Origin of the sequence: Nonomuraea sp. NPDC049625 (assembly GCF_040675285.1) — a bacterium.
In the GTDB taxonomy this organism is placed as follows: domain Bacteria; phylum Actinomycetota; class Actinomycetes; order Streptosporangiales; family Streptosporangiaceae; genus Nonomuraea; species Nonomuraea angiospora_A.
The window spans coordinates 532213-588519 of record NZ_JBFAOQ010000001.1 but is presented as its reverse complement, the minus strand read 5'-3'; the positions used below and the strand labels follow the sequence as shown (position 1 = coordinate 588519).

53 protein-coding genes (1 of these 53 only partly in view) are annotated in these 56307 nt (G+C 69.9%); 25 read left to right on the top strand and 28 right to left on the bottom strand.

Annotated features, from left to right (window positions below; all coding sequences use genetic code 11):
* Both AB0J87_RS02955 and AB0J87_RS02950 read right to left on the bottom strand, forming a co-directional pair.
* Positions 1-420: the 5' portion of a glycoside hydrolase family 3 C-terminal domain-containing protein gene (locus AB0J87_RS02955; RefSeq protein WP_363962374.1), read on the bottom strand. Its footprint begins 2358 nt before the window's first position; the window shows 420 of its 2778 coding nt (coding positions 1-420); it begins with the start codon at positions 418-420; its stop codon lies beyond the left edge, outside the window.
* Between the two features lie 98 nt (positions 421-518).
* A complete protein-coding gene (locus AB0J87_RS02950; RefSeq protein ID WP_363962373.1) occupies positions 519-1718 on the bottom strand; it encodes an ROK family transcriptional regulator in 1200 nt (399 codons plus the stop codon).
* Between the two features lie 210 nt (positions 1719-1928).
* Here AB0J87_RS02950 and AB0J87_RS02945 point away from each other — a divergent pair, with 210 nt between their 5' ends.
* The 3 genes from AB0J87_RS02945 to AB0J87_RS02935 are packed head-to-tail and all read left to right on the top strand — an operon-like array spanning position 1929 to position 5483.
* Positions 1929-3566: an extracellular solute-binding protein gene (locus AB0J87_RS02945; protein ID WP_363962372.1), complete on the top strand. Its 1638-nt coding sequence runs from the start codon at positions 1929-1931 to the stop codon at positions 3564-3566.
* Between the two features lie 37 nt (positions 3567-3603).
* A complete protein-coding gene (locus tag AB0J87_RS02940) occupies positions 3604-4575 on the top strand; it encodes an ABC transporter permease subunit (protein ID WP_363962371.1) in 972 nt (323 codons plus the stop codon).
* On the top strand, positions 4572-5483 hold the full coding sequence (locus AB0J87_RS02935; protein WP_363962370.1) for a carbohydrate ABC transporter permease: 912 nt from the start codon (positions 4572-4574) through the stop codon (positions 5481-5483). The genes AB0J87_RS02940 and AB0J87_RS02935 overlap by 4 nt, the downstream gene beginning before the upstream one ends.
* 1012 nt (positions 5484-6495) lie before the next feature.
* Here the strand turns inward: AB0J87_RS02935 and AB0J87_RS02930 are convergent.
* Both AB0J87_RS02930 and AB0J87_RS02925 read right to left on the bottom strand, forming a co-directional pair.
* On the bottom strand, positions 6496-7128 hold the full coding sequence (locus AB0J87_RS02930; protein ID WP_363962369.1) for a helix-turn-helix domain-containing protein: 633 nt from the start codon (positions 7126-7128) through the stop codon (positions 6496-6498).
* A gap of 62 nt (positions 7129-7190) precedes the next feature.
* The gene (locus tag AB0J87_RS02925) at positions 7191-7484 is read right to left on the bottom strand and encodes an antibiotic biosynthesis monooxygenase (protein ID WP_363962368.1); all 294 of its coding nucleotides are present in this window, start codon (positions 7482-7484) and stop codon (positions 7191-7193) included.
* 100 nt (positions 7485-7584) lie between these two features.
* On the opposite strand from AB0J87_RS02925, the gene AB0J87_RS02920 reads away from it, so the two are divergent.
* Positions 7585-8196: an NAD(P)H-binding protein gene (locus tag AB0J87_RS02920; protein WP_363962367.1), complete on the top strand. Its 612-nt coding sequence runs from the start codon at positions 7585-7587 to the stop codon at positions 8194-8196.
* A gap of 159 nt (positions 8197-8355) precedes the next feature.
* On the opposite strand, the gene AB0J87_RS02915 is transcribed toward AB0J87_RS02920, so the two are convergent.
* From AB0J87_RS02915 to AB0J87_RS02895, 5 genes are read right to left on the bottom strand one after another with little or no spacing between them, the layout of a single operon-like run.
* The gene (locus tag AB0J87_RS02915; protein ID WP_363962366.1) at positions 8356-9351 is read right to left on the bottom strand and encodes a zinc-binding dehydrogenase; all 996 of its coding nucleotides are present in this window, start codon (positions 9349-9351) and stop codon (positions 8356-8358) included.
* Positions 9352-9395: 44 nt separating this feature from the next.
* Entirely contained in the window at positions 9396-10226 is an 831-nt protein-coding gene (locus tag AB0J87_RS02910) for a helix-turn-helix transcriptional regulator (RefSeq protein WP_355190557.1), read from the bottom strand.
* Positions 10227-10273: 47 nt separating this feature from the next.
* Complete coding sequence (locus tag AB0J87_RS02905) at positions 10274-10606, bottom strand: YciI family protein (protein ID WP_363962365.1); 333 nt, start codon at positions 10604-10606, stop codon at positions 10274-10276.
* Positions 10607-10660: 54 nt separating this feature from the next.
* A complete protein-coding gene (locus AB0J87_RS02900; protein WP_363962364.1) occupies positions 10661-11374 on the bottom strand; it encodes a helix-turn-helix domain-containing protein in 714 nt (237 codons plus the stop codon).
* A gap of 54 nt (positions 11375-11428) precedes the next feature.
* Entirely contained in the window at positions 11429-12577 is a 1149-nt protein-coding gene (locus tag AB0J87_RS02895; RefSeq protein ID WP_363962363.1) for an NAD(P)/FAD-dependent oxidoreductase, read from the bottom strand.
* A gap of 111 nt (positions 12578-12688) precedes the next feature.
* On the opposite strand from AB0J87_RS02895, the gene AB0J87_RS02890 reads away from it, so the two are divergent.
* Together AB0J87_RS02890 and AB0J87_RS02885 are read left to right on the top strand one after the other, a co-directional pair.
* The gene (locus AB0J87_RS02890; protein ID WP_363962362.1) at positions 12689-13372 is read left to right on the top strand and encodes a TetR/AcrR family transcriptional regulator C-terminal domain-containing protein; all 684 of its coding nucleotides are present in this window, start codon (positions 12689-12691) and stop codon (positions 13370-13372) included.
* A 449-nt stretch (positions 13373-13821) separates the two neighbouring features.
* Complete coding sequence (locus AB0J87_RS02885) at positions 13822-16632, top strand: BTAD domain-containing putative transcriptional regulator (RefSeq protein ID WP_363962361.1); 2811 nt, start codon at positions 13822-13824, stop codon at positions 16630-16632.
* Between the two features lie 16 nt (positions 16633-16648).
* Here AB0J87_RS02885 and AB0J87_RS02880 read toward each other — a convergent pair whose 3' ends face one another.
* Together AB0J87_RS02880 and AB0J87_RS02875 are read right to left on the bottom strand one after the other, a co-directional pair.
* Entirely contained in the window at positions 16649-17497 is an 849-nt protein-coding gene (locus AB0J87_RS02880) for an ABC transporter permease (RefSeq protein ID WP_363962360.1), read from the bottom strand.
* Positions 17494-18501 carry an ATP-binding cassette domain-containing protein gene (locus tag AB0J87_RS02875; RefSeq protein WP_363962359.1) on the bottom strand — a complete coding sequence of 336 codons (1008 nt, stop codon included), beginning with the start codon at positions 18499-18501 and terminating at the stop codon, positions 17494-17496. Before AB0J87_RS02875 ends, AB0J87_RS02880 begins: the two co-directional genes overlap by 4 nt.
* A gap of 64 nt (positions 18502-18565) precedes the next feature.
* Here AB0J87_RS02875 and AB0J87_RS02870 point away from each other — a divergent pair, with 64 nt between their 5' ends.
* The 5 genes from AB0J87_RS02870 (at position 18566) to AB0J87_RS02850 (ending at position 22099) form a co-directional block, all read left to right on the top strand.
* Positions 18566-19174, top strand: a complete 609-nt coding sequence (locus AB0J87_RS02870; RefSeq protein WP_363962358.1) for a TetR/AcrR family transcriptional regulator — start codon at positions 18566-18568, stop codon at positions 19172-19174.
* A 133-nt stretch (positions 19175-19307) separates the two neighbouring features.
* Complete coding sequence (locus AB0J87_RS02865) at positions 19308-19763, top strand: RNA polymerase sigma factor (protein ID WP_363963095.1); 456 nt, start codon at positions 19308-19310, stop codon at positions 19761-19763.
* A gap of 11 nt (positions 19764-19774) precedes the next feature.
* Positions 19775-20698 (top strand): hypothetical protein, encoded by a 924-nt coding sequence (locus AB0J87_RS02860; RefSeq protein ID WP_363962357.1) that lies wholly within the window; start codon positions 19775-19777, stop codon positions 20696-20698.
* Positions 20699-21051: 353 nt separating this feature from the next.
* Entirely contained in the window at positions 21052-21525 is a 474-nt protein-coding gene (locus AB0J87_RS02855) for a nuclear transport factor 2 family protein (protein ID WP_363962356.1), read from the top strand.
* 19 nt (positions 21526-21544) lie between these two features.
* Positions 21545-22099 carry a TetR/AcrR family transcriptional regulator gene (locus AB0J87_RS02850; RefSeq protein ID WP_363962355.1) on the top strand — a complete coding sequence of 185 codons (555 nt, stop codon included), beginning with the start codon at positions 21545-21547 and terminating at the stop codon, positions 22097-22099.
* A gap of 297 nt (positions 22100-22396) precedes the next feature.
* Here the strand turns inward: AB0J87_RS02850 and AB0J87_RS02845 are convergent, their stop codons facing one another.
* Entirely contained in the window at positions 22397-25045 is a 2649-nt protein-coding gene (locus AB0J87_RS02845; RefSeq protein ID WP_363962354.1) for a cellulose binding domain-containing protein, read from the bottom strand.
* Between the two features lie 207 nt (positions 25046-25252).
* On the opposite strand from AB0J87_RS02845, the gene AB0J87_RS02840 reads away from it, so the two are divergent.
* Positions 25253-26020 carry a 3-oxoacyl-ACP reductase family protein gene (locus tag AB0J87_RS02840; protein WP_363962353.1) on the top strand — a complete coding sequence of 256 codons (768 nt, stop codon included), beginning with the start codon at positions 25253-25255 and terminating at the stop codon, positions 26018-26020.
* Here AB0J87_RS02840 and AB0J87_RS02835 read toward each other — a convergent pair whose 3' ends face one another.
* The 6 genes from AB0J87_RS02835 to AB0J87_RS02810 all read right to left on the bottom strand — a co-directional run bounded on the left by AB0J87_RS02835 (position 26021) and on the right by AB0J87_RS02810 (position 34787).
* Positions 26021-26485, bottom strand: a complete 465-nt coding sequence (locus AB0J87_RS02835) for a hypothetical protein (RefSeq protein WP_363962352.1) — start codon at positions 26483-26485, stop codon at positions 26021-26023.
* A 113-nt stretch (positions 26486-26598) separates the two neighbouring features.
* The gene (locus tag AB0J87_RS02830) at positions 26599-29478 is read right to left on the bottom strand and encodes a glycoside hydrolase family 3 C-terminal domain-containing protein (protein ID WP_363962351.1); all 2880 of its coding nucleotides are present in this window, start codon (positions 29476-29478) and stop codon (positions 26599-26601) included.
* Between the two features lie 13 nt (positions 29479-29491).
* The gene (locus tag AB0J87_RS02825; RefSeq protein WP_192790081.1) at positions 29492-30313 is read right to left on the bottom strand and encodes a carbohydrate ABC transporter permease; all 822 of its coding nucleotides are present in this window, start codon (positions 30311-30313) and stop codon (positions 29492-29494) included.
* The gene (locus tag AB0J87_RS02820) at positions 30310-31173 is read right to left on the bottom strand and encodes a sugar ABC transporter permease (RefSeq protein WP_363962350.1); all 864 of its coding nucleotides are present in this window, start codon (positions 31171-31173) and stop codon (positions 30310-30312) included. Before AB0J87_RS02820 ends, AB0J87_RS02825 begins: the two co-directional genes overlap by 4 nt.
* Complete coding sequence (locus AB0J87_RS02815; protein WP_363962349.1) at positions 31174-32481, bottom strand: extracellular solute-binding protein; 1308 nt, start codon at positions 32479-32481, stop codon at positions 31174-31176.
* Positions 32482-32498: 17 nt separating this feature from the next.
* Positions 32499-34787 (bottom strand): TIM-barrel domain-containing protein, encoded by a 2289-nt coding sequence (locus AB0J87_RS02810; protein ID WP_363962348.1) that lies wholly within the window; start codon positions 34785-34787, stop codon positions 32499-32501.
* Positions 34788-34982: 195 nt separating this feature from the next.
* Between AB0J87_RS02810 and AB0J87_RS02805 the strand changes: the two genes are divergently transcribed.
* Positions 34983-35849, top strand: coding sequence for an SDR family NAD(P)-dependent oxidoreductase (locus tag AB0J87_RS02805; RefSeq protein ID WP_363962347.1), 867 nt, complete (start codon positions 34983-34985; stop codon positions 35847-35849).
* Entirely contained in the window at positions 35846-36742 is an 897-nt protein-coding gene (locus tag AB0J87_RS02800; protein WP_363962346.1) for an RNA polymerase sigma-70 factor, read from the top strand. Before AB0J87_RS02805 ends, AB0J87_RS02800 begins: the two co-directional genes overlap by 4 nt.
* 48 nt (positions 36743-36790) lie before the next feature.
* On the opposite strand, the gene AB0J87_RS02795 is transcribed toward AB0J87_RS02800, so the two are convergent.
* Positions 36791-37612 (bottom strand): NmrA family NAD(P)-binding protein, encoded by an 822-nt coding sequence (locus tag AB0J87_RS02795; RefSeq protein WP_363962345.1) that lies wholly within the window; start codon positions 37610-37612, stop codon positions 36791-36793.
* 126 nt (positions 37613-37738) lie between these two features.
* Here AB0J87_RS02795 and AB0J87_RS02790 point away from each other — a divergent pair, with 126 nt between their 5' ends.
* Entirely contained in the window at positions 37739-38170 is a 432-nt protein-coding gene (locus AB0J87_RS02790) for a MarR family transcriptional regulator (protein ID WP_355190518.1), read from the top strand.
* Between the two features lie 5 nt (positions 38171-38175).
* On the opposite strand, the gene AB0J87_RS02785 is transcribed toward AB0J87_RS02790, so the two are convergent.
* Entirely contained in the window at positions 38176-39564 is a 1389-nt protein-coding gene (locus AB0J87_RS02785) for an NAD(P)H-quinone dehydrogenase (protein WP_350731339.1), read from the bottom strand.
* Positions 39565-39791: 227 nt separating this feature from the next.
* On the opposite strand from AB0J87_RS02785, the gene AB0J87_RS02780 reads away from it, so the two are divergent.
* Positions 39792-40283, top strand: a complete 492-nt coding sequence (locus AB0J87_RS02780; RefSeq protein WP_313044612.1) for a gamma-glutamylcyclotransferase — start codon at positions 39792-39794, stop codon at positions 40281-40283.
* Here AB0J87_RS02780 and AB0J87_RS02775 read toward each other — a convergent pair.
* Entirely contained in the window at positions 40280-41581 is a 1302-nt protein-coding gene (locus AB0J87_RS02775; protein WP_363962344.1) for an MFS transporter, read from the bottom strand. The two genes, AB0J87_RS02780 and AB0J87_RS02775, sit on opposite strands and share 4 nt — an antisense overlap.
* 111 nt (positions 41582-41692) lie before the next feature.
* Between AB0J87_RS02775 and AB0J87_RS02770 the strand changes: the two genes are divergently transcribed.
* Genes AB0J87_RS02770 through AB0J87_RS02755 form a run of 4 tightly spaced genes read left to right on the top strand, consistent with a single transcriptional unit; the run spans position 41693 to position 46424 of the window.
* Positions 41693-42685 carry an Lrp/AsnC family transcriptional regulator gene (locus AB0J87_RS02770; RefSeq protein WP_363962343.1) on the top strand — a complete coding sequence of 331 codons (993 nt, stop codon included), beginning with the start codon at positions 41693-41695 and terminating at the stop codon, positions 42683-42685.
* A complete protein-coding gene (locus tag AB0J87_RS02765; protein ID WP_350731333.1) occupies positions 42682-43986 on the top strand; it encodes a M20/M25/M40 family metallo-hydrolase in 1305 nt (434 codons plus the stop codon). Before AB0J87_RS02770 ends, AB0J87_RS02765 begins: the two co-directional genes overlap by 4 nt.
* Positions 43987-43989: 3 nt before the next feature.
* Positions 43990-44793, top strand: a complete 804-nt coding sequence (locus AB0J87_RS02760; RefSeq protein WP_363962342.1) for a purine-nucleoside phosphorylase — start codon at positions 43990-43992, stop codon at positions 44791-44793.
* Positions 44790-46424 carry a phospho-sugar mutase gene (locus AB0J87_RS02755; RefSeq protein ID WP_363962341.1) on the top strand — a complete coding sequence of 545 codons (1635 nt, stop codon included), beginning with the start codon at positions 44790-44792 and terminating at the stop codon, positions 46422-46424. Before AB0J87_RS02760 ends, AB0J87_RS02755 begins: the two co-directional genes overlap by 4 nt.
* Positions 46425-46426: 2 nt before the next feature.
* On the opposite strand, the gene AB0J87_RS02750 is transcribed toward AB0J87_RS02755, so the two are convergent.
* Positions 46427-47185: a helix-turn-helix domain-containing protein gene (locus AB0J87_RS02750; protein WP_363962340.1), complete on the bottom strand. Its 759-nt coding sequence runs from the start codon at positions 47183-47185 to the stop codon at positions 46427-46429.
* Between the two features lie 245 nt (positions 47186-47430).
* On the opposite strand from AB0J87_RS02750, the gene AB0J87_RS02745 reads away from it, so the two are divergent.
* Positions 47431-48660: a serine hydrolase domain-containing protein gene (locus AB0J87_RS02745; RefSeq protein ID WP_363963093.1), complete on the top strand. Its 1230-nt coding sequence runs from the start codon at positions 47431-47433 to the stop codon at positions 48658-48660.
* Positions 48661-48702: 42 nt separating this feature from the next.
* Here the strand turns inward: AB0J87_RS02745 and AB0J87_RS02740 are convergent, their stop codons facing one another.
* Both AB0J87_RS02740 and AB0J87_RS02735 read right to left on the bottom strand, forming a co-directional pair.
* Positions 48703-49188, bottom strand: a complete 486-nt coding sequence (locus AB0J87_RS02740; protein WP_363962339.1) for a GyrI-like domain-containing protein — start codon at positions 49186-49188, stop codon at positions 48703-48705.
* A gap of 52 nt (positions 49189-49240) precedes the next feature.
* Positions 49241-50056, bottom strand: a complete 816-nt coding sequence (locus AB0J87_RS02735; RefSeq protein WP_363962338.1) for a MerR family transcriptional regulator — start codon at positions 50054-50056, stop codon at positions 49241-49243.
* 81 nt (positions 50057-50137) lie between these two features.
* Here AB0J87_RS02735 and AB0J87_RS02730 point away from each other — a divergent pair, with 81 nt between their 5' ends.
* From AB0J87_RS02730 to AB0J87_RS02720, 3 genes are read left to right on the top strand one after another with little or no spacing between them, the layout of a single operon-like run.
* Positions 50138-50842, top strand: a complete 705-nt coding sequence (locus AB0J87_RS02730) for a TetR/AcrR family transcriptional regulator (protein ID WP_363962337.1) — start codon at positions 50138-50140, stop codon at positions 50840-50842.
* Entirely contained in the window at positions 50802-52262 is a 1461-nt protein-coding gene (locus AB0J87_RS02725) for an AMP-binding protein (RefSeq protein ID WP_363962336.1), read from the top strand. The genes AB0J87_RS02730 and AB0J87_RS02725 overlap by 41 nt, the downstream gene beginning before the upstream one ends.
* On the top strand, positions 52259-52987 hold the full coding sequence (locus tag AB0J87_RS02720) for an enoyl-CoA hydratase/isomerase family protein (protein ID WP_363962335.1): 729 nt from the start codon (positions 52259-52261) through the stop codon (positions 52985-52987). The genes AB0J87_RS02725 and AB0J87_RS02720 overlap by 4 nt, the downstream gene beginning before the upstream one ends.
* Here the strand turns inward: AB0J87_RS02720 and AB0J87_RS02715 are convergent.
* From AB0J87_RS02715 to AB0J87_RS02700, 4 genes are read right to left on the bottom strand one after another with little or no spacing between them, the layout of a single operon-like run.
* Positions 52977-53588 carry a PH domain-containing protein gene (locus tag AB0J87_RS02715; RefSeq protein WP_363962334.1) on the bottom strand — a complete coding sequence of 204 codons (612 nt, stop codon included), beginning with the start codon at positions 53586-53588 and terminating at the stop codon, positions 52977-52979. The two genes, AB0J87_RS02720 and AB0J87_RS02715, sit on opposite strands and share 11 nt — an antisense overlap.
* Positions 53585-54658: an adenosine deaminase gene (locus tag AB0J87_RS02710; RefSeq protein ID WP_350731313.1), complete on the bottom strand. Its 1074-nt coding sequence runs from the start codon at positions 54656-54658 to the stop codon at positions 53585-53587. The genes AB0J87_RS02715 and AB0J87_RS02710 overlap by 4 nt, the downstream gene beginning before the upstream one ends.
* Before the next feature lie 32 nt (positions 54659-54690).
* Positions 54691-55041: a cupin gene (locus AB0J87_RS02705; RefSeq protein ID WP_350731311.1), complete on the bottom strand. Its 351-nt coding sequence runs from the start codon at positions 55039-55041 to the stop codon at positions 54691-54693.
* Between the two features lie 4 nt (positions 55042-55045).
* A complete protein-coding gene (locus tag AB0J87_RS02700) occupies positions 55046-55621 on the bottom strand; it encodes a hypothetical protein (RefSeq protein WP_363962333.1) in 576 nt (191 codons plus the stop codon).
* Between the two features lie 89 nt (positions 55622-55710).
* Between AB0J87_RS02700 and AB0J87_RS02695 the strand changes: the two genes are divergently transcribed.
* Positions 55711-56307: hypothetical protein (locus tag AB0J87_RS02695; protein ID WP_363962332.1), on the top strand; the 597-nt coding region annotated here is incomplete at its 3' end.

Below are 56307 nucleotides of genomic sequence, written 5' to 3'. Positions count from 1 at the left end.
GGCCATCACGCCGGTCAGCCACGGATCCTCGGAGTAACCCTCCTCGTTGCGCCCCCAGCGGGGGTCGCGCAGCGGGTTCACCACCGGAGCCCACACGTTGCGGCCCGCGCCCGCCGGATCCTTGTGGTGGAAGGCCAGCACCTCGTCGCTGGTGGCCTCGCCCACCCTGCGCACGAGGTCGGGATCCCACGTCGAGGCCAGCCCCACGGCCTGCGGGAACACGGTGGCCGGTCCCAGCCAGGCCAGCCCGTGCAGCGCCTCGGTGCCGGTGCGGAACGCGCCGAGGCCCAGCCGCTCGACCGGCGCCTGGTACTGGTGCAGCAGCCCCACCTTCTCCTCAAGGGTGAGCCGGCGCACCAGGTCGTCGATCCGGTCGGGAATCGGGATCGCTGGGTCGCGGAAGGGTTCTTGCATGGTCATCCCTTTGAAACTGTCGAAGCGCTTCGACGACCGGCCTGGGGAAGTTACACGGACATTTCGGTGGGTTGACTGAAGAGTGCACTCCCCGGTGACCGAGGTCAAGGGACTCGGGGCAATCTCCCCGAATCGATGGAGTCGAGCACCCTCGCGGCACCGCCCAGCGCGGCCGCGTCGTGGCCCAGCGTCGAGGCGACGACCTGGCAGCCGCCGGACCCGGAGGCGATCACGCGGCCGTCCATCTCGTCCTGGACGGCGGGCAGCAGCCACGGCGCCAGCGGGACGTAGTAGCCGCCCAGGATCACCACCTCGGGATTGAGCAGGTTCGCCAGGATCGACACGCCCCTGCCCAGGCTCCGGCCCACCGACTCCAGCGTGGCCAGGGTGGCCGGGTCGCCGGCGCGGGCGAGGCGTACGGACTCCTCGATCTCCACCTGGATCTCGGCGGGAGAGGGGTCCTTGCCCAGCACGGCGCCGATCCCGGCCATGACCTCCAGGCAGCCGTGCCGCCCGCAGTGGCACTCGGGACCGTCGGGATCGAGCTGGACGTGGCCGATCTCGCCGCTGTAGCCGAGGCGGCCGCGGCGCAGCCGCCCGTCGAGGATGATCCCCGCACCGACGCCGATCTCGCCGGTGAGGTAGACGAGGTCGGAGGCCCCCGCGTGCGCGCCGAAGCGCTGCTCGGCCAGGGCGGCGAGGTTGGCGTCGTTGTCGACCTGGATCGGGAAGCCCGGGTCGCGCAGCGCCTTGGTCAGGTCGCCGCCGATGTCGGCGTCGCGCCAGCCGAGGTTGGGTGCGATGCGTACGGTGCCCTGCACGTCGACCAGCCCCGGCACGGCCACGGCCAGGCCCAGGATCTGGCGCTCCTCCTTGGCCATGCGGCTGACCACCCGCCTGATGATCGCGCCGACGCCCGCCACCCCTTGGTTGACGGACTCGCCGCCGCCGAACGAGCGCCGCCACGTCAGCAGCCGCTCCCCCGCCAGGTCGACGGCCACAGCGGACACGTAGTCGACGTTGATCTCGACCCCGATGGCGGCGTACGGCGAGCCGTCCAGCACCAGCATCGTGGCCGGCCGCCCGACCCGGTTCTCCGTCAGCCCCGTCTCACGGACCAGCCGCCGGTCGATGAGGTCCGCGACGAGACTGGAGACCGTCGCCTTGTTGAGCCCGGTGGAGGCCGCGATGTCGGCCCGCGAGCAGGGCGCGTGCTCCCGGACGAACCGGAGCACGACCGCGAGGTTGGTGGCCCGTACGTCGGCGAAGTCGGCCGGCTGAGGGCCGGTCGTAGAAGTGATCAAAATCAGCCCCGTTCCCGCCAAGAGATGACCCCAGCATGCCGCATCCCGGGCTCCCTTCACCAACAGGAGTCGATGCCGCGCAGCTTCTCATCGGCACCAACCTGTGACGTCGCGATCCCTTGTGGCCACGGTCACAGTCTACTAATTTGTTTGGTCGTAATACCAACTAATTTTAACGAGGTCATCCCCACTTGGAGAAGGGAGCGGGCCATGGCAACCAACACGTCCCGCCGCGGATTCCTCGGCCTGGTCGGTGCGAGCGTCCTGGTGGCCGGCTGCGCCGAGAAGAAGCAGCTGTCCAAGGGTACGGCCGTGGCGGCCGACAAGCTCAAGAGCCTGGTGCCCACGCGGGTGCCGTTCGAGATCCCCGGGCTCAAACCGGATCTGCCGGGCAACGAGTTCGTCGCGCCCGGTTTCCTGACCCGCCCGGCCAACATGGTGCAGGCCGTCACCACCAAGCCGCTGACCAGCGGCAAAGAGGTGACCGCGATGACGCCGCTGTGGGGGACCGTGCCGCCCGGGCCGGGCAGCAACTCCTACTACGACTACATGACCGAGCGCCTCGGCGGCGTCGTGCGCTTCAACATCTCGGACGGCAACACGTATGGGCAGAAGCTCAGCACCGTCCTGGCCAGCGGCGACGTGCCCGAGATGGTCTGCGTCCCCCAATGGGAGCTCATCAAGATCGCCCACTTCACCGAGGCGGCCAACAAGCTCTTCGCCGACCTGGGCCCTTACCTGGCCGGCGACAAGGCCAAGGAGTTCCCTCTGCTGGCCAACTACGACACGGCGGCCTGGCAGTACAGCGTCTTCGGCGGCATGCTCCAGGGCATCCCCTGGCAGAACGACCCGTTCCCGCAGGCCACGTTCGTCCGCGGGGACATTCTGAAGGACCTGGGCCTGGAGCATCCCAAGAGCGCCGACGACCTGATGACGCTCGGCAAGGCGATCACGGACCCGAAGAAGAAGCGCTGGGCGTTCGGCGGCATGGACAAGGAGGTCCAGCGCGCCTTCGGCGCTCCGCGCGAGTGGCGGAAGAAGAGCGACGGCACGCTCGAGTACAAGTACGAGACGGCCGAATGGGCCGCGCACGTCGAGTTCATGACGAAGCTCTTCTCGAACGGGTACGTCCACCCGGACGTCGTGGCCAACAAGAACGCCGACAACAAGGCCATCTTCGGCAGCGGCCAGATGATCATCTACTGGGACGGCCTCGGCGCCTGGCACGAGAACCTCGACCGCTTCCTGCCGGACGACCCCAAGTTCAAGATGGAGATCGTCAATCCCTACCCGCAGCACGCGGGCGGCACCCCCATCGTATGGCGCAACGAGCCCGCCAGTATGTTCGCCTTCATCAAGAAGGGCCTCGGGGACGCGCGCACGCGCGAGCTGCTCGCCCTGGCCAACTGGACCTCGGCGCCGTTCGGGACGCAGGAGTACGAACTGGTCTCCAACGGCGTCGAAGGCAAGCACTACACGGTCGAGAACGGCGTCATCAAGACGACGGCGCTCGGGCGCAAGGAGGTCGCGCCCACGTACCTGTTCCTGTCGGGGCGGCCCAACGCCAACGCGACGAGCCAGTACAGGGACCTCGTGCAGTCGCTCTACGACTGGGAGTCGAACGCCGCGAAGCTCCTGTCCAACGACCCGTTCGTGGGTCTCCGGGTGGAGACGCCGTCGAAGATGGCCGGGCTCGTCACGCCCATCGAGGACAAGATGCAGGAGATCTTCCGGGGCAAGCGGCCGGTCTCCGAGTGGCCGAGCGTCGTCAAGGAGTGGCAGGACCAGGGCGGGAACGAGGCCCGGGAGTTCTACATGAAGGTCGCGCGGGAGAACGGCAGGCTGTGAGACCCGTGAGAACCCGCGCAACGGTAAGAGGCTGTTCATGGGTGTGATCACGGCCAGACGGACGGCTCCGCAGCCCAGCAAGGCCGCCCCGCAGGAGATCACCTGGAGGGCCAAGCTCCGCCGGGACTGGCCGCTGCTCGTGATGAACCTGCCGATGCTCCTGCTCGTCGTCGCCTTCTGGTGGATCCCGGCCCTCGGCAACGTCATCGCGTTCCAGGACTACAACCCGTACACCGACGGGATCGCCGGCTCCCCGATCATCGGCTTCACCAACTTCGGGCTGCTCCTCCAGGACCCCCAGTTCCTGCGCGCCATCGCGAACACCCTGTCCATCACGGCCTTCCAGCTCGTCTTCTACTTCCCCGTGCCGATCATGCTGGCGCTGCTGCTCAACAGCATCGTCTCGGCCCGGCTGAGGGCGTTCGTGCAGGGCGTGGTCTACATGCCGTTCTTCTTCTCCTGGGTGCTGGTCATCGCCATCTTCCAGCAGATGTTCGGCGGGGCGGGGCTGCTGGCCCAGATCCTGCGGGAGCGCGGCCACGAGGGCGTCGACTGGATGACGAACTCCGACACGTTCATCCTACTGATCACGTCCCAGACCGTCTGGAAGGACGCCGGCTGGGGGGCGATCATCTTCCTCGCCGCCCTCAGCACCATCGACCCCAACCTGTACGAGGCCGCCGCCGTGGACGGGGCCCGCCGCTGGCGTCGCATGTGGCACATCACGCTGCCCGGGCTGCGTCCGGTGATCGTGCTCCTGCTGATCCTGCGGCTCGGGGACGCGCTGAACGTCGGGTTCGAGCAGTTCATGCTGCAGCGCAGCGCCGTCGGCAGCGCGGCGTCCGAGGTCTTCGACACGTTCGTGTACTGGTCGGGCCTGCGTACCGGGGACCTGGGGTACGGGGCGGCGGCCGGGCTGTTCAAGGGCCTGGTCGGGCTGCTGCTCATCGTGGCGGCCAACCGGGTCGCGCACGCGTTCGGCGAGCGAGGGGTGTATTCGCGATCATGACCGTACTCACCTCCCGTAAGCCCTCCCGGCTCGCGCCGTGGGAGGAACGCCCCTCGCCGTTCGGCCAGTTCGGCAAGGGCTCGCTGATCACCCTGGTCGTCGTGGTGGTGCTCGGCCCTCTGTACACCATCGTCCTGACCAGCCTCAGCTCGGCCGCCACGGTCAACCGGGCGGGCGGGCTGGTGCTGGTGCCGGAAGGGATCACGTTCGAGGCGTACGAGCAGATCTTCTCCGACACGGTCGTCAGCAGGGCCGTCCTGGTCAGCACGGGCGTCACGGTGGTCGGGACGCTCCTCAGCGCCGGCGTGAGCATCCTGGGCGCGTACTCGCTGTCGCGCCCGGGCTCGTTCCTCCACCGCCCGCTGCTGTTCAGCGTGCTGCTGATGTTCGTCTTCTTCCCCGGCATCATCCCGGTCTACCTGATGGTCAGCGGCCTGGGCCTGAAGGACAGCTACTGGTCGCTGATCCTGCCGACGGCCGTCTCGGCGTTCAACGTGGTGGTGCTGCGCTCGTTCTTCATGAGCATCCCGGGAGAGGTCCTGGACAGCGCCCGCATCGACGGGGCGGGCGAGTTCCGCATCCTGTGGCGCATCGTCCTGCCCATGTCGAAGGCGGTCACGGCCGTCGTGGCGATGTTCTACGCGGTCGGCTACTGGAACGCCTGGTTCAACGCGATGCTCTACATCGACGACACCAGGAAGTGGCCGCTGGCGTTGATCCTGCGCCAGTACGTGGTGGACTCCAACCCGTTGCCCAGCGCCACGGCAGGCGTGACCGGCGACGCCCCGCCGACACTCGCCATCAAAATGGCCATCGTGGTCATCGCGGTGATCCCCGCCTTGATCATCTACCCCTTCGTCCAACGCCACTTCACCAAGGGCGTGATCGTGGGCGCCATCAAGGGCTGACAAGCAAGGCCTTCCACGAGGGGGCGCTGCGCGCCTTGGGATTCCAGGCAGAGCCTCCCAAGAGGGCTCCGCCCCCTTTCGATCCCCCAACCCCCGCTCGCTTCGCTCGCCGGCGCCCACCCGTTGCCCGGTTACGGGGTGGGCCTGCTGGAGCCCGCCCCGAGCGGCCCTCGCTAACGCTCGGACGCGTCCATCGGGGTCTCGCGGCTTTCGCCACGAGCCCCCGGGCGAGAGGACTTCCCAGCCCTCTCGCGCTCTCCCGGGCATTGGCCCGCATGAATTGCAGGGCGTTACCGGATGTCCCGGCCCTGGAGTCGTACTGGACCGAGCGGCGTCGCAAGGGACCCCCTCCACCGGTCGACGGCACGGCCGTGCGCCTGCTTCAGACCCAGCACGGTCGCTGTCCGGCCTGTGGAGGACTCCTGCTGCACGCCGACCACCCGCCGAGAAGCCCCCAGGAATGGGAGGCATGGCGGGCCATCATCAGGAAGGCGATCTCCAAGCAGTACGTCGCGTTCCTGGGCGGGAGCACGCCGGGCGATCAACGAATCCGACTTCTCCACACCCATTGTCGACGGCGGACGGGGCCGCCGAGCTGACGCATCTTCTCCGGCCCGCGAGCCCTCGGGGCTTGCTTGAGCCGTGTGCGGTGAACAGCTGCTTGCACGGTTCTGAGGTAGCGGGGACGCAGCGATGCGTCCCCGCTACCCGACTCGAGCGCCACGACCGGATGGCCCGGGTCCGGCAAGCGAGACGGGAAGGTGGACGAGAGGAACCAGCGCTGTCACGCCCCTTAAGTTTCCCGCCGGCTCGAAATCCGGTGGATCTGGGCTGGATCGCGGTGCGCGCCCGTCCCCTCATCACGGGGCGGGGAACTCCTGGGCCGGTATTGAGGTCGCCGGTCGGGAGGCCACGGTGAAGGTCTGCGGCGTAGCCGTGGGGAAACCGCAGGGGTAGAGCTGGCCACCTGTTCCTGGAACCCCTGGTCAAGGCAGCGTTCGTGCTGGTTCCTTTAGGGTCGCGGGTGGGCGCGGAGCCCTTCGCAGATGATCGAAATCATGCGCTGCCGTGCAGTGTCGTCGATGCCGTCGCGTTCACGGGCCAGGCAGCCGACGACCAGCGCCTTGACGTCAGCGGCATCAACGTCCTGGCGTACCGCGCCGGCTTCTTGCGCCCTGGCGAGCAGACCGTCCAGGGCATTCCCGAAGTCCCGGCTCGCGGCCGATGCGGCGGCTTGGATGTCGAAACCTGCGTTGCTGAGCGCGTCGCCGACTGAGTGGTCGGCTGCGCCTTCTTCCACCAGGACCGCGAAGAAGGTGAAGAACGCGGTGGCCGGGTCGTTGTCGGCGGCGAGTTCGTCGGCCCGCTGGACGAGTTGCCCGATGCGGTTGAGTACGACGGCCCTGAACAGCGCGTCTTTGGTCGGGAAGTGCCTGCTGAAGGTGCCGGTGCTAACGCCCGCTCGCCGTGCGATCTCACGCACGGAAACGGAGGCGCCGTGTTCGGCGAAGGCGGCGAAGGCGGCCTCCAGAAGCCGCGCCTGGTTGCGACGACCGTCGGCGCGCTGGCGCCTGACCGGGCTCAACGTGGCCTGCTCATCTGTCGCGCCCGATCCTGGCTCGCCTGAGTATCGTTCCTGTGCCATTGACGCCGATCATAGACACCGCGCTGCCCATCGACGGCGCCCACCGTCGATGGGCAGCCCAGCTATATCTGGACGGGCAAGGAAGCGGCGATCTCGTACTGCGTGATCTCGATGCTGAGTACGGCTGGGGTGGGCTGCGCCGGTCGGGCCATCGCTGCCAGGTGGGCTGAGAGGTGTTCCTTGGACTCCCACCGCTCGTACACGTTGACGCGGCCGGGTTCGACAGGATCGGCGGCTACTACGTAGTCCAGGCATCCCGGTTCAGCTCGCGCCTGTCGCAGAGACGCTTCCAAACCCGCGAGCAACGCTTCGCGGTGCTGCGGCTCGACGTAGCCCTTGCCTGCGACGATCAACATGTTCGACCTCCGTTTTGCGTGGCGTTGCACGGCACGATAACACTTAAGCGGGACAGGCGTCCCGTATAATTGTGGCGTACCACCCCAGAGAGGCGACACCATGCATCTGGCCATCTTCGGCGCAACCGGTCGTACCGGTCGCGTTGTCCTCGATCAGGCTCTGGAACGTGGACATCAGGTAACCGCCCTGAGCAGGAGCCCGGCGACGATCCCGCAGCACGAACGCCTCCGCGTGGTGACCGGTGACGTGCGCGACTTCGCGCCCGTCGCGCAGACCATCGAGGATGCGCACGCCGTTGTCAGCACCCTCGGCAGGCAGCGACGCGGACCAGCGATCTGCACCGAAGGAATCCGCACGATCCTGTCGGCAATCGCCGCCGGCCGACCGCGCCGGCTCCTCATTCTCAGCAACTACGGCGTCGCCGAAAGCCGTCACCGCAGCCTCTACGTCGCCGTCTCCTGGCTCTTGGAACGGTCAGTGCTGCGCGACAAAGAACACATGGAAGCCCTGGTACGACCCAGCGAGACCGAGTGGACCCTGGTCCGGGCGCCGATCCTGACCAGCGGACCGCGGACCGGCCGCTACCGTACCGGTTCGGACCTCCGGCTGACTTTCACCTCCAAGGTGTCCCGCGCGGACATCGCCGAGTTCATGCTGTCCGAACTCGAAGACAACACCTACCTACGCCAAGGCGTCGCCATCACGTCCTGAAACAGACCCCCGGGGGCGCACAAGTGTGCACTCGACGAGCGCGGCGAACGGATCGTGGTGTTCCTTACGGACCTGTCCGATCGTGCGGCCCAGGCGGAGACGTCCAGCGGCAGCCCTCAAAAGGATTCACCCCTCGAATACGCCCAGCTGTCCGAGCGGTCAGGTGACTGCCTCGTCAGCTCCGCTCAACTCCTGGATTCGTTCGACTTCGAGTACGAGCTTGCCGGTGGTCCGGCCGGACTCGATGCGGCGGTGGGCCTGCGCGGCCTGCTCCAGCCGGAGCGACTCGACCTGCACCCGAAGCTCCCCGCCGGCGGCCGCGGCCACAGCCCGACGCAGCGCCCGGCCTGCTTCCGCGGGGAAAGCGGCGGAGAAGGCCGCCAGGTTGAACCCGGACACCGTCTTGTTGGTGAACCACAGTTCGTTGGCCGAGATCCCGACATCTTCGGCGCCGGAGGCGTTGCCCATCACCACCATCCGGCCCATCGGCGCGAGCAGGTCCAGGCTGCCGCGCCGGGCCGGACCGCCGACCATGTCCACCACGACGTCGAACCGACCGGCCTCGGCCACCTGGTCGCGCAGGACGACCTCGTCGTAGCCGAACGCCTTGGCGGTCTCGATCTTGGCGGGGCTGCCCACGGTGCCCACCACGCGGCCCGCGCCCAGCAACCGGGCGGCCTGGCCGAGCTGGCTGCCCACGCCTCCGGCGGCGGCGTGCACGAGCACGCTTTCCCCGGGTTCGATGCGGGCCACCCGGTCGAGCACGAGGAACGCGGTGGTGCTGTTGGAGGGCAGCGCCGCCGCGATGCCCAGCCCCAGGTCGTGGCCGTCCAACGGGGCCACCAGGTCCGCGGAGGTGACCACCGCCTCCGCGTAGCCGCCGCTGTCGACGATCGTCAGGGCGGCGACCGACTGGCCCACGCGCAGGCCCTCGACGCCGGGGCCGAGCGCCCGGATGCGGCCGGACACCTCGATGCCGGGTACGAAGGGCAGCGGTACGTCCACCACGCCCTGCCGGTAGAGGATCTCGGCGAAGTTCGCGCCCGCGTAGGCCACGTCGATGGAGACCTGCCCAGGCCCGGGCTCGGGGAGCTTGACCTCGTCGAGGCGGAGGACGTCCGCGCTGCCGAATTCGGGGATCGTGATTGCCTTCATGCCGTCCATCGTGGTGGGACGGCTTTCGGTAAGGCAGTGTCGGCTCATCCTGGGTGTGCCACCACCAGGCTCTCCACCTTCGCCTTGGTGTCGGTGTCGGGATGCGGCGTGTGCAGCACCACGTTGAGGTCCGTACGATCCGGCAGCCGGAACAGCGAGTACTCGAAGACGAGGTCCCCGGCTTCGGGATGGGTGATCGCCTTGATCCCCTGGGAGCGGGAGCGGACATCCGGCCGGGCCCACAACTCGGCGAACTCCGCACTGGCGCCGCACAGCTCTTCGGCGATCTGCCCGAAGAGCGGATCGTCGTGATAGCGGGCCGCGCTGGCACGGAAGTCGGCCACCATGTCCGGGGCGAACTCGTGCCATGCGGTGAACCTGCCGCGGTAGATCGGATGGGTGAAGAAGGCCACCATGCAGTTGCGGACCTCGCCGTCGAATCCGAACACCCACCTGGCCGCGTCGTTCATCGCCACCAGGTTGTAGTGCCGATCCAGCACGTGCGCCGGGTTGGGCATCCAGGCGTCCAGCACCGCGCGCAGCTGCTCGCTCACCGGCGCGCCCGGCCGGCCCGTGGGGTCCGGCGGGTTCAGCCCGGCGAGCACGTACAGGTGGGCCCGCTCCGCCTCGTCGAGCTGCAGCGCGCGGGCGACCGCGTCCAGCACGGCGTCGGAGACCTTGATGTCGCGTCCCTGCTCCAGCCAGGTGTACCAGGACACTCCCACCCCGGCGAGCACCGCCACCTCTTCCCGGCGCAGTCCCGGAGTGCGGCGGCGCCCTCCGGCGGGCATTCCGGCGTCGGCGGGGGTGAGAGCCTCCCGCTTGCCACGCAGGAACTCTTTGAGCTGGTCACGGCGGCCTTGGCTGGCAGTCACCAACACACCATAGGCGACCATAGACCGCCACCCCTCCTACTCGACTCCTACTCGACGACGGGGCGCACGTCCACGCTGCCGTAGCGGGCGGTGGGAATCTTCTCCGCCCACGAGGTGGCGGCGTTGATGTCCGCGACGTCGACGACGTACAGGCCGGCGACGATGGCCCCGGACGTCGGCGCGACCCCGTCGTCCACGACCGCGGCGCCGTCGCGCACGCTCACCGTCCGGCCGCTGCTGGCCTCGTGGAAGCCGGCCTCGTACGCGAGGACGCCGGCCTCTCGCACCTCCTTGTCATAGGCGAACCAGTCCGGCACCTCTCCCTCGGCCGGGCCCGTCGCGGCGGGGTCGTACTGGTAGATGAGGGCGAACTTGGGCATGGTCCCGCTCCTGTGCCAACTGAGGTGGGTAGGTGGTTGCACGCTATGGGAGATTCACTGCCCGGACTTGTACAGAAGCGACAGGGGCTCGTCCGGGTCCGGATGCTGCAGCTCGGTCGCCGTACGGCCCATGAACCGGGTGAGCGAGCGGGCAAGATGCGGCTGGTCGTAGTAGCCGAGCCGGTGCACCACGTCCAGCGGCGCGACGCCCTCGCCGAGGAGCATGGCCGCCTCCCGGGCGCGCTCGATCTGCCGGATCGCCCCCTGCGTCAGCCCGGTGGCGGCGACCACCCGGCGCTGCACCGAGCGGGCGCTCAGCCGCGGGGCGTCGTCGCCCGCGACGACGTCGGTCACCAGCGGGTCGCGCATCAGGATGCCGGAACGCACGAGCCGGTCCACGAAGACCTCGGCGTTGTCGAAGCCCGGCAGCTCCCACTCCTCCCCCTGCAGCACGAACGTGTCCGAGGTCACGTGCGGGGACAGCACGGCGGAGTCGACCAGGCCCTGGACGGGCAGGTGCGGCATGGCCGCGCCGTGGGCGAAGATGATCCCGAACGCGGACCCATCGGGGCTCATGTCCACCGTGGTCGGCCTGGTCTCCGGCCCGCGGATCGCGACGTGCGCGCGCCCGCAGTGCTCCCAGATCACCAGCTCCCAGTTGGAGTTGGCGACCGAGTGCATCCGCTTGACCGGGGAGACGCCCTTGCTGCGGTAGACCCGCTCGATATAGGGCGAGTCCGACGTCCGGTCCTCGTTCTCCATCACCATCGCGCCTCCCCCCGCCGGTCATCATTCTCGCCAGATCGCCGGAGAACGCGCCACTCAGGCGGGGAGGGGGTCCTGGCCGAGCAGGCGGTGGCCGTTCTCGGCGGAGGCGCGTACGGCGGCGAAGCCGTAGGCGGTCATCGCGGACTCGTACTCGGCCAGCGCCTGGAGGAGCGGCCGGCCCGCGGCGGCCGCGCCGAGGGCGGCGGTGAGCGCGCTCGCGTCGCGCAGGGCGGTGTTCGCGCCGATCCCGCCCGCGGGGCTCATCGCGTGGATGGCGTCCCCGAGCAGCGTGACGTTGGTGGCCGGCCAGGGCTCGATCGGCACGCTGGTACGGAGCACCAGGGCGAAGACCGTGGAGGTGTCCCAGTGGTCGATGATCGCCCGGACCCGGGGGTGCCAGTCCTCGATCGCCCGCAGGGTCAGGGCGCGCAGTTCGGTCCCCGGCATGGCGCGCAGTTCGTCGTCGGGTGGCAGGAGCTCGCGGCGGGCGCCGAAGGAGCAGGTCATGTAGTCCTGGGTGACGCCTAAGCCGGCCGGCACGGGCTCGGGGAACTCCACCGGGGCGACGCCGACGAAGCTGCCGTCCGGGCCGATGATCGGGGTGAACACGGCAAACATGTCGTCCAGGAACAGCTCGCGGGTCCGCGCCGTGAGCGGCACCTTGCCGTACAGCTGCCGCAGGCCCGTGTCCACCACGCGCGCGTGCGGCAGATACTGCCTGCGCACCGGGGAGTTGACGCCGTCCGCCGCCACGAGCACGTCGCCGGTCGCGGTGCTGCCGTCGGCGAAGTACGCGGTGACCCGGCCGTCGGCGCCGGTGCGGTAGTGCGTGAACCGCTTGCCGAACCGGACCGTGTCCGTCAGGCCGGAGAGCAGGATCCGCCGCAGCGTCAGCCGGTCGACCGCCAGGTGCACGCCACCGTCGGACGGCTCCAGGACCGTGAGCCGCTCGAGCCGGTGGTCGAAGACAGGCGTGCTGGTACGCGGCCGTCCGGCCGTGGCGCGGAACAACCGGTGCAGCCGCTCGGGCAGGTTCGCGGCCAGGGCCCCGTCGCCGTGCTCGTCGATGTGGATGCGGTAGCCCTGCTGCCGCGAGGTCAGGGTTTCGTCGCTCTCGTACACGGCGACGCTGATGTTCTTCTGCCGGAGCCCCTGTGCGAGGCACAGCCCGCCCAGCCCCGCACCGATGACGATCACATGCATGTCCCGCAGTCCTCTCGTCGACCCTCCCTAGCAGTGCGAGGGAAACCCTAACATCGCTAGGGATTGCCTTGCACTGCTAGATTGGTGCGTGGCAGACGGAGGAGTTCGCGCATGGCACGTCAAGATCCCGGCTTTCCCGGCGGCATCGAGGAGACCGAGCCGAGGCTGGACCGCGTCCAGATCGCCCAGGCGGCCCTCGATCTCCTGGACGAACAGGGCTTCGACGCGTTCAGCATGCGCAAGCTCGCCGTGGCGCTCGACATCAAGTCGCCGTCGCTCTACTGGCATGTACGCAGCAAGGACGAGCTGTTCGACCTGCTGATCGACGTGGTCCTGGGCAAGTGCCAGCTGCCGGCCGACGACGACGGCCCCTGGACCGAGCGGCTGGCCGGCATCGGGCTCGAACTCCGGCAGGTCCTCCTCGCCCACCCCGCGGCCACCCGGCTCCTGCCGGGCAGGGTGCCCTTCGGGCCGAACGGGCTGCGGCTGGCCGACCACATCATCGGCATCCTGCGCCAGGCCGGGTTCGACAACCGGCTGTCGAGCTACGGCTACCTGCTGCTGCTGTTCTACGTCACCGGTTTCGCCGGCCAGGAGATCGCCTTCGGCAAGGGCCCCGACAACCCCGCCCGCCTCGCCCAGATCACCCGTTTCCTGCGCGAGCTGCCCGCCGACCGCTATCCCCACGTGACGGCCGTGGCGGACGAGCTCACCGGCACCCCCGGCCTCACCCGCCGCTTCGAGCTGGGCCTGGCCGGGATCCTCAACGAGCTGGACCGCGAACGCCGTGAATGACCGCGGAAGACGAAGACCTGGCCATTTGCGGCCAGGTCGTCATCAGGTCTGAACTACGCCTCGCTCAACGGCGACGGCGGCTGCGGCGGCGGTTGGAACGGCTGCTGCTGTCGCTGTTGATCCTCTTCTTCGGCCCCAGCGGATTGGGCCCAGGAGGCTCCATGGCCACGGGCAAGATCCTCGCAGCTGACATGTAGCGCGGGAAGATCATGATTCGCTCCTTTCGAGAATGCGACGGAGCGGTCGAGGGACTGGAGCGCACATCCCCAACCAGCTATTCGGACATACCCCTCATGCAGCCACATTACCCCGCAAAGCATTCCCCGGCTCTGACGCGTCCGAAGCATGAGCCTTGAGAGCCCTTGGGGCGTTCAGCCCGCTGCAATCCGATTGCATGGCCGGTTAAAAATACTCCCAAATGTCAAAGTCTGCGGAGGGGGATGCGACGGATGCGGTTCGCGGTGCTGGGGCCTGTGCGCCTCTGGCGGGGAGACGTCGAGCTGAACTCCGGTCCCCCGCAGCAACGAGCCCTGCTCGCCCTCCTGCTGGCGTACGCGGGACGGCCCGTGAGCCTGGACGAGATGGTCGACGTCCTCTGGGGACAGGACCCGCCGTCCAGCTCGATCAACGTCGTCCACAGGTACGTGGGCAACCTGCGCAGGTTGCTGGAGCCGGGGCTGCCGCCCAGGGCGGAGGGCGATTGGCTGCTCCGGGGCGCGGGCGGCTACCGACTGAAGGCCGACGCCGGCACGCTCGACCTGCTGCGCTTCCGCCACCTGGCCGGACAGGCCCGCTCGGCCGCCCCGGCGGAGGCGGTGGAGCTGTACGCGGAGGCGCTGGCCGTATGGCAGGGGGAGGCGGCGGCGGGCATTCCGGCCGAGGTGCGGTCCCTGCCCGTGTTCGCCGCTCTGGAGCAGGAGCGGATCATGGTCGCCCTGGAGGCGGCCGACGTGGCGCTGGAGTACGGCGGGATGGTCGGGCTGCTGCCCGCGCTGAGGGCGGCGGCCACCCGGCATCCGCTGGACGAGCGGCTCCAGGCCAGGCTGGTGCTCGGCCTGGCCACCACCGGCCGCCAGGCCGAGGCGCTGGACACCTGGCAGGCGGTCCGGGACGAGCTCGCCGAGGAGCTGGGCGTCGAACCGGGCCAGGAGTTGCGCGCCGCCCAGCAGCGCGTACTGACCGAGCCCGCCGACGGGCTCGCGACGGACACGGCGGACACGGTGGTGCGGCCCGCGCAGCTGCCCGCCGATCTCGCCGTCTTCGCGGGCAGGCGGGCCGACCTGGCCAAGGCCCTCGCCCTGCTCGACGGCGACGCGCTGAGAACGGTCGTGATCAGCGCCATCGGCGGCATGGCGGGCGTCGGCAAGACGACGCTGGCGGTTCACTGGGCACACCAGGTGGCCCACCGCTTCCCGGACGGCCAGCTGTACGTGAACCTGCGCGGCTTCGACCGCCAGGGGTCCGCCATGGACCCCGCCGAGGCCCTGAGGAGCTTCCTGGAGGCGCTCGGCGTGCCGCCGCACCGGATCCCGGTCGCGGTGGACGTGCAGGTCGGGCTGTACCGGAGCCTGCTGGCCAAGCGCCGGGTGCTGATCCTGCTGGACAACGCCCGCGACGCCGAGCAGGTACGCCCGCTGCTGCCCAGCAGCCCCGGCTGCCTGGTGCTGATCACCAGCAGGGACCGGTTGCCGGGCCTGCTGGCGACGGAGGGGGCGCTGCCGATGACGCTGGACCTGTTCCCGGCCGAGGACGCCCGGGAGTCGCTGGCCCGGCGGCTCGGCGAGGAGCGCCTCGCGCGGGAGCCGCAGGCGGTGGACGAGATCGTCGAACGGTGCGGCGGCCTGCCGCTGGCCCTGGCCGTGGTGGCCGCCCGCGCCGCCGCCAACCCGGCCTTCCCGCTGTCCGCGATCGCCGCCGAGCTGCGCGGGACGCCCGCGACGCTGGACGCCTTCGCGGACGGCGATCCGGCCGTCGACGTGCGGGCGGTGTTCTCGTGGTCGTACCGGTCGCTCAGCACGGAGGCGGCCCGCCTGTTCCGGCTGCTGGCGCTGCATCCGGGACCTGATATCAGTGCCGGGGCGGCCGCCGCCCTCGCGGGTGAGCCCGTACGGCGTGCGCTGAGCGAGCTGACCAGGGCCAGCCTGCTCACCGAGCACGCCCCCGGCCGGTACGCCGCGCACGATCTGCTGCGCGCGTACGCGACCGAGCTCGTGGCGGACTCCGAGGACGATCGGGACGCGGCCATGGGACGGCTGCTCGACCACTACACGCAGCAGGCGCACGGGGCCTGCAGGAAGTTCGCGCCGTTCTGGGTACGGCCGGAGCTGGGCCGGCCCGTGCCGGAGTTCGATGACGACCGGCAGGCGCTGGCCTGGTTCACGGCCGAGCACCCCGTGCTGATGTCCGTGGTGGAGCTGGCGGCCCAGGGCGGGTTCGACACGCACAGCTGGCAACTGGCCTGGGCGCTGGAGCGCTTCCTCGACCAGCAGGGTCACTGGCGCGACTGCGCGACCGTACAGCGCCATGGACTCGCCGCCGCCCAGAGGCTGGGGCACCGGGCCGCGCAGGCGCACCTGCATCGGGCGCTGGCCCGCGCCTCCGCGCGCCTTGGGGACTATCACGTGGCCTGGCCCGGCATCCGGCGTTCGCTGGAGCTGCACGAGGAGCTGGGCGACCTGGCCGGGCTGGCCACCGCCCACCGCAGCCACGCGTGGCTGCTCGACCAGGTCGGCCGGTACGAGGAGTCGATCCAGCAGGCCGAACGGGCACTCGCCCTGTACGCGGCCACCGGCAACCCCGCCGGCGAGGCCAGCATGCTGCACGCGCTCGCCTGGACCCACATCAGGCTGGACCAGGACTGCCGGGCCGCCACGTACCTCCAGGACGCCTTGATCAAGCTGAACGGCCTGAGCAACCGCTACGGCGACGCGGGCGTCCTGGACGGCCTCGGCTACGCCCTGCACCGGATGGGCGACTACGACCGGGCCATCGTCTACTACCGGCACGCCCTGACCCTCTACCGGGACGTCGGCGACCGCTACAACGAGATCGGCACCCTGCGCCACCTCGGCGACAGCCACCGCGAGGCCGGCGACCATGACGCGGCCCGGGACTCCTGGCAACATGCCCTGGACCTGGTCGACGAGGTCGTCGATCCGTCGACGGCCGACGAGATCCGCTACAAGCTCCTCTGCCTCGACATGCCCGACCTGGTGGGCGCCGAGAGAGGCGTCAGACGCTCCTGCCGCGGCGGCCCCTGACCACGCGCCCGGCGCGTCAGCCCCGCTTGTTGTAGAGGTGGAGGGCGAGCGGCGCGCACACCGCGGCGATGGCAGCGGTCGCGATGAGCGACCAGACGAGAGATCCGCCGGTGCCGGCGGCGTTGTTCATCAGGCCCCTGGCCGCGGCGGCGACGTGGCTGAGCGGGTTGACCTCGACGAAGGCCTGGAGCCAGCCGGGCATGGTGCCGGGCTGGACGAAGATGTTGCTGGCGAACGACAGTGGCATCAGCACGACGTTGGCGATGCTGATGACGACGGCCGGATCGGGCACGAGCAGGGCGACCGTGGCCCACAACAAGGACAGGGAGAGCCCGAAGGCGACGATCAGGGCTACGGCGGCGAGCACGCCGGGTGCGCCACCTTCGGGCCGGTAGCCCATGATCAGCCCGAGGACCACCACGATGCCGGAGGCGAACAGGTAGCGGGCGGCATCGCTGAGCAGGCCACCGAGCACGAAGGCGCCGCGCCAGACGGACAGCGAACGGAAGCGGTCGAAGGCTCCGGTGGTCACGTCCTTGGCGAGCCGGGCACCGCCGTACATGGTGACGATGGCGATGCTCATGCTCAGCGTGCCGGGCAGGAGGAAGGTGAGGTAGTCGCCGGTCGAGCCGCTGACGGCGCCGCCGAACAGGTAGGTGAACAGCACGGTGAACAGGATCGGGATGGCGATCGAGTCCACGAGCTGTTTGGGGTCGTGCTTGATCTTGAGCATGGCTCGCCGGCCGAAGGTCGCGGAGGCGGCCAGCGCCCCGGCGCGGCGGTGTTGCCGGCCGGTGGCGAGCAGGATGTCGATCGGGGAGGTCCGCGCCGCGGCGGGGCGCGTGACGGCGGCCGGGGTGCTCATGCGTTCACGTCCTGGTGGTCGGTGGTGGCTGGGTGGCCGGTCAGGGCGAGGAAGGCCTCGTCCAGGCTGGGCTGGCCGAGAGCGACCTCGGCGACGCCCACCCGGGCGTCGGCGAGCCGGGTCATGGCGTGTCCGACCAGCCGGCTCACGTCTGTCGCGTCGGCCGGGGTGGCGAGCAGCATGGACAGGGAGAGCGGGTCGGCGGCGAGACGGACCGTCCCGTTCAGGGCGGCGGCCAGGATCTGCCGCGCTCGCGGACGCTGCTCGCCGTCGAGGAGCCGGACGCGCAGGGTGCCCGAGCCGACCCGGGATTTGAGCTGGGCGCTGGTGCCTTCGGCCACGACCCGGCCGCGGTCGATGACCACGATCTGCTCGGCGAGCTGGTCGGCCTCCTCGAGGTATTGGGTGGTGAGCAGCACCGTGGTGCCGGCCGCGGCGATCTGGCGGACCAGCTCCCAGACCTGGGTACGGCTGCGCGGATCGAGCCCGGTGGTCGGCTCGTCGAGGAACAGCAGGTCGGGGGTCACGATCAGGCTGGCCGCGATGTCCAGCCGGCGGCGCGTCCCGCCGGAGTATCCGCCCACCGGGCGGCCGGCCGCGCCGGTCAGGTCGAAGGCGGCCAGCAGGTCGTCGGCTCGCTGCCTGCCGGCGGCGCGGGGCAGGCCGTGGAGGCGGGCGAGGACGGTCAGGTTCTCGTACCCGGTCAGGTCCTCGTCCAGGGCGGCGAACTGGCCGGTCACGGCCACCCGGGCGCGGATCGCGTCCCGGTCGACGATCACGTCGTGGCCGAGGACGCGGGCGGTGCCGCCGTCGGGCCGGGTCAAGGTGGCCAGGATGCGGATCGTGGTGGTCTTGCCCGCCCCGTTGGGGCCCAGGAACCCGAACACCTGACCGCGCCGGACCGTGAGGTCGATCCCGTCCAGTGCCCGGTTCTCGCCGTAGACCTTGACCAGGCCGTACGCCTCGATCGCCGGCTGCTCCTCAACCGCGCTTTTCTTTGACATGCCGTAAGACTTATTTATCTCTTACAGATTGTCAAGGTTATGCCGAGCCGATACCATCGCTGCGATGGCCGACACACTCGACCCCGCCAGGCCCGCCCGCCGTCGCCGGTCCGACGCCCGGCGCAGCATCGACGCGATCCTCAACGCGGCCCGCATCGCGCTCGGCGAGCGACCCGACGCCAGCATGGAAGAGATCGCCACCGCGGCGAACGTCAGCCGCCAGACCGTCTACGCGCACTTCCCCTCACGCGACGCCCTCATCGACGCCCTCATCGAGACGGCGGCCGCCGAATACTCCGCCCTGCTCGACGCCGCCGGCCTCGAGACCGCGCCGCCCGCCGACGCGCTGGCCCAGTTCCTCGACGCCGGCTGGCGGTTCCTGAGCCGCTACCCCCTCCTGCTCGACCCCACCACGACCTCCGTCCACCGGCCCAAGAGCAACGACCCCCACGACGTCGTGCCACCGCGCCTCGAACGGCTCATCCGGCGAGGCCAGGACACGGGCGACCTCGACCCGGCACCCCCGGCCGCCTGGCTCGCCGCCGCCGTTATCGGACTCCAGCACGCCGCCGCGGCGGAACTCGCCGACGGCCGCCTCACCGCCGATGAGGCGGCGGCTCTCTGCCTGGAAAGCACGCTGCGCCTCTGCGTCCGGCCGCCCGCGAGCCGCTAGGACGGGTGCGGTGGGTCGGTTCCGTACGGCGGATGGGCCGTGGAACCGGACTCCGGTCGGCAAGCCGTGTGACCATTCCCGCCCCGGTCGCGTCTGCATGTGACGTGACAATCGAAACCGTTCGGGGGGCGACATCATCGAGGAGCTGTACCGCGAGCACTGGCCGCTCGTGTGCGGGTTCCTCCTGCGCAGGACCCGCGATCCGCATCTCGCCGAGGACCTGGCGCAGGAGACGTTCATCAAGGCGACCAGGGCGCTGCTCGGCTGGCGCGGGGAGAACGCGGCGGCCTGGCTCCTCACGATCGCGCGCAACACCCTGCTGGATCACGTCCGCAGGAGCCGCCGCGAACTGGCCCTCCCGAACCCCGACGAACTGGGCGTACCACCGCTGCACGTGGAATCGCTGGACGTGCGCGACGCGCTCGAGCGACTGCCCGAGCAGCAGTGCCGGCTGCTCAAACTGGTCTACTTCGAAGGCTTCTCGATGGTGGAAGTCGCCGCGATGACCGGCAGGTCCCACAACTCGATCAAGACCGCGGTGTGGCGGGCGAGGGCCGCCTTCGCCGACCTTTACCAGGAGAGCCCATGAACATGCCCGAGATGCCTGATATGCCAGACCTGCCGGACTTCGACCCCAAGCGCACCCGGCGCGCGGTGCGGCGGGGGCTGTTCCGGACGGTCGCCATCGTCCTGGCCGTGCTGGCGCTGCTCGCGGTGGCCGCGACCGAGGGCTCGTCCCTGGTGCAGACCCGCGGCGACCGGGAACAGCGCATGCAGGCCGTGCTCGGCACCGCCTTCCAGATCTACAACCCGGCCTATGCGGTGACGATCGGCTCCTGCTGCCAGACCACGCCCGTCTCGATGTCGTTCGAGGTGGCCGCGCGTCCCCTGGGGCCGGTCGGGGCCTGGCCGGTCGGGAGCGAGTCGTACACGCTCAGCCAGGACTTCTTCGGCCGCGTGGGCCGCCTGCCGCTGGGCCACACCGCCAACACCAGGCTTTCCCAGTCCCTGTTCGACCTCGGCACCACCCTGACGACCAAGGACGAGGTGCGCGCGGTGCTCGCCCGGCTGCCCGCCGACCTCAGCGCGCTGGCGGTGGTGGAGTTCGAGCAGCCGCTCGGCGAGGCCGAGCTGAAGGCGTTCGTGAAGCAGTACGGCACCTGCGCCGAACGGGTCGTGTACGAGCGCAGACCCGGCTCCCTCCCGATCACCTGGAGCTTCGACTACTTGGCCGACGCGACGGACCTCGGCAAGGGCGGCGACATGACGGATGAGGCGTGCGGCGGCAGCCTGCCACGGTTCCGCAAATGGACCGGCCTGCTGCGTGACCACGACAACGCCAACCTGCGCTCCTTCGACCTGTCCCTGGACCGGCTGCGCAAGGCGGCCTCGGCCGGGCTCGCCTACGGCTATGTGGACCAGCTCAGCTCGGTCCGCGAGCTGCGGGAGCTGATCAAGGACCCGAAGGTGCGCACGATCCGCCTGGCCGGCGTGGCGTTCGACCTGGACCGGGCCCGCCCCTAGAACCTGGATCGAGGTCGATCGGACTTCGTGACGGGGGCCGGTCAGCTCTCCCCGAGAAGCTGCCCGCGTCAGCCATGCGATCGCCGTCTCCGACGAGGACGCCCCGATCGCACCGAGCGCCGGCCACCGCATGCGGTGCGGCACGGACTCGTCGAACGCGGTCCGGGCGAGAGCGGCGATCAACTCCTCCGACTCGTTGCCTCCGGGCGGCAGCAGCTCAAGAAGATGGGCCGCGGCGTCACAGGCGCCTTCGAGGACCTCGGCGGTGTCGGCGGCGAGCCGGTTCTCTCCGGCTCCGACACTGCCGCTGCGTCCTGGTAGGTTATAGGTCAATCACTAACTTAGGAGTCGATATGACAGCCGAGAAAGACGACGCCGACCGCCGCGCCGCTGCCCAGCACACCGTGGCCGAGCATCTGCGCCTTACCGCCGCAGGACGCACGGACGAATGGGTGACGCTGTTCGCCCCGGACGCGGTGCTCGAGTTCCCGTTCGCGCCGGTCGGCGTGCCCCGACGGGTAACGGGGCGGGACGCACTGTTCGCGCACATGAGCAGCTTTCCCGAGACCTTCGACGTCGAGTTCGTCGACCTGGTGTTCCACGAGACGGTCGATCCGAGTCTCGTGATCGCCGAGTTCCGCTCGACGGGCACGGCACGGCCGACCGGCAAGCCGTACGAGCAGACGTGCATCTCCGTCGTCCGGACCGATGACGACGCGCTCATCACCCACTACCTGGACTACTGGAACCCGCTGGTGGCGATCGAGGCACTCACGCCCCACGACGTGCCGTCCGACCCTGACCTCAGCGTGACTTTTGGAGGCTGAGAAGAGCCATGTTTAACTGATGCCCATGCCCGCCGCCGGCACCAGCACCAAGAGCGACGAACGACGTCTGGCCATCATGGCCGCCGCGATCGATTGCTTCGCCCAGAAGGGCTTCTACGGTACGACGACGCACGAGATAGCCGAACGGGTCGGCATCTCTCAGCCGTATCTCTATCGCCTGTACCCGAACAAGGAAGCGCTGTTCGCGGCGGCGGTCGACCACGTGTCCGTCGTGATGAACGAAACGCTGGTCGCGCACTCGTCGGCGCCGGGTGGTGCCGGGCCGGCGCCCGAGGCGGCGTTGGATGCGGCGCGCGGCGCCTACGCCGCGCTCGTCGCGGACCGGACCATCCTGCGTTTCCTCATGCACGCGAACTGTGCCGCCGGCGAGCCGCTGGTAGGACAGGCCGTGCGTCGGTGCTACGCCAAGCAGGTTGACACCGTTCGGCAACTGCTGGGCGACGACGACGCCGTGCGGCACTGGTTCGGCGCCGGGATGCTCGACAACGTGGTCGCCGTGCTGGGTCTGGCCGACATCGACGAGCCGTGGGCGCAGGTCCTCGCCGCTCGATGACCCGGCACCGGAGGATACGCCCCGCGCCGACTGGCCCGGCGGTCCCGCCACACCCTCATGCGGTCCTGGAGCCCTAAGAGCTGGGATCTTCAGCCGTCGCCGGCAGATGATGGCGCGGCCGAGGGACACGAGGGCCTGGTGGATGTCGTCGCGGATCTCCCAGCGGATACGCAAGCGACGGAACCAGCGCGAGCGTGCCGGCCCGGGACCGGGAGCGAGCGGGGGTTGAGGGGGATCGAAAGGGGGCGCTGGCTGGAATCCCGTGGCGCGCAGCGCCCCCCTCGTGGAAGGCCTTGCTTACGCCGGGGTGCAGGTGAGGGTTGCGGGTGGGGTGTTGGCGCCGGTGAAGGTGCCGGTGAAGCCGAACGACGTCGTCCCGTTCGGGGCCAGGGTGCCGTTGTAGCCGGCGTTGACGACGCTCACGTTGGCGCCCGTCTGGGTCGGGGTGCCGCTCCAGAGCTGGCCGATCTTCTGGTCACCCGGCCAGGTCCAGGTCACCTTCCAGCCCGTGATCTGCGCCGCGCCCGTGTTCTTGACGGTGACCTCCGCCTGGAAGCCGCCCGACCACTCGTTCACTCCCTTGTACGTCGCCGCGCAGCCCGACCCCGTGGTGGGGGTGACGGTCGGGGTCACGGTTGGCGTGACGGTGGGGGTGACCGTCGGGGTCACGGTGGGCGTGACGGTTACCGGCGGGCCCGTGCGGTCGCCGTACAGGATGCCGCGGCCGTTGGTGCCGACGTAGACGCGCCCGTACACCCTGGGGTCGCCCGTCAGGGCCTCTCCCATGTTGCCCCACTGGTGCTTGTCGTCGTTGATGCGCGCCCAGTTCGCCCCGGCGTCGTCCGAGCGGTACAGGCCCGTGACGCCGCCGATCGTGGCCACCGCGAAGATCGCCATGTACGTGCCGCCGGGCGCCGCCTTGCCGAAGCCGACGTTCACCGAATTGGTGATGCCCGACAGCTTCGTGAAGGACGCGCCGCTGTCGGTGGAGTGCCACAGGCCGCCGTCGCCGGCCAGCCACAGGTCGCCCTCCTTGCCCGGCACCGCCTTGATCTTGCCGCTGGTGGGCAGGCCCGAGGCGGCGGTGGCGGTGAAGGTCGCGCCGCCGTTGGTGCTGACGTAGAGGCGCCCGCCGTTGAAGCCGTAGAACTTCATGGCGTTGACGCGGTCCGACTCCACGATCGCCCCCGTGGGCAGGCCGGACGCCTGCTGCCAGGAGTTGCCGTACCCCACCGAGTAGACCGGCGTGACACCCTTGGGCGCCCAGACGAAGCGGGAGCCGTCGGCGGCGGCCGCCACCGTGCCGCCCTCGTCGATGCCGCCCGGCTCCGTGCCCTGGAACCAGTTGGCGCCGCCGTCCGTGGAGAAGGCCACGTGGCTGTCGTTCGGGCGGTCGGAGTCCTTGAAGCTGCCCGCCCGGACCAGGATCGACGGGGACTTCTCGGCGTAGTCCAGGCTGGTGGTCGTGGTGAAGACCGGGGCCGTGAACATCGTCGACGGCACGGCGTCCAGGTTCGTGTGGCGGAAGCCGCCGATGTCGCCCAGGGCGCTGACCAGGGACGCGCCGCTCGGCGGACTGATCAGGTCCAGGACGGCCGTCTCCTCCAGGCCCTTGGCCATGGGCTTGATGGTGAACTGGGTGTTCGAGTCCCACTTGGCCAGGTCCTCGGTGCCGTAGATCGTGGCGCCGGTGCCGTACATCATCCTGTTGGAGTCGAGCGGGTCGATCTCCAGGGACTCCGTCATCCAGCCGAGCTTGGGCGTGACCTCAGGGGGCTGCGGGTTGGCGCCGAAGGTCAGCCACGGGTTCTCCGAGATGTCCTGCTTGTAGCGGAAGCTGCGGTTCGGGTACGAGGTCCAGTCCCACACGCGGGTCCAGGTCGCGCCGGAGTCCGTGGACCGGAAGAAGATCACGTCCGGCCACCAGGAGATCTGCGTGGCCACCATGATCGTGCCCGGCTTCTGCCGGTCGATGGTCAGGCCGCTGTAGCCGAAGTAGTCGTCGGAGCTGGACGACGGGATGGGGCTGATCTGGGTCCAGGTGCCGGTCGCGGTGGCGTAGCGCCACACGTCGCCCTTGGCGCCGTCGTACGGGCCGCCGGTGTCGCTCGTCGTGATGTAGAGGTAGCCGTTGGTGGTGTCCAGCACGCCCTTGTGGGCGAGGTAGCCGGTCGGCTGGCCGGCCACGCGCGACCAGGTGACGCCCGCGTCGGTGGTGCGGTAGACGGTGTTCTCCTTGTCGGCGACGCCCACGTAGATGGTCTTGGTGGCGGTGCCCTTGGTGGACGAGCGCGGGTCGTAGGTCACCCAGACCACGCCCGGCTTGTGGCTGAGGTAGCCGTTGGAGTCGTTCGGGTCCTGGGCGTAGTTGCCCGGGTTCGGGAAGCTGGCCACCTTCGCCCAGGTGGCGCCGTAGTCGGTGCTGCGCCAGAGCCCGTTGCCGTTGGGGGTGCCGAAGTAGAGGACGCTGTTGTTGTTCGGGTCCACCGACAGCGCCTCGCCCATGCCGCGGCCGGGCATGTTCCCGCCCAGTTTGAAGGGCAGCGGGGTGACCTGCCAGTTGTCGCCCTTGTCCGTCGAACGCAGGATCGCGCCGTTGTTGGGGTCCCAGCTGTTGGTGTACATGCCGACGGCGGCGTACACCCGGTTGGTCTGCACGGGGTCGGTGGCGAGGCTGATCACGCCGTTGTAGCCCCACTTGTCCCAGCCGGCCCAGTCCAGCAACGGGGTCCAGGACTTGGTGGACTGGCTCCACCGGTACGCCCCGCCGATGTCGGTGCGGGCGTAGATGAGGTTCTTCTCCGTGGGGTTGAAGATGATGCCGGGTACGAAGCCGCCGCCGTCGATCCTGACGTTCTTGTACGCGTACGGATCCGAGGCGACGGCCGAGACCGGCGACATCCGCACGACAGCCGCCACGAGCAGCACGGCGGCGACCGTGAACATGACCAATAACCTTCTTCGCATGCGCGGCTCTCCCTTTCCAGGCACGCCAGCAGGCGCCCCAAAGGCTTCAGATGACCGCCATGCACGAGCAGAGTGCAGGGACCCTGACCGTCACCGCGCCTTCGCGCATGAGCTACTCAAGAAGGCTCACACACGGGCGCGCTGACGGTCAATAGTTTGGACACACAACGAATTAAGGACGGCAGCATGGAGTTTCCCGAATTCCGGGTCGACGGAAAGGTCGCCCTGGTCACAGGGGCGGCCAGGGGCCTCGGGCGGGCCATCTCGCTGGCGCTGGCCAACGCCGGGGCCGACGTCGCCATCGGCCTGCGGGACATCGGCGAGGACGGCGGCCTGGCCGGCGAGATCACCGGGCTGGGGCGCGCCGCGCTCCCCCTCCAGATGGACATGACGGTCCCCGGCCAGATCTCCCGGGCGGTGGAGGAGACGCTCGACCGGTTCGGGCGGATCGACATCCTGGTCAACAACGCCGGCATCGCCCCGGGCAACCCCGCCGAGGACGTCACGGAGGAGGACTTCGACCGGACGCTCGCGGTCAACCTGAAGGGCACCTTCCTGGCCGGCCAGGCCGTGGGCCGGGCCATGATCCGGCAGGGGTACGGCAGGATCGTGAACGTCGGATCCCAGGCCGGCGAGGTCGCCCTGCCCGGCGAGTCCGTCTATTGCATGACGAAGGCGGCCATCGCCCACCTGACCCGTTGCCTGGCGGTCGAGTGGGGCCCGCACGGCATCACCGTCAACAACGTGGCCCCGACCTTCATCCGCACCCCGGGGACCGAGCAGGCCCTGTCCGACCCGGCGTTCGAGGCGGACGTGGTCGAGCGGATCGCGGCGCTGCACCGCATCGGCGAGCCCATGGACGTGGCCGGCGCGGTGCTGTTCCTGGCCTCGCCCGCCGCCTCCCTGGTCACGGGGCACACGCTGGTGGTCGACGGAGGGTGGACCGTCCGATGATCACACGCGGCTGAGTTCGCGGCTGCGCGCGGCGGCCCACAGCGCGATCGCGATGTAGAGGACCTGCTCGGGGATCCGCTCCCAGAGCGGGGTCACGTCCTGGCCGGCGAGGGCGGCGAACACGTTGGCCGGCAGCAGGCCCACGAAGAGCAGCGCCAGGCAGATCCCGGCGGCCCTGCGGGTCCTTTCGAGCACGAGCCCGGCCGCGCCCGCCAGCTCCAGCACGCCCGTCAGATAGACCACGAAGACCGGGAACGGCACGAACGGCGGCACCATGGCCACCATGTCGGCCCGGTTGGGCATGAACGTCACGCCCTCCGGGACGAAATGCGCGCTGGCCGTCATCACCAGCATGACCGCCAGGCCGTGGGCGGCACTGACCCTCCAGGTGGTGAACCTGGCCACACCCAGCGCGCCCAGCAGCCGGAACGCCAGCATGGCGACCAGCAGAACGATCACGATCACCGGAGCCTCCATTGGATAGTCGAGTTATCTAGGCAATAGATAGCACAACTATCCAATCGAGGCAAGGGATGTTCCGTGGCGGCCATGACCATGCTCATGGCCGCCACGAAACGTCATCGGGCGAGCGCGAAGTCCTTGATCCGCACGTCACCCTTGAACACGAGGTACAGGCTCCCGCTGCCCGCCTTGACCGTGGCGGTCGCCGTACCCCACTGATAGACGCCGCCCGTGGCGGGCACCTGGACGGCGCCCAGCAGGGCGCCGGTCGGCGAGCCGGAGCGCAGCTCCAGCGAGCCGCCGCTCACCGAGGACACGCCGGCCGTGAACTTGGAGCCGAAGGAGGCGCCGGTGAAGGAGATCCAGTCCCCCGCCGACCCCTCCACGGCCTCGCCGCCGGCCTTGGTCTCGTCCGCGAACGCCACGCCCGCGTAGTCGTCGAAGTCCATCGCCCGCGTGGTCTTCGTCAGGTCACGCACGGGGACGGTCTCGCCGGAGACCCGCAGCGTGGTGGACTGGCGGATCCGGTCGGACGCCGAGCCGACGAGGACGTCGTGGGTGGCGCTCTCCACGGCCCACTTGCCCCGGGTGTAGTCCCAGACCGCCAGGTCGGACTTCTTCAGGGTGAAGGTCACCGTTCGGGTCTCGCCCGGGTTCAGCGTGACCCGCTGGAAGGCGCGCAGCTGCTTGACCGGCTGCTTGAAGCGGGATTCGCGCTGGTGGGTGTAGAGCTGGACCACCTCGTCGCCCTTGACCTTGCCGGTGTTGGTGACCTTGACGCTCACCTTGTCGCCCTGGACGGTCAGGCCCTGGTAGCCGAACGTGGTGTAGCTCAGACCGTGCCCGAACGCGTAGAGCGGCTTGCCCTTTCCGTACAGGTACGTCATCCCGGTCTTGGCCAGGTCGTAGTTGTAGATGTCCGGCAGGCTGTCGCCGGCGGGCCAGGTCTGGGTGAGCCGGCCGGCCGGGTTGACGGCGCCGAAGAGCACGTCGGCGACGGCGTGGCCGGTCTCCGCGCCCGCGTGGGTGGTCCACAGCAGGTTCGGGGCGTCCACGACGACCGGGTAGCTGGTCTCCAGGACGACGACGGTGCGCGGGTTCGCCTTGCGCACGGCCTCGATCAGCCGCCGCTGCCCGGCGCCGAGCTGCAGGTTGGCGCGGTCGTGGACCTCGCGCCCGGCTACGAACGGGTGGCTGCCCACCACCACGACCGCGACCTCGGCCTTGGCGGCCTGCGCGGCGGCCGCGGCGACGCCGTCCGAGACGACCTCCTTGCCGAACTTGGCGGCCTGCGCCTTGGGCGCCAGGCCGAGCGTGCCGTCGGCGGCGACGGTCACGTACGGGTCGGGCAGGCCGTACCAGCCCTCGGCGGTCTCGTAGCCGGCGTACCTGATCAGGTAGCTGCCGTCCGCCTGCGTTTCGAGGGCGAACTGCTGCTGGACGTACCAGCCGTCGGGGTCGGCGTCGTCGGTGTCGAGCGAGCGCCAGTCGCCGCCGAGCAGCTTGCCGTTGCCGGCGTTGCGCAGCGTGGACACGCCACCGGTCCAGTCGGTCAGGTCCCACTGGGAGGCCGCGGTCGGCGCCGCGTCGATCAGGGCGGCGTTGTCGTCGGCCCCGGTGCCGGTGGCGGTGAGGTACTTGCCGGAGGCCAGGTGCTTGAGCGCGATCCGCTCCAGGCCCGCGCCGGTGCTGACGTCTCCGACGCGCTCCTTGATCCCGTCCACCGGCGTGACCTGGTACGGCGCCTTGCCCCCGTACCAGTCGCGGTAGAGCGTCCCGGCCAGCGGGCCGACCACGGCCGCCGACTTCGGCGCCTTGAACGGCAGGGCGCCGGAGTTCCGCAGCAGCACCGCGGCCCTGCCGGCGGCCTCCCGGTTGAGCTTCTGGTTGGCCGGGCTGTTGATCACGTCCTTGGTGATCTTCTTGTACGGCCCGCCGTCCGGGTCGAAGTGCCCCAGCCGCGTCCGGATGGTCAGCACGTTGCGCACGGCCCGGTCCACGTCGGCCTGGGTGATGAGCCCCTGGTCGAGCGCGGCCGTCAGGTGCTCGGCCAGCGGCCCGGCGTTGCTGTCGTCGATGGTGTAACTGTCGAGCCCCGCCTTGAGCACCGCGGCGAACGCCTCGGGCTTGTTGTCGTAGTACTTCTCCGTCTCCGTGAGCGCGTACGGCCCCCAGGCGTCACTGACGTTGTAGAGCGTCTTGTCCGTCCACGACCTGACCGTGCTGCCGAGGTCGGGATTGACGTGGTTGGGCCGCCCGTTGACCAGGTTGTACGACGCCATGACCCCGGTCGCGGCGTTGGCCGAGATGGCCGCCTTGAACGCCTGCTCGTAGTACTCGTGCTTGAGCTTCGGCGTCAGGTTGGAGGAGCTGGTGCCGCGGTTGGTCTCGTTGTTGTAGGCCAGGAAGTGCTTCAGCACGGGCGCGGTCTTCAGGTAGACGGGGTCGTCACCCTGCAGGCCCTTGCCGTAGGCGGTGGAGATGGCCCCGGTCAGCAGCGGGTCCTCCGAGTAGCCCTCCTCGTTGCGGCCCGCCCGCGGGTCCCGCAGCAGGTCCACGACGGGCGCCCACACCTGCAGGCCCCACAGGACCGGGTCCGCGTCGTTGTAGCCGCGGACCTCGTCGCCGACCGCCGACCCGACCCGCTTGATCAGCTCGGGGTCCCACGTGCTGGCCAGCCCGACGGCCTGCGGGAACACGGTGCCGCTGGCGAACTTCTGGCTCCAGCCGTCGTTGAGGTGGTTGGACCAGCCGACGCCGTGCAGCGCCTCGGTGCCGTTCTTGTGGTACGCGATGCCCAGCCGCGGGATGGCCGCCTGCGACTGGTGCAGCAGGCCCAGCTTCTCCTGGAGCGTGAGCCGGCCGAGCAGGTCGTCGACCCGCTGCTCCACCGGCAGGGCCGGGTTCTGGAACGGGAAGCCGTCGGCCTGCGCGGGAGGTACGGCCAGCAGCGAGGCCGCCAGCGTGAGGGTGGCTAATAGCGGGGTTTTTCGCATCAATGGTTCTCCATCACTTGATGGCGCCGACCGTCACACCTCGGGTCAGCGTGCGCTGGAAGATCAGGAAGAAGGCGACCGCCGGCAGGAGGCCGAGCAGCGCCGAGGCGCTGGACATCGTGGCGTCCATGTACTTCTCGCCCTGCAGCACGGCGAGCGCGACGGGCACCGTCTGGGTGTCGTTCGAGATCAGGAAGATCAGCGGCAGGAAGAACTCGTTCCAGGTCCAGATGAAGAAGAAGATCAGCAGCACGTTGAGGGTGGGTCTGCTGATCGGCACCACGATCCGCCACAGGGACCGCAGCCGCCCCGCGCCGTCGATCGCCGCCGCCTCCAGGATCTCCTTCGGGAACTGGCCCAGGACCGCGCTCAGCAGGTACGTGCCGAACGCCGCCTGGATCACCGTCATGACGATGATCACCGACAGTTGCGTGTCGTACAGCCCGACCGCCTTGGCCAGGTAGTACAGCGGGTAGGCCAGCGCCTCCTGCGGCAGCGTGTTGGCCACCAGGAACAGCACGAGGATCGACAGCCGGCCCTTCACCCTGCCGATGCCCAGCGCGTACGCGTTGAGCACCGACAGCACGACGGCGAGCACGGCCACGGACGCGCTGATCAGGAGGCTGTTCCAGAGTTTCGTGCCGAACTCCACCCGGTTCCAGAAGTCGACGAGCCCCTGAAGGTAGAGCCCGTCGGGCAGGCTCAGCGGCCCGTCGGAGCTGTACTCGGCCGGCGACTTGACCGCGTTGATCGCCACGATCGCGAACGGGAACACCATCACGACCGCCAGCACGACCAGCGCGAACAGCACCGCCCAGCGTCCCGGGCCCCTCATTCCGCACGCTCCTGGACCCGCAGGAACAGGAACGTCACCACGATGATGATCAGGGCCAGCACCGTGGCGATCGCGGAGCCGTACCCGACGTTGCTCTTCTGGAAGAAGTTCAGGTACGAGAAGTACGACGGCACCATCGTCGCGTTGCCGGGCCCTCCGCGGGTCAGCACGAAGATCGGCCCGAACACCTTGAGCGCGGCGATCGTGCACGTCAGCAGCACCACGAAGATCTCCGGCCGGATCTGCGGGAGCGTGATGTGCCAGAACCTGCGCCACCACGAGGCCCCGTCGATCTCGGCCGCCTCGTAGTAGGCCGGGTCCACGCGCTGCAGGCCCGCCATGAAGATCACCACCGGGTAGCCGAGCTGGAACCAGACCATGACCGCCATGACCGTGGCCAGCGCCAGGTCGGGATCTCCGAGCCAGTCGAGGTCGAGGCCGAAGATCTGGTTGATCGCGCCGTACGACGGGTGCAGCATCCAGCCCCACACCACGCCGGCCACGGCCACCGGCAGCACCTGCGGCAGGTAGTACATGGCCCGCAGCGCCGAGGCCGTGCGCGGCCCGAACTTCTTGCCGATGTAGTCGAACAGGGCGGCCGCCAGCACGAGGCCGATCGCGGTCGGCACGATGGCCATGGCCACGATCAGGCCCACGTTGTGCTGGAACGACTGCCAGAACCGCTCGTCCTTCAGCAGCCTGGTGTAGTTGTCGAACCCGATCCACCTGGGCGTGCCGACCCCCGACCAGCGGGTGAAGCTCGCGCCCACGTTCATGAGGAACGGCACGACGATGACGACCAGGAACAGCAGCAGGCTGGGGGCCAGGTAGAGCCAGTACCCCCTCGTGCGCACCCTCATCTAATTACCGATGTCGGCGAGGTTGTCCTCGTACGGCTTGGCGATCTCGTCCAGCACCGCGGCCGGGGCCTTGCTGCCGTTGATGAGGTTCTGGACCCCGGCGACGAGGACGTCGTAGTAGCCGGGCGCGGGCCAATCGGGGTAGAAGGCCAGGCCGTCCTGACTGGTGAGCTTGTTGAACGTCTCGATGAGCTCCTTGCTCTTCGCGTCGGTGATCGCGGCCGGGTCCGCGGCCACGGGGACGCCGCCGGAGTTGCCCAGGAGGTTCTGGATGTCCTTGCTCATCGTGATGTCGATGAAGTCGTAGGCCAGGTCCTTGTTCTCCGACTTCTCGGGCACGACCCAGATGTTGCCGCTGGAGCCCGGGGCCATCGTGGCGCCGGGGAAGAGGAAGTGGCCCCACTCGAACTTCTTGATCTCCGAGGCGAAGCGGCCGTACCACCAGCTACCGCTGATCATCATGGGGAACTTGCCGTTGATGAACGACACGCCCATGTCCTCGGCCTTGATCCCCGACGAGTTCTTGGCGATGTAGCCCTTCTTCACCCAGTCGGCGAACGTGTCGGCGCCGTAGGTGAACTCGGGACCGTGGAAGTCGACCTTGCCCTTGTAGGACTGGAAGGCATCCAGCCACGGCTTCTGCGCCTTGGTCAGCGCGAGCTGGTAGAAGATCTGCTGGGCCGGGTACTCGGCGCCGGCCGTGGCGATGGGGGTCACCCCTGCCTTGACGAACGTGTCCATCGCGGCCGTGAACTGCTCGAACGTCGTCGGCACCTGGACCTTGTGCTTGTCGAACAGGGCCTTGTTGTAATAGACCATCACGAACTCGCCGTAGTTCGGCACGCCGTACCACTTGCCGGAGCCCATGACGCCGCGGTCGTCGTACTTGGCGGTGGTCTGCAGGCCGCCGGGCAGCAGCTTGTCCCAGCCGCGCTTGGCGGCCTCCTCGCTCAGGTCGGTGAGCAGCCCCTGCTTGGACAGCAGACCGGCGGTGGCGTTGCCCTTGTTGTACTCCATGATGTCGGGCGCCTCGTCGGAGTTGAGGACCATGCTCGCCGTCTTCTGGATCTGCTCGAAGCCCTTGGCCTCGAACTTGATCTTCACGTTCGGGTGGGACGCCTCGAACTTCTTGATCGCCTCGGTCCACGCCTTGCCCATGGCGCTGTCGGCCGACTCGTAGTGCCAGAGTTTGAGAGTGCGCGGCTGACTGCTGCTCTGGGCGGACGGGGTCTCCGAGCCGCCCGAGCCGCACGCCGACAGGAGCAGGACCGCGGCGGCGAGCGCCGCCGCGGTTCTTGATTTCACCATGATCCCTCCAGGGGGTGTTACGAGATTTCGGCCCGCGCGGGAGCGCCGGCCACCGGGGCGATCTCGACCCCGGTGACGCGCTTCGGGCCGGTGACGGCGACGCGCAGCACATCGCCGTCCCTGGTGGCGACGGCGACCGTCACGCCGTCCGTGTCGTGGATTTCCGCAGTCCCGTCGCCGCCCCCGAAGGCGACGAGGGTGATCTCGGCCGGCACGTCCACCGTGTCCCCTGGGTCGGCGACCACCGGGATGAGCGCGCCGTGCCGGACGAAGAGGGGGATCTGGTCGAGCGGCTTGCCGACCGTGACATAGCGGGAGCCTTCGAGCACCTCGCCCGTCCAGTAGTCGACCCACGTGCCGCGCGGCAGGTACACCTGGCGGGAGCCCTCGGGCGCGGTCATGGGGGCGACGAGCAGGTCCCGGCCGAGCAGGTACTGCAGGTCGGCCTGCCAGGCCACCGGGTCGTCCGGGTGGTCCACGCACAGGGCCCGCATCATGGGCGCGCCGGTGCGGGCCGCCTCGACGGCCGCCGTGTAGATGTAGGGCATCAGCCGGTAACGCAGCTTCAGCGCGCCGACGGCCTGCTCCTCGACGGCCGGGAACTCCCACGGCTCGCGGGTGGTCGTGCCGTGCAGGCGCAGCAGCGGGGAGAGCGCGCCGAACTGGGTCCAGCGCACGTACAGGTCGTCGGTGGGCCGGCCGGTGAAGCCGCCGGCGTCGTGGCTCCAGAACGGCACGCCGGACAGGCCGTGCGCGAGGCCGCCCCTGATCGTGCTGCCCATGGCGGCGTAGCTGGTGTAGGTGTCGCCGCCCCACTGGGCGCTGTGGCGCTGGCCGCCGAGGTACGAGGAGCGGGCCCAGACCAGGTCGTGGCCGTGCACCTCGCGGGTCACGGCGGCGACGGCGTCGTTGAACAGCAGGGTGTAGACGTTGTGCAGGTCGGTGCCGCTCATGCCGTTGAAGGCCACGGAGTCGGCGGGCACGCCCTCGGCGAAGTCGGTCTTGAACGTGTCCACACCCTGGCGCAGGAGGTCGCGCAGCAGGCCCTGGAACCAGGCGACGGCCTGCGGGTTGGTGAGGTCCACGATCCCGCACGCCGGGAACGACCCGTGCCAGCAGTCGGCGACGTACGTCTCCCCCGCCCGATTCTTCAAGAAATATCCGGCATCAGATGCCTGCGCGAAGGCGGGGCTCAGGTGGGAGATATACGGATTCATCCACAGGCAGACCCGAAACCCCATCCCCTTGAGCTCGGCCAGCATCGCGTCCGGGTCGGGGAAGTTCACGGGGTCCCACTGCAGGTCGGACCAGTGCCCGTCGCTCTGCCAGTAGGTGTCCAGGTGCAGCACGTCGCACGGGATGCCGCGCTCCCTGATCGTCCGCGCCCTGGCCAGTACCCGCTCCTGGCTGTCCACGCAGAACCCCGACGAGATCCACGTCCCGAACGCCCACTTCGGCGGCAGCGACGGGCGGCTGGTCAGCAGGTCGTAACGGTTCAGGACCTCCGGCGGCGTCGGCCCGGCGATCACGTAGTAGTCCATCACGTCGTCCGGCACGAGGATCTGCACGACGCTGTGCGTGGACTGGCACACGTCGAACTCCGTCGGGGCCCCGCTGTCGACGAGGACCCCGTAGCCCTTGCTGGAGACGTACAGGGGGATGTTCTTGTACGCGCGCTGCGACTCGGCGCCGAACGCGTCGAAGTTCCACATGAGCGGGCGCTGGCCGCGCTTGTCCAACCGTGTGAACGACTCCCCGAACCCGCTGAAGGCCTCGTCGGGCGCGGCGGCGAAGCTCTCGTGGTAGGCGACGGGGGCGCCGTTGACGCTGGAGCGGCCGAAGGGCAGCGTACGCAGCCGTCCGCTGATGTCGGTGTGCCCCCGATCCTGCTCGACCAGCGTCTTACCGGTCGCGTCCGTGAATCTGAGGTGCCACGGTGCCAAGCTGATCTCGGCCCGCAGCGAGCCCGCGTCGATCACGATCGGCTCGCCTGGCGCGACCCCGGCACGTGCCCCTGGATACGTACCGGGGGTCACCAGGGAGATGGCCCCTTCCGAGCGCGGCCGGGCGGTCGCGTCCTCCGACAACCGCACCCGGATGACTCCCTCACCGGCTACTCCCACCTGGACGACCAGCGTCTCCTCCGCCGTGGTGACCGCTTTCACCATCACCTCGGCGCCGTCGGCCGCGACCAGCTCCGCGGCGGTCACCGCCGACAGACCACCCTCGCCTCGTCCGCGAACCGGAAGCTCGGGCGGGTCCGCGACGAAGTACTCGTGCGTGACCAATGGGGGGCGATAGGGCATGGAAGCTCCTTACAAACGGCTGCGCCAACTCGTGAATTAGTTTGCTGTCCATACCAACAAACGTCAACGGTATGGCCCTGCCGCATCCGCGAGTCCGGGGGAGACACAGGTCACATCGGATAGGTGTTATGTCTCTGCCGCGCCGCGTGTCTTGGGGGTGGAACAGCAGACAGCGGAAAGAACGGAAAAGACATCATGAGCAAGGTCTGGTTCGTCACCGGTTCGTCGCGGGGCCTCGGCCGCAGCTTCGTCGAGGCCGCCCTCTCGCGCGGCGACAAGGTGGCCGCGACCGCGCGGACCACCGAAAGCCTTGACGAGCTGGTCGCCGCCTACGGCGACGCGGTGCTCCCGCTCGCGATGGACGTGACCGACAAGGCCGCCGTCTTCGAGAGCGTGAAGCGGGCCAGGGAGCACTTCGGCCGTCTGGACGTCATCGTGAACAACGCCGGCTACGCCCAGATCGGCGCGATCGAGGAGCTGACCGAGCAGGAGCTGCGCGACCAGATGGAGACCAACCTGTTCGGCGCGGTGTGGGTGATCCAGGCCGCGCTGCCCTGTCTGCGCGAGCAGGGCACAGGGCACATCATCCAGCTGTCCTCGGCGGCCGGGCTCGTCGCCATGCCGCTCGGCGGCGCGTACCACGCCTCCAAGTGGGCCCTCGAGGGCTTGAACGAAGCCCTCGCCGGCGAGGTCGCCGAATTCGGCGTCAAGGTGACCATCATCGAGCCCGGCGGCTTCGCCACCAGGGACGGCAAGAACCCCGACCCGCTCGCCAACGGCCACATGGCCCAGCCCGACCCGGCCTACGACGGTCTCCGCCGGCGCCTCGGCGCGGTCGCGGGAAAGCAGCCCGCCGGCGACCCGGCCGCCGCCGCCCAGGCACTCCTCAAGCTCGTCGACTCCGAGAACCCGCCCCTGCGGGTGCTCTTCGGGCAGGGCTTCTACCCGATGATCCAGCAGGCCTACGCCGACCGGCTCAAGACCTGGGCCGACTGGCAGGATCTCTCGGCACAGGCGCAGGGCACCCAGCGCCCTGCCACGCAGGAGAAGGACGACAGATGAGCGATCAGACCACCAACCCGGCGACAGAGATCTTCCTCTCCTACCGCAACCTGCTCTTCACCGTCGCCTACGAGATGCTCGGCTCGGCCGCCGACGCCGAAGACGTCCTGCAGGAAACCTGGCTGCGCTGGGTCAAGGCCGACCTCGATCAGGTGCTCGACCGGCGCGCCTACCTGATCCGGATCACCACCCGGCAGGCGCTCAACCGCCTGCGCAGCATGAAGAGCCGCAAGGAGGCGTACGTCGGCCCCTGGCTGCCGGAGCCGCTGCTCACCGCGCCGGACGTGGCCGAGGACGTCGAGCTCGCCGAGAGCGTGTCGATGGCGCTCATGCTCGTCCTGGAGACGCTGTCGCCGACCGAGCGCGCCGTCTTCGTGCTGCGCGAGGCCTTCGCCGTCGGCTACGACGAGATAGCGGCCGCCGTCGGCAAGAGCCCCGCGGCCGTCCGCCAGATCGCCTACCGGGCCCGCCGGCACGTCGAAGCCCGCCGCCCGCGCGAGGCGGTCTCCGCGGACCAGACCCGGGCGGCGCTGGAGTCGTTCCGGCGCGCCCTCGAAGCCGGCGACCTGCAGGGCCTGCTGGACGTGCTCGCCCCCGAGGTCGTCCTGGTGAGCGACGGCGGCGGCGTCAAGCAGGCCGCGCCACGGCCCATCGCCGGCGCCGGCAAGGTGGCCCGCTTCATCGTCGGCGGCCCTGGCAAGGCCGGCGTCGCGCTCACCGGTGAGCCCACCGTGGTCAACGGCAGCCCGGCGCTCATCCTCCGGGTGGACGGCGAGGTCGACGGCGTCGTCGCGATCGGCGTCGGGGACGGCCGCATCACCGGCCTCTACTACGTCCGCAACCCGCACAAGCTGACCCGCATCGCATCCGAGACCCCGCTCACCCTGCAATGACGCCCCTCGGTGTTCAACCTGTTCGCGGAGCTGGCGCCCGCGCTGTCGTCAGGGCTTGAAGGCGGCCGCGTGCTCCTGCGCCCAGGTGGCGAACGTACGGCCGGGCCGTCCGATCAGCCGCTGGAGGTCCGTGGTGAGCTCGGTCGGAACGCCGTCGTTCGCGCGTTGCCAGTCCAGCAGCGCGTCGGCGACGGGTCCGGACACGTAGTCGGCCATCTCCGTCTTCCACTCCTCGCGGGTGACGTTCCGGATGGCGATGTCCTGGCCGGTCACGCGGCTGAGGATGTCGATCTGCTCGGCGCAGGTGATCGACTCGGGGCCGGTCAGCGTGTACGTCCTGCCGCTCAGGGCGGGGTCGGCCAGGACGGCGGCGGCCGCCTCGGCGAGGTCGGCCTCATGGACGGGATCGTTGTAGGACCCCGGGTAGGGCAGGCTCACCGGGGCACCGCTCTTGGCGGGCCAGGACCAGGCCAGGGCGTTGCCGGCGAAGGCGCCAGGACGCAGCAGCGTGCTCCGGACGGGGGCGGCGGTCAGGGCCCGCTCGACGTGGAGGTGGGGCTTGGCCAGCGGGTGGGCTTCGGCGTCCGGGGCGAGCACGGCGGACGACGAGAGCAACACGATGTGCTCCACTCCGGCGGTGACGGCCTCCTTCACGAAGGCGTCGATGTGCGAGGGCTCGGCGTACAGGAAAATCGAGCTGACGCCCGCGAGGACGCCGGGGAAGGTGGCCGGGTCGGTGAGGTCGCAGGTGGCGATCGACGGGTCGGTGGGACGGCTTGAGGCGGGGCGGACGGGCAGGCCGCGCTGACGCAGGAGGGCGATGAGCTCGGTGGCCACGGCGCCGCGAGCGCCGGTAACAAGGATGGTCATATCAGTACATGCCTTAAGATGTGAGCGTGACACAAAAAATGCATCACGCAAAAGTTGTGTGACGCAAACAAATGTGAGGCATGGGACTGTCGGGTGTCAAACCGAGCCGAAACGCTGAAGCAGATCATGGATGAGAGCCAGCGGCACTACGCGGCGTACGTGCTGTTCAACCAGGCATTGGCCGACCATCTGCAGATTCACTCCACCGACCTGCAGTGCGTGGCGCTGCTGGATCTGGAGTCGGGGCCGGTCAGCACCGGCGAGATCGCACGGCTGACGGGCCTGACGCCCGGCTCCGCCACTCGCCTGGTGGATCGGCTGGAGAAGGCGGGCCTGGTGGTGCGGCGCCCGGACCCGGCCGATCGCAGGCGGGCCCTGGTCGCTTTGGCGCCCTCGGCGCGGGAGAGGATCGGCGCGGCCTGGGCCCTACCGGGCAAGGCGTTCAGCGAGGTGCTGGAGCGGTACAGCGACCCGGAGCTGACCGTCATCGCCGACTACCTGCGCCGAGCCGCCGAAGTGGGCCGCGCGCAGGCCGATCGCCTCGCCAAGGAGAGCTGAAGGGGTCAGATGGCGTGGCCCGGCTGCATGAGGCGGCGGGCGGCCTCGGTGATGGAGCCCGAGAGCGACGGGTAGACGGCGAACGTGTGCGCGAGCTGGTCGACGGTCAGCCGCTGCTGCACCGCCACCGACACCGCCAGGATCAGCTCGGAAGCGCGCGGCGCCACCACCACGCCGCCCAGCACGATCCCGGTGTGCGGGCGGCAGAACAGCTTGACGAAGCCGTCGTTGAACCCCTGCATCTTCGCCCGCGCGTTGGTGGCCAGGGGCAGCTTGACGACGTTGGCCTCGATCTCGCCCGCCTCGATGGACCGCTGGGCGACCCCGACGGCCGCGATCTCCGGGTCGGTGAAGATGTTGGAGGCCACCGTGGCCAGCCGCAGCGGCTGGACGGCCTCCCCGAGCGCGTGCCAGACGGCGATGCGCCCCTGCATGGCCGCCACCGAGGCCAGCATGAGCACGCCCGTGCAGTCGCCGGCCGCGTAGACGCCGGGCGCGGACGTGCGCGAGACCTTGTCGACCTTGATGAAGCCGCCCTTGTCGAGCTGGACCCCGGCCTCCTCCAGGCCGATGCCGGCGGTGTTGGGGATCATGCCGACCGTCATCAGCGCGTGGGTCCCCTCGGCCGTGCGGCCGTCCTCCAGGGTCACGACCACGCCGTCGGCCGTGCGCTTGACGGAGGCGGCGCGCGAGCGGCCCATGACGTTCATGCCGCGGCGGCGGTAGACCTCTTCGAGGACCTCGGCGCCGTCGGCGTCCTCGTTGGGCATCATCCGGTCGCGGCTGGAGACCAGCGTGACCTCCGAGCCGAGCGAGCGGTACGCGCCCGCGAACTCCGCGCCCGTCACGCCCGAGCCGACCACGATCAGGTGCTCGGGCAGCTCCTCCAGGTCGTAGAGCTGGCGCCAGGTGAGGATGCGCTCGCCGTCGGGCTCGGCTCCGGGCAGCACGCGCGGCGTCGCGCCGGTGGCCACGATCACGACCTCGGCCTTGATCGTACGGTCGCCCGCCCGGACCACCTGCGGGTCGACCAGCCGCCCGCGCGCCCTGATGATCTCGACGCCCTCGGCCTCGACCCGGGTGGCGATGTCGGCGGACTGGGCCTGGGCCAACTCCTTAACCCGTTTGTTGACCAGCGGCAGATCGACCCCGACCACGCCCGCGTCACCGTCGGGCCCGCCGGAGAACGCCACGCCCAGGGACGGCGCGTCGAGCAGCGCCTGCTTGCGGACCGAGGTCGCGATCAGCGTCTTGGACGGCACGCAGTCGGTCAGCACGCACGCGCCGCCCGGGCCGTCCTGCTCGATCATGGTGACTTGCGCGCCTAGCTGCGCGGCCACCAGCGCCGCTTCGTAGCCGCCGGGTCCGCCACCGATGATCACGATCCTCGTCACGTAACCCATTGTCCCGCATGGTCTCGGTAAGGCTGCAACTGGGCCGTTGCCACCCGCACACGCCTGATAAAAGACTCAAGATCATGATGGCTGGTATCATGCCGCTCGGTGACGGAGGGGTGACACGTCGTCCCCACATCCGTAGTGATGGACCGACTCGGCCGCCCAGCGTGACAGGATGGCGCGGTAGCTGGATGACGTGCAGCACCCGCCGAGAGGGGTGGACCGTGGCGTGGCTTTCAGGTCCTGCAGGAAAGCCGAATGAGCCCAGGCTTTATGCCGCGTACGGCTCGAACATGGACCCGGAGCAGATGGCCATGCGCGCGCCGCACTCCCCCATCTGGGGCGTCGGCTGGCTGACGGGCTGGCGGCTGACCTTCGGCGGCAGCGACCCCACCTGGGAGGGCGCGATCGCCACGATCGTCGAGGATCCCGACGAGCACGTGTTCGTGGTGCTCTACGACGTGCCCGACTGGGAGGAGACCTCGCTCGACCAGTGGGAGGGCGCGCTGCGCGGGGCGTACCACAAGGTGCGGCTGCGGGTGCAGACCCTCGACGGGGAGGTCGTGGCCTGGTTCTACGTGCTCGACGGCTACGAGGGCGGCCTGCCGTCGGCCCGCTACCTCGGCAGCCTGGCCGAGGCGGCGGAGCGGGCGGGCGCTCCCGACGACTACGTCAAGGAGTTGCGGGAGCGCCCCTGCACCTCGTACGGCGGTTAACGCAGCGGCTCGTCCTTGGTCTCCTTCAGCACGAAGATGTAGACCAGCGTCGAGATCAGCGCCAGCGCCGACATGTAATAGGGGAACACCCCGACGTTGCCGGCGTCCTTGAGCGCGGTGCCGATGAGCGGGGCGGTGCCGCCGAAGAGCGCCACGGTCAGCGAGTACGGGAAGCCCGCGCCGGCCGCGCGCACCCTCGTCGGGAAGAGCTCGGAGTTCACGGCGGCCGAGATCGAGGTGAAGCAGCCGAGGAACACCATGCCGATCAGCTGCACGAGCAGCAGGCTCCCGAACGAGTTGCCCAGCGAGCTGAGCAGCGGCACCGGCAGGACCACGAAGGCGACGCCGAAGGTGATCAGCATCGGCTTGCGCCCGATGCGGTCCGACAGCATGCCGAGCAGCGGCTGCAGCAGCATGAAGAAGAACAGTGAGATCGTGCCGATCTCGAGCGACTCCGCCACGTCGAAGCCGACCGTGATCTGCGCGTAGGTCGGCAGGAAGGTCGTCCAGGTGTAGTACGCCACGGTGCCCGCGACGGTGATGCCGACGATCGTGGCGGCCTCCTTCGGGTGGCCCACCAGGAACTCGAACAGCCGCGGCCGCTTGACCTCACCGCGCTGGATCTCCTCCGCGACGGCCGAGGTCTCGTCCGCACCCTTGCGGATCCACAGGCCGACGAGGCTGAGCACGGCGCCCACGATGAACGGGATGCGCCAGCCATAGGAGGACAGGTCGGCCTTGTCCAGGTTGGCGGCCAGCAGTGCGGACAGCCCGAGGGCCAGCAGCTGACCGATGGTGGTGCTGACGTACTGGAAGCTCGAGAACAGGCCACGGCGGCCGGTCGGAGCCGACTCCACCAGGAACGTGGTCGCGGCGGCGAACTCGCCGCCCACCGACAGCCCCTGGATGAGGCGGGCCAGGGTGAGGAGGACCGGCGCCAGCAGGCCCACGGCCTCGTACGTCGGAGTCACGCCCACCAGCAGCGAACCGGCGCCCATCAGCACGATCGTGAACGTCATCGCGGCCTTGCGCCCGAACCTGTCGGCGAACGAGCCGACCAGCAGGCCGCCCAGCGGGCGCATGAAGAAGCCGACGGCGAAGACACCGTACGTGCTCAGCAAGGGCACCAGGCCCCCGGCGTCCTTCGGGAAGACCTGGACGGAGAAGACGGTCGCGAGGGCGGTGTAGGCGTACCAGTCGTACCATTCCACGACGTTGCCGATGCTGGCCGCCGTCAGCTGGCGGACACGACTCTTGGGAATGCCGACCGGTGATTGTGCCACGGGGGAGGTCGCCACGGGGGGCTCCTTTGCTGCAAAGTGCGGAGATGGCTTACTGTGCAGTTGGACGACCGAAACAGTCAAATCTCTGGCCAGATATTTACAAACCCGACACAGAACAGGTTGCAGGTGGACGTTCTCGACCGGCGCCTCGTCGCCGCGCTCCAGGTCAGCCCGCGCGCCTCGTGGGGCGAGATCGGCAGGGTCGTCGGTGAGCACGAACGTACGGTCGCCAGGAGGCTGCAGCGCCTGATCTCCGAGGGGATCGTCCGGGTCACGGCCATCTACGACGACCTGCGCACCGGTCACGGTCGGCCCGTCCACCTGCACGTCCAGGTGCGCCCCGGCACGGCGGGCAAGGTGGCCGAGGCGCTGGCCGGCCGGCCCGACACGCGCTCGGTCTACGCGCTGACCGGCGCCGCCGACATCGGCTGTGAGCTGGTCTCCCCGTCCCGCGAGGATCTGCATCACGTACTGTCCACGCAGATGTCCGAAATCTACGGCGTGCGGCAGACGCAGGCTCAGGTCGTGCTCCACACGTTCAGGACCGTGGCCGAGTGGCACGCGCCGTACCTCAGCGAGGAGGAGGTGCTCGAACTGCGACCCGCGCCGCCCCCCGAGTGCCTGCCCGACGAGGAGGGCCTGTCGCCCCTGGAGGAGGAGATCGCCCGGCTGCTCGCCGCCGACGGCAGGATCGCCTTCACCACCGTCGCCGAGCGCCTCGACGTCTCCGTGCCGACCGCGCGCAGGCGGGTGACCTCGCTGATCGAACGGCGGCTGCTGCTCCCGCGGGCCGAGGTGGAGCCCGCGCTGCTCGGGCTCGAGGTCGAGGCCATGCTGTGGCTGAAGGTCCGGCCGTACGGGCTGGACCTGGTCGGGCAGCGGCTGGCCGGGCACCCGAGCGTGCGTTACTGCGCCGCCACCTCGGGCAGCCATTCCCTCATCGTGCAGGTCGTGGCCGCGCACGAGGCCGACCTCTACCGCTTCATGACCGGCGTCGTCGGGCAGTATGACGAGATCGCCGACAGCGACCTCACCCTGATCACCCGCGCCTACAAGCGCGGCCACCTCCACAAGTCCGGTTTGCTCACGTTGGATCATCGTTGGGAGAAGACGCCATGACACCTGCCGAGAACGAAGTCGCCGACCTTTGCGCAGAGCTGATCCGCGTGGACAGCAGCAACTACGGGGACGGCACGGGCCCCGGCGAGCGGGCCGCGGCCGAGGTCGTCATGGCCAGGCTGGCCGAGGTCGGGATCGACTCGAAGTACATCGAGAGCGAGCCCGGCCGCGGCAACGTGATCACCCGGGTCGAGGGCACCGACCCGTCCCTGCCCGCCCTGCTCGTGCACGGGCACCTGGACGTCGTGCCCGCCAACGCGGCCGACTGGTCCGTCGACCCCTTCGGCGGCGAGGTGCGCGACGGCTACATCTGGGGCCGCGGCGCCGTGGACATGAAGGACATGGACGCGATGATGCTGGCCGTGCTGCGCCAGCTCAAGCGCGACGGGCGCCGGCCGCGCCGCGACCTCGTGTTCGCGTGGGTGGCCGACGAGGAGGCCGGCGGCGTGTACGGCGCCAAGTACCTCACCGCGAACCACCCCGAGCTGTTCGAGGGTGTCACCGAGTCGATCAGCGAGGTCGGCGGCTACTCGCTGGAGGTGGACCCGTCTCTGCGGCTCTACCTGATCGAGACGGCCCAGAAGGGCCTGGCCTGGATGAAGCTCATCGCCGACGGCACGGCCGGGCACGGCTCGATGCTCAACTCCGACAACGCCGTGACCGAGATCGCCAAGGCCGTGGCCAGGATCGGCGACCACGACTGGCCGCTCACGTACACGCCGACCGTGCGGCAGTTCCTCACCGAGGTCGCGGACGCGTTCGGGATCCCGTTCGACGAGGACAACCCGCAGCCGATCCTGGACAAGATCGGGCCGCTCGTCCGCTTCGTCGGCGCGACGCTGCGCAACACCACCAACCCGACCCAGCTCGACGCCGGCTACAAGTCGAACGTCATCCCCGGCCAGGCCACGGCGGTGGTCGACGGGCGGTTCCTGCCCGGGTTCGAGGAGGACTTCTTCAAGACCGTCGACTCGCTGCTCGGGCCGAAGATCCGGCGCGAGTTCGTGCACCACGACATCGCGCTGGAGACCACGTTCGACGGGGCGCTGGTCGAGTCGATGATCGCGGCGCTCAAGGCCGAGGACCCGGCGGCGCGGGCGATCCCGTACTGCATGTCGGGCGGCACCGACAACAAGACGTTCTTCGCGGACCTGGGGGTGCGCGGGTTCGGCTTCGTGCCGCTGCGGCTGCCCGCCGACATGGACTTCGCCTCGATGTTCCACGGCGTGGACGAGCGGGTGCCGGTGGACGCCCTGCAGTTCGGGGTGCGGGTGCTGGACAGGCTCCTCCTAAACTACTGAGTTGTGACCAACGACGCATACACCCTGGCAGATGAGGCCGCCGCGGCTCTCAAGAGCGCGACCGGCCTCGGCACCTTCGACGTGGCTCTCGTCATGGGGTCGGGGTGGGTGCCCGCCGCCGATGCCATCGGCGAGACGGTGAGCGAGGTCCCGTTCACTGATTTGCCCGGTTTCCGCGCGCCCGCCGTGGCGGGGCACGGCGGCAAGATCCGCGTCGTGCGCACCTCGGCGGGGCGGCACGCGCTGGTGTTCCTCGGGCGCACGCACCTCTACGAAGGGCTCGGGGTGGACGCGGTCGTCCACGGAGTGCGTACGGCGGCCGCGGCCGGCGTACGCACGCTCGTGCTCACCAACGCCGCCGGCGGCCTGCGCCCCGAGACGCAGAACGTCGGCGACCCGGTCCTGATCAGCGACCACATCAACCTGACGGGGGCCAACCCGATCACCGGCACCACGTTCATCGACCTCACCGAGGTCTACTCGCGCCGCCTGCGCGAGCTGGTGCGCGAGGTCGACCCGAGCCTCTCCGAGGGTGTGTACGTGGCCTTCCGCGGGCCCACGTACGAGACGCCGGCCGAGATCCGCATGCTGCGCACGCTGGGCGGCGACATGGTGGGCATGTCCACCGTCCTGGAGGCCATCGCCGCCCGGGAGGCGAAGCTGGAGGTGCTCGGCGTCTCCCTGGTCACCAACCCCGGCGCGGGGCTGGCGGGCGAGCCGCTCAACCACGAGGAGGTCCTGGAGGTCGGCCGGTCCACGGCGGCCCGCATGGGCGTCCTGCTGGCCAAGGTGGTGGACCGGCTGTGAGCGAGGATCTGGTGCTTGCGGCGCGGGAGTGGCTGGCCCAGGACCCGGACCCGGAGACCCGTGACGAGCTCTCCCGGCTCCTGGACGGCGGCGACCTGGAGGCCCTGCGCGACCGGTTCGGGGCCAAGCTGGAGTTCGGCACGGCGGGCCTGCGGGGAGAGCTGGGCGCGGGTCCCAACCGGATGAACCGCGTCACCGTCATGCGCGCCGCCGCGGGCCTGGCCCGGGTCCTCGGGCCGGGCAAGCACGTGGTCGTCGGCTACGACGCCCGCCACAAGTCCGACGTGTTCGCCCGTGACACGGCCGCCGTCCTGACGGGTGCCGGGCTGCACGCGTCCCTCCTGCCGGGTCCGCTGCCCACGCCCGTGCTGGCCTTCGCCGTACGCCACCTTGACGCGGACGCCGGGGTCACGGTCACCGCCAGCCACAACCCGCCGCGCGACAACGGCTACAAGGTCTACTGGGGAGACGGCTCCCAGATCGTGCCCCCGGTCGACGGCGAGATCTCGGCGGCCATCGACGCCGTCGGACGGGTGGACCGGCTCCCGCTGAACGGTCCCGGCACGCTGACGGAGCTCGGCGAGGGCATCGTCGACGACTACCTCGCCGCCGTGACCGCCCTGCCCCTGGGTGAGGCCCGCGACCTGCGCGTGGCGTACACGCCCCTGCACGGGGTGGGCGCCGCCACGCTCACCGGCGCGTTCCTGGCCGCCGGCTTCGAGACCCCGGTGGCCGTCGAGGAGCAGCGCGACCCCGACCCCGACTTCCCGACGGTCTCCTTCCCCAATCCGGAGGAGCCCGGCGCGATGGACCTGGCCATCGCCCTGGCCGCCAAGCTGGACGCGGACCTGGTCCTGGCCAACGACCCCGACGCCGACAGGTGCGCGGTGGGGGTCCCGCTGCCGGACGGGACGTGCCGCATGCTGACCGGCGACGAGGTCGGCGGCCTGCTGGCCGAGCACGTGATCACGCAGACCTCCGGCGACCGCATGGTGGCCACCACCATCGTCTCCTCGACCCTGCTGGGCAAGATCGCCCGGGCGCACGGGGTCCGCTACGGCGAGACGCTGACGGGCTTCAAGTGGATCATCAAGGCGGGTCCGGGGCTGGTCTTCGGCTACGAGGAGGCCATCGGCTACAGCGTCGGCTCCGACGCGGGCCTGCCGGTCCGGGACAAGGACGGGATCGGGGCGGCCCTCACGGTCGCGGCCGTCGCCGCGGCGGCCAAGCGCTCCGGCCGTACGCTGCTGGACCTCCTGGACGACCAGGCCCGCCGCTACGGGCTGCACGCGACGTCCCAGCTCTCCTTCCGGGTGTCCGATCTGTCGCTGATCGCCGACGCCATGACCCGCCTGCGCGCCCACCCTCCCACCGCGCTGGGCGGCCGGGCGGTGACGCGTACGGACGACCTGGCGAAGGGCGACGGCGGCCTGCCGCCCACGGACGGGCTGCGATACCTGCTGTCGGGGGACGGCCGCGTGGTCGTCCGCCCTTCGGGCACGGAGCCCAAGCTGAAGTGCTACCTGGAGGTCGTGGTGCCGGTGACGGGGGAGGTCGCGCAGGCCCGCGAGCAGGCGGCTCGCGATCTCGCAGCCCTGAAGGCCGACCTGGCCGCCTGCCTGGGCCTCTGAAGCTACCGCGGACCTGGAGGAGTTTCGTCCCGTGGGGTCAGGGTGCCCGGGTGCCGGGCGGCCTGGCCCTGCCGCCACTGCTCCATGACCTGCCGGAAGGCCTCGCTCACGAGGTGAAGGAGCTCGGCGGAGGACTCGAAGCGCAGGCCCGCCGGGGTCGCGGCCCCGAGGATCTCGGCTCCGCGCCGCGACGCGGCCGCCAGGGCCTCGTTCATCTGCAGGCCTGCGAGCATGGACCGGAGCCAGATCTCGTCGTCGATGACATAGCGTTCGCGCCGCCTGCCGGGGACCCGTTCCCGCCTGAGCATTCCCTGCTGTTCGAGGAAGGCGACGGCGTGCGAGACCGACGCCGGGCTGACGCGTAGCCGCTGGACCAGGTCGGCGGCGGTGAGGGTGCCGGAGTCGGTGATGTACAGGCAGGCCAGCACCCTCGCCATCATCTGGGGCAGCCCCTGCTGGACGAGGAGGGCGGTGAAGGACTCCGTGAAGTCCCGCACCTCTTGCGGGTCACGCCCGTGGCCGCCGTCGGGGATCGGCGACGCCGGAGGCTGAGCCTGCTTGTTACGGCGCGCGCGATGCCGGGTGGCCTCGTGCGCCCGCTCCGCCCCGTAATCGTCGGGTCCGCCGTTGCGGGTGACCTCCCGCATGATGGTCGAGGCGGGCCGCTCCAGACGCCGGCCGATCTCCGCGTATCCGAGCCCCTCGGCCAGCCCCGCGGCGATGTGCTGACGGTCCTCGTTGGTGAGTCTGCCTCCGGGCATCGGTGCTCGTCTCCTGTCGCTCGCCGTGCGGCCCCGCTGCACAGTATGCATTCGCGCGGATTCTCATTGCAATCCACTTCTTGATCAGCTTTTGCGTTCAGCTCCATTGTCATTGCAAAGCAGCTCCGCATTTACCGCTCTAGCTAGATAAACAGTCTGCCTTTGTGTGTTGACCGATCAGTGAACGCAATGTAATGTCGCAGTCGTTCAGAGATTCCCGAACAATGTGCGCGAGGAGATTCATGATGGAACACAGCAACGGCGGCTTCTCCGAAGCGGGGCTGCGCAGGCTGCGTGAGGTGCTGACGCGGCATGTCGAGTCCGGGAAGATCCCCGGGCTGGTCGCCCTGGTCGGCCGGGGCGACGAGACGCACGTCGAGGCGATCGGGACGATGCGTCATGACGGTGGCGCGCCGATGCGCCGGGACACGATCTTCCGGATGGCCTCCACGTCCAAGCCGGTCTCGATCGCGGCGGCGATGGTGCTCCTGGACGAGTGCCGGTTGCGGCTGGACGACGTGGTGGACGCGTGGCTGCCGGAGCTGGCCGACCGCCAGGTGCTCAAGCGGATCGACGGGCCGCTGGACGACACCGTGCCGGCGCGCCGGCCGATCACCGTGCGGGACGTGCTGACCTCCACGTTCGGGCTCGGCATGGACATGACGGCGCTGGGCACGCCGATCCTGAACGCGATCTTCGAGCGGGGGCTCACGCCCAATCTGCCGGTGCCGGTGCCCGAGCAGGATGAGTGGATGCGCCGCCTGGGCGAGCTGCCGCTGATGCATCAGCCCGGCGAGTGCTGGCAGTACCAGATCAGCAGCGATCTGGTCGGCGTGCTGGTCTCCCGGGTCACGGGCCGGTCGTTCGAGGAGTTCCTGCGCGAGCGCATCTTCGAGCCGCTGGGCATGACCGACACCGGCTTCCACGTGCCCGACGACAAGATCGACCGGCTGCCGGACCTGTACGCCCCCGACCCGCAGACCGGCGAGTTCCTCGTGTGGGACGAGGCCAAGGGCGGACGGTGGAACCAGGCTCCGGCGTTCCAGGGCGGCGGCGGCGGGCTGGTCTCCACCGCCGACGACTACCACGCCTACTTCCGGATGCTGCTCAACGGCGGCATGCACGGCGGCGAGCGGATCCTGTCGCGACCCGCGGTGGAGTTGATGACCACCAACCGGCTCACGGCCGAGCAGCAGGCCGCCCGGCACGCGCTGGCGGTCAACAACGTCCACGTGTCCTTCGGCCAGGGGCAGCAGGGCGGCTGGGGCCTGGGGATGGCGGTGCGCACGTACCGGGGCGACTACGCCTCCGTCGGCCAGTTCGGCTGGGACGGCGGAAGCGGCACCTCGACCTACGCCGACCCGGCCAAGCGGCTCACCGGAATCCTGCTCACCCAGGTCGGGTACACCGTCCCGGACCCGGCGCGGGTGATGAACGACTTCTGGACCACGCTCTACCAGGCCATCGACGACTGACCGCAGCACCGGGTCCTCTCCGGACCCGCTTTCCCTCGAAGGTCAGGCCAGGCGGAACTGGAGGTCGATGTCCCAGTTGTTCAGGTCGGGCTCGACCATGGGGTTGGTCTTGTAGAACTCCAGGCGGCAGCCCCAGTGCTCCGTCCCGTCCTTCTCGGTCATGTCCCAGGTCAGGGCCTGCTCCTCAGCCCACTTCAGCATCCCGGCGATGACGCTCCTCAGCTGGTCCGGGTGGCCGTGGTGGGAGGTGGTGACGTAGCGGCCCGCGGGCAGGACGTCGGCGAAGATCTCGCCCTCACCCGCCACCGGCGCCGGAACGGGCACTCCCGCCTGCACCACCAGCCGATCCTCCGGCATGTTGATGCTGTCGTACCTGAAGAACGGGGCGTCGGCCGGGGACACCCCGCGCTCGGCGAGCCAGCCGATGAGCCCACCGATGCGGTCCCCGACCAGGCCGAAGCTGGTCATGGTGATGGCCTTGCGGATCCCGATGTAGGGGCGCTCGGGAAATTCGACGATCTGTGGCATGTCGTGTTCCTCCTTCGTCCTTCAGACCAGGCGCGCGGTCGAAACTCATCGGCTACGCCGACGTCACTTCGATCTGGAGCTCGGTGACCCACTCGTCCGGGTCTTCCGGGCAGTGCAGGGAGATCTCCCTGGCCAGGCCCAGGGAGCGATAGCCGTTCTCCTCGATCCAGTGGGCCAGCGCCTGGAACGTCGGACCCACCGCCTCCATCGGCCCCTCGTGGATGATCGCGGCCGCGGTCTCGATGGGAGGCAGGTCGACGATCTCGAAGTCGTAGGGGCCGGGCGGTACGGAAACCGGCAGGCACGTGTGCACCATGACGGAGCCGTCGTCGTCCGGCACGTAATAGGCCAGGCCGGGAGCCACGACGCTCACCCCGGCGGCCTCCACCCGGCGGCAGATCTCCCGGAACAGCGGCTTGATGACCGGGCCGATGTCCTCCCCCTCGTAGCTGGCCGCCCTGGCGCTGAGCTCGGCGACCCGGACCGGGTCCACCCTCTTGAGCACGACTTCGGCTGTCCTCATGTGCCCTTCCGTCTCGATGGTGCGCAGTCGCGCCTCGACGCCTCGGAGCCTGGCCAGGTCGGCGCTGATCTGGGCTTCGAGCTGGGCGCGGCGCAGCCGTACCATGCCGTGCAGTTCCTCCGTGCTCACCTTCTCGTCGAGGATGGCGCTGACCTGCTCCAGCGTGAAGCCGAGGTCCTTGATCGCGACGATGCGGTTGAGCCGGGACAGCTGCGCGGCCTGGTAGGACCGGTAGCCGCTGACGGGGTCCACGTGCGCGGGGCGCAGCAGGCCGATGGCGTCGTAGTGACGCAGCATGCGTACCGAGACCAGTCCGAGCCTGGCGAAATCTCCGATGCTGAACATGACGGCTCCAGGTCTACGGCCTGACACGGTGTCAGGGTCAACCTATGGCGATTTCGTAAGACATGGGGTATTTTTCCCATCATGGGCGACCGAACGTTCGGTAGGACTGCCAGCGAGGATGCGAACCGGCGGATCAGGACGGCGGCGGTGCTGCTGTTCGCCCGGCAGGGCTATGCGGCCACGAGCATCCGCGACCTGGCCAAAGCGGTCAGCATGACCAATGCCGGGATATATCACCACGTGACGAGCAAGGAGTCCCTGCTCGCCGACCTCATGCGCGTCGCCCAGCAAGGGCTGATCGACGCCACGGAACGCATGCTGGAAAACGTCCACAGCCCCACCGACCGCCTGGCCCTGCTGATCGGCTCCCTCACCTCCGTCCACGCGCTCAGCCCCATGACCAGCCGCGTCATGGACGGCGAACTCCGCTCCCTCACCCCCGGCTCCGCCGCCCACGACGAGATCATCGCCCTGCGCGACGCGTACGAGGCCCACTGGAAGAACGCCCTCGCGGACGGCGTCGCCCAGGGCGTGTTCCGCGTCGCCGACCAGAAGCTGACCCGCCTCGCCCTGATGTCCATGTGCACCGGCACCAGCGAGTGGTACCGCCCCGACGGGGACTCCACGCTGGAGCAGGTGTGCGCCGAGTTCGTCACGATCGGCCTGGCCGCCGTCCGCGCGCCCGCCCCGGCCGGGGCCACCCTCGACCTCTCCCTGCTGCCCGACTTCCCGTGGGAGCCGCCGGATGCACGCAACGATCCCCGACCTGATGAGGCACGCCGCTAGCACGTACGGCACGCGCGAGTTCCTCCGCTTCCCCGACACCAAGCTCACCTTCGCCGAGGCCGACGCCCGGTCCGACGGCCTGGCCGCCGCGCTGATCGACAAGGGCGTCCGGCCGGGTGACCGGGTGGCGATCATGATGGACAACGTCCCCGGCTGGCCGCTGAGCTGGCTGGCCGTGCTCAAGGCGGGCGCGGTCACCGTGCCGGTGAACGTCCGCTACCGGGCCGCCGACCTGGAGCACGTCCTGCGCGACTCGGGCGCCGTGGCCACCCTGACCACCGACGAGCACGCCCCGCACATCCCGGGTACGGTCTACGTCCTCGACGCTGAACCCCGTGACAAGCGTCCGGTTTTAGCCCACGAAATCGCGAATTTTCAGTACACGTCGGGGACCACCGGCTTCCCCAAGGCCTGCATGCTCACCCACGACTACTGGCTCAGGACCGCCCGGCTCATCGCCGACCAGGTCCGCCTGCGCGACGACGACGTCATGCTGATCGCCCAGCCGTACTCGTACATAGACCCCCAGTGGGCCACCCTCTTCTGCCTCGTCGGCGGCATCCCCCTCGTCGTGCTCCCCCGCTTCTCCGCCTCCGGCTTCTGGGCCTCGGTCCGGGAGCACGGGGCGACGCTCACGTACGTACTCGGCTCGATGCCCCTCCTCCTGCACAAGCAGCCGCCCCACCCCCACGACCGCGACAACCGGATGCGCCTCGTGCTCTGCTCGGGCATCCGGCCGGACCTGCACCGGGCGTTCGAGGAGCGCTGGGGCGCGCCGTGGCGCGAGCTGTACGGATCCACGGAGAGCGGCCCCGACCTGGGGGTGCCCATCGACGCCGTGGAGACGGTCGGCACCGGCGCCATGGGGCTCGCGTACCCGGGCAAGGAGGTCACGCTGGACGAGGAGACCGGCGAGATCCTGGTCAGGGGCGCGCCCATGATGAACGGCTACTGGAACCACCCGGAGGCCACCTCCCACGCGTTCAGGGGCGGCTGGTACCACACGGGCGACCTCGGCTTCCGCGACGAGCACGGCTACATCCACCATTCCGGGCGGTTGAAGGACATGGTGCGCAGGGGTGGCGAGAACATCTCGTGCGCCGAGGTGGAGGGCGTGCTCACCGAGCACCCCGCGGTCCTCCAGGCCGCGCTGGTGCCCGTTCCGGACGACCTGTTCGGCGAGCTGCCCAAGGCCTTCATCCAGCTCCGCCCGGGACACGTCCCCGACGCCGGGACGGCCGGGAGCATCATCGGCCACGCCAGGGAGCGGCTGGCCCGCTTCAAGATCCCGGAGTACGTGGAGTTCGTGGCGGAGTTCACGCTCACCCCGTCGTCCCGCATCGAGAAGCGCCACCTCCTCGATCCCAAGAAAGACCAGCGTGCCGCCCCCGCCATCGCGATCCCCAAGGAGAGAGCATGATCGAAGTGACCGAACGCGACGGGGTGGCCCTCATCACGCTCGCGCGCCCCGAGAAGCTCAACGCCCTCACCGCGGGCATGCGCCGCGACCTCGCGACCGCGATCCGCGCGTGCCGCGAGGACGTCAGGGGCGTCGTGGTCACCGGCACCGGCCGGGCGTTCTCGGCCGGGGAGGACATCCACGAGGCCGCCGGAAAGTCGCTGGTCGAGGAGGTGGAGCTCTTCCACGACATGACCAGGGCGGTGCTGGAGACGCGGGTCCCGGTCGTGGCGGCGGTCAACGGCCTGGCCGTGGGCGGGGCCGCCGAGTGGACGCTGTGCTTCGACACCCGCATCGGCACCCCGGCGACCGAGTACTTCCTGCCGGAGAACCACATCGGCCTGTCCGTCTCGAACGCCGCCAGCTACCTGCTCCCCCGCCTGGTGGGCGCCAGGGCGCTGAAGCTGGTGCTCGACTCGACCCGGATGACCGCCGAGCAGGCCCTGGCCACGGGCCTGCTGGACGAGATCGTCCCCCAGGAGCGGCTGCTGGACGCGGCGATCGAACGCGTACGCCACTGGACCCGGCCGGGCACGGCCACGGCGGTCCACCTGGCACTTCTCAGGCCGTCCCGGGACGAGGTCGAGCGCGCCTTCGCGAGGGAGACGGAGGCCGCCGAGCAGGTCGAGGAGTCGGGCATCGCCCAGGAGGGCATGTCCCGCTTCGTCAACCGGGCTAGGCGATGACGATCGCCACCACCAGCAGGACCACCGCCGCCGCCAGCACCGCGATGGAGTCGTAGGACCACGTGACCCGGGCCGGCGCCGCCTCTTCCTCGCGGCGCCTGGCCGACTCGGCGCGGTCGCGGATCTGGTCGCCCACCCAGTCGGCGTGCGTCTTGCCCGCGAACGCCTCCACGGCCGCCTGCTCGGCCTTCGACAGCGTGGGCTCGGTGCTGAAGCGTCCGCGCTGCTGCCTGGGCGCCCCGCGCCGCTGCGCCCTGGCCCGCTCCCGCGCGCTGCTCATCGGCGTCCACAACCGCAGCACCCGCTCCTCGCCGTGCTCGACGTTGATCGAGTGGGACACCGTCACGTCCTCGATCGAGGCCCACGGCAGGAACGTCGTGCGCAGCGGGTTGCGCCCGATCAGCCCCGCCTCCGTGAACACGGTGGCGGGGCGCATCGCGATCACGTAGACCAGCGCGGTCAGCGCGCCGAGCACGGCCAGCGCCACCAGCGACGACTTGCCGGTGTAGTGGGCGATCAGGTCCCAGACGTTGAACGCGACGAAGGCCAGCCACACCCAGGCGAGCACGAACGCCGTCTTGGACCGGTAGGTCTGTTTCACGGCTGCCACTTGAGCTGCGCGAACCCCGGCTTGATCACGCCGTTGATCAGCGCCAGCCGCTCGTCGAACGGCAGGAACGCCGACTTCATCGCGTTGACCGTGAACCACTGCAGGTCGTCCCAGCCGTAGCCGAACGCCTCCACCAGCTTGGCGAACTCCTGCGACACGCTCGTCGAGCTCATCAGCCGGTTGTCGGTGTTGACCGTGACCCTGAAGTGCAGCCGCCGCAGCAGCCCGATGGGGTGCTGGGCGATCGACGGGGCGGCCCCGGTCTGCAGGTTGGAGGTGGGACACATCTCCAGCGGGATGCGCTTGTCACGCACGTACGCGGCCAGCCGTCCCAGCTTGGCGGAGCCGTCCTCGGACACGGAGATGTCGTCGATGATCCGTACGCCGTGGCCGAGCCGGTCGGCGCCGCACCACTGGATCGCCTGCCAGATCGACGGCAGCCCGAACGCCTCGCCCGCGTGGATGGTGAAGTGGGCGTTCTCCCGCTGGAGGTATTCGAACGCGTCGAGATGCCGCGTGGGCGGGTAGCCCGCCTCGGCCCCCGCGATGTCGAACCCCACCACGCCCACGTCGCGGTAGCGCACGGCCAGCTCGGCGATCTCCATGGACCGCGCCTGGTGCCGCATGGCCGTCAGGAGCGTGCCGACCCGGATCCCGCGCCCCTCCGAGCCCTGCTTGAATCCTTCGAGCACCGCCTCGACCACCTGGTCGAGGCTCAGCCCGCGCGTGGTGTGCTGCTCGGGCGCGTACCGCACCTCGGCGTAGACCACGCCGTCGGCCGCGAGGTCCTGAGCGCACTCGGCGGCCACGCGGACGAGCGACTCGCGCGTCTGCATGACCCCCACGGTGTGGGCGAACGTCTCCAGGTAGCGCTCGAGCGAGCCGGAGTCGGCCGCCTCCTCGAACCAGTGGCGCAGGCGGTCGGGGTCGTCGGTGGGCAGCCGATCGTAGCCGGTCTCCCTGGCCAGCTCGACGATCGTCTCGGCGCGGAGCCCGCCGTCGAGGTGATCGTGCAGCAGCACCTTGGGAGCCCGCCGGATCTCGTCAAGCGTGGGACTCATCTGGCCATGATAGGGCGTCCCTCGCGTCTGGCTCAGTCGCGCCCTGCGCTCTCGGCGGAGAAGGCCGGCAGGCACACCGCGATGTACTCGGCACCCTCGGGACCTGCGCTGTAACGGACCCTCTCCCCCGGCGACGTCACCACCGACTGCCCGGCCGCGACCTCGGTCGTGCCCTCGGCGTGCTCCACCATCACCAGGCCGCGCAGCACAACCGTGTACTCGATGAACTGCGGCCGCTGAGGCGGCTCCTCCCAGCCGGGCGGGGCGGTCATGTGCGCTATGGAGATCCCGTCGTCGCCGCTGCTGACGCGGCCGATGTGCTCGTCGATGAGCTTGCCGCCGGGTACGGGTATGCGGGCCGGGCCCTCGATCTTTCTCACCACGACGTCAGTGTGCCACGTCGATGATCAGGCGGCTGGGACCGCCCTGCTCCTTGACCTGGAACGCGGCCTTCCTGGCCAGCACCAGGCCGATGCCGACGTGTCCCTCGAAGTCGCCGGTCCTGACGACGTCGGTGAGGTTGAGCAGGCCGGTGGGGAAGACGGGGCCGCCCTTCCAGGTGGGCTTGCCCTTCGTGTCGTGGGCGTTCGCGGGGACGAGCGTGACCTGGAGGTACGCGCCGCCGTTCACGTCCATGGGCTTGCCCGAGCCGTCCTCGACGAATTCGTCCACCCACTCGACGCTGTAGCCCGGGACCTTGCCCTTGAGGTCGATGACCAGGCGGTCGTACGTGTCGTGACCGGCGAACCGGACGCCCGTGACGACGGCGGGCTCGATCCCGTCGCGCTGGACGTCCACCTCGGCCGTGCTCGTCGGCGTGTCGGGCCCCGGCCGGTCCGTCCGGGTGGCGGCGGGCTGCTGCGGCAGGGCGGTCTGGACGGCCTGGCCGCAGGCGGTGAGCAGGGCCAGGCAGGCGAGCGAGGCGAGAAGCCGGGAGCCCGCTCGCGGGGATGACGGGCGCATACCTCCAAGATGCCCGGCCTGCGGTCCCGCATGCGACCGGGCTTCCCGCCCTGCCGAGTACCCTGATCACCCCACGAGGAGTTATATACGTGAAAAAGTCTGGCGATTTACCGATCTTTCTGACGAACTACTCGCCGTCGTTCGCGCGGACCGCGTACCTGCTGACGGGTGACGCGGACCGGGCCCGCGAACTGGCGGTCGAGGCGCTGGTCACGGCGTGCCGCCGCTGGTCCACCATCCGCTGGGGCCAGCCGGCCGTGGAGGTGTTGCGTGAGTTGTACGCGCGCTTCCTGGCCGCCGCGCCGCCGCCCGCACCCGAGGACCACGCGCTGGCCACGCTACCGCTCACGGCGCGAGCCGTGCTCGTGGCGCGCTACCACGACGCGCTGCCGCCGGACCAGGTGGCCATGGTGACGGGCCTGTGGACGGCCGCCCTGGACGAGGAGGCGCACCAGGCCCTCGTCCTCCTCCGGGCCGCGCACCCCGACCTCTTCACGCACGCCGAAACGCCGGCGCCCCCGGAGCCCCCGGAGCCAGGCGATGCCCCGTCCCCGGAGCCGGATGGCGCCCCGTCCCCGGAGCCGGATGACGCCCCGTCCCCGGAGCCGGATGACGCCCCGTCCCCGGAGCCGGATGACGCCCCGTCCCCGGAGCCGGATGACGCCCCGTCCCCGGAGCCGGATGGC

Coding starts and splice junctions, on each gene's coding strand:
- AB0J87_RS02940 (WP_363962371.1), top strand. CDS start 3,604: ATGGGTGTGATCACGGCCAGACGGACGGCTCCGCAGCCCAGCAAGGCC.
- AB0J87_RS02900 (WP_363962364.1), bottom strand. CDS start 11,374: ATGGTGATGGAGAACGAGGACCGGACGTCGGACTCGCCCTATATCGAG.
- AB0J87_RS02820 (WP_363962350.1), bottom strand. CDS start 31,173: ATGAGGGTGCGCACGAGGGGGTACTGGCTCTACCTGGCCCCCAGCCTG.
- AB0J87_RS02885 (WP_363962361.1), top strand. CDS start 13,822: ATGCGGTTCGCGGTGCTGGGGCCTGTGCGCCTCTGGCGGGGAGACGTC.
- AB0J87_RS02855 (WP_363962356.1), top strand. CDS start 21,052: ATGACAGCCGAGAAAGACGACGCCGACCGCCGCGCCGCTGCCCAGCAC.
- AB0J87_RS02810 (WP_363962348.1), bottom strand. CDS start 34,787: ATGCCCTATCGCCCCCCATTGGTCACGCACGAGTACTTCGTCGCGGAC.
- AB0J87_RS02925 (WP_363962368.1), bottom strand. CDS start 7,484: ATGTTGATCGTCGCAGGCAAGGGCTACGTCGAGCCGCAGCACCGCGAA.
- AB0J87_RS02740 (WP_363962339.1), bottom strand. CDS start 49,188: ATGCCACAGATCGTCGAATTTCCCGAGCGCCCCTACATCGGGATCCGC.
- AB0J87_RS02830 (WP_363962351.1), bottom strand. CDS start 29,478: ATGCGAAAAACCCCGCTATTAGCCACCCTCACGCTGGCGGCCTCGCTG.
- AB0J87_RS02800 (WP_363962346.1), top strand. CDS start 35,846: ATGAGCGATCAGACCACCAACCCGGCGACAGAGATCTTCCTCTCCTAC.
- AB0J87_RS02750 (WP_363962340.1), bottom strand. CDS start 47,185: ATGCCCGGAGGCAGACTCACCAACGAGGACCGTCAGCACATCGCCGCG.
- AB0J87_RS02945 (WP_363962372.1), top strand. CDS start 1,929: ATGGCAACCAACACGTCCCGCCGCGGATTCCTCGGCCTGGTCGGTGCG.
- AB0J87_RS02720 (WP_363962335.1), top strand. CDS start 52,259: ATGATCGAAGTGACCGAACGCGACGGGGTGGCCCTCATCACGCTCGCG.
- AB0J87_RS02850 (WP_363962355.1), top strand. CDS start 21,545: ATGCCCATGCCCGCCGCCGGCACCAGCACCAAGAGCGACGAACGACGT.
- AB0J87_RS02730 (WP_363962337.1), top strand. CDS start 50,138: ATGGGCGACCGAACGTTCGGTAGGACTGCCAGCGAGGATGCGAACCGG.
- AB0J87_RS02935 (WP_363962370.1), top strand. CDS start 4,572: ATGACCGTACTCACCTCCCGTAAGCCCTCCCGGCTCGCGCCGTGGGAG.
- AB0J87_RS02710 (WP_350731313.1), bottom strand. CDS start 54,658: ATGAGTCCCACGCTTGACGAGATCCGGCGGGCTCCCAAGGTGCTGCTG.
- AB0J87_RS02700 (WP_363962333.1), bottom strand. CDS start 55,621: ATGCGCCCGTCATCCCCGCGAGCGGGCTCCCGGCTTCTCGCCTCGCTC.
- AB0J87_RS02880 (WP_363962360.1), bottom strand. CDS start 17,497: ATGAGCACCCCGGCCGCCGTCACGCGCCCCGCCGCGGCGCGGACCTCC.
- AB0J87_RS02825 (WP_192790081.1), bottom strand. CDS start 30,313: ATGAGGGGCCCGGGACGCTGGGCGGTGCTGTTCGCGCTGGTCGTGCTG.
- AB0J87_RS02860 (WP_363962357.1), top strand. CDS start 19,775: ATGCCTGATATGCCAGACCTGCCGGACTTCGACCCCAAGCGCACCCGG.
- AB0J87_RS02845 (WP_363962354.1), bottom strand. CDS start 25,045: ATGTTCACGGTCGCCGCCGTGCTGCTCGTGGCGGCTGTCGTGCGGATG.
- AB0J87_RS02890 (WP_363962362.1), top strand. CDS start 12,689: ATGGCACGTCAAGATCCCGGCTTTCCCGGCGGCATCGAGGAGACCGAG.
- AB0J87_RS02765 (WP_350731333.1), top strand. CDS start 42,682: ATGACACCTGCCGAGAACGAAGTCGCCGACCTTTGCGCAGAGCTGATC.
- AB0J87_RS02805 (WP_363962347.1), top strand. CDS start 34,983: ATGAGCAAGGTCTGGTTCGTCACCGGTTCGTCGCGGGGCCTCGGCCGC.
- AB0J87_RS02795 (WP_363962345.1), bottom strand. CDS start 37,612: ATGACCATCCTTGTTACCGGCGCTCGCGGCGCCGTGGCCACCGAGCTC.
- AB0J87_RS02735 (WP_363962338.1), bottom strand. CDS start 50,056: ATGTTCAGCATCGGAGATTTCGCCAGGCTCGGACTGGTCTCGGTACGC.
- AB0J87_RS02920 (WP_363962367.1), top strand. CDS start 7,585: ATGCATCTGGCCATCTTCGGCGCAACCGGTCGTACCGGTCGCGTTGTC.
- AB0J87_RS02875 (WP_363962359.1), bottom strand. CDS start 18,501: ATGTCAAAGAAAAGCGCGGTTGAGGAGCAGCCGGCGATCGAGGCGTAC.
- AB0J87_RS02930 (WP_363962369.1), bottom strand. CDS start 7,128: ATGGCACAGGAACGATACTCAGGCGAGCCAGGATCGGGCGCGACAGAT.
- AB0J87_RS02895 (WP_363962363.1), bottom strand. CDS start 12,577: ATGCATGTGATCGTCATCGGTGCGGGGCTGGGCGGGCTGTGCCTCGCA.
- AB0J87_RS02790 (WP_355190518.1), top strand. CDS start 37,739: ATGGATGAGAGCCAGCGGCACTACGCGGCGTACGTGCTGTTCAACCAG.
- AB0J87_RS02745 (WP_363963093.1), top strand. CDS start 47,431: ATGGAACACAGCAACGGCGGCTTCTCCGAAGCGGGGCTGCGCAGGCTG.
- AB0J87_RS02840 (WP_363962353.1), top strand. CDS start 25,253: ATGGAGTTTCCCGAATTCCGGGTCGACGGAAAGGTCGCCCTGGTCACA.
- AB0J87_RS02725 (WP_363962336.1), top strand. CDS start 50,802: ATGCACGCAACGATCCCCGACCTGATGAGGCACGCCGCTAGCACGTAC.
- AB0J87_RS02870 (WP_363962358.1), top strand. CDS start 18,566: ATGGCCGACACACTCGACCCCGCCAGGCCCGCCCGCCGTCGCCGGTCC.
- AB0J87_RS02905 (WP_363962365.1), bottom strand. CDS start 10,606: ATGCCCAAGTTCGCCCTCATCTACCAGTACGACCCCGCCGCGACGGGC.
- AB0J87_RS02815 (WP_363962349.1), bottom strand. CDS start 32,481: ATGGTGAAATCAAGAACCGCGGCGGCGCTCGCCGCCGCGGTCCTGCTC.
- AB0J87_RS02915 (WP_363962366.1), bottom strand. CDS start 9,351: ATGAAGGCAATCACGATCCCCGAATTCGGCAGCGCGGACGTCCTCCGC.